The sequence below is a fragment of the Aliagarivorans marinus DSM 23064 genome (genome assembly GCF_000429485.1).
Taxonomy (GTDB): domain Bacteria; phylum Pseudomonadota; class Gammaproteobacteria; order Enterobacterales; family Celerinatantimonadaceae; genus Aliagarivorans; species Aliagarivorans marinus.
Window position 1 is genome coordinate 57,672 of sequence record NZ_KE386907.1, and the last position, 57,671, is coordinate 115,342.

Sequence of the window (57,671 nt, forward strand, 5' to 3'; positions counted from 1 at the left end):
ACCGACAGATCATCCCCGTCGATATCAGAAGCACCGGCCAGTAACTGCTCATCGGTAAAGGTCAGGCTGCCATCTTCTTCAACGGTGTAGGCCTTATCCTCTGCGCTTGGCAGGTCGTTCACCGGATTAACAGTTAGGTCTGCGGTGGCGACGATGCTGTCCGTGCCATCTGAGATATCGAAGCTCAGGTCGATATCGCCGTTAAAGTCGGCGTCTGGGGTAATAGTGAAGCTACCATCATCATTTTCAGTGACGGTGGTATTATCACCCGCGCTTAGGTTAGAAGCTGTAAGTGCATCGCCCTCGACATCTGATGCCTGGCTTAGCAACTGCTCCTGACTTAGCGTAATCGCGCCATCTTCAGAGACACTGTAAGCCAAGTCGCCTGAGACCGGCGCATCATTAATTGGCAGTACATCAACGTTAATCACCGTATCAACCGTGGCACCATCCTCATCCTGGATGGTCACATTCAGTTGCACTTCGCCATTAAAGTTTTCGTTCGGCGCAAAACTACAAGTACCATCGCCATTGACTGAGAACACCCCATCGGGGCCGTCATAGCTGATACCTACCAGCTCTACGTCACCTTCAATATCCGAGGCATTACCCAGCACCTGAGACTCACTAAAGGTCAGAACGCTGTCTTCATCGATGGTGTATGAGGTTGGCCCCGCAATCGGTGGGTCATTCACTTCAATGACCTCGATACCCGCTGTGGTATCAGCGGTAGCGCCAGCTTCATCAACAATGGTTACATCCAGGCTGATATCACCTGAGAAGTTTTCATTCGGGGTGAAGGTATAGGAACCATCGCCATTATCGGCGAATACCCCTTCAGTGCCTGAGTAAGACACATCATGGACTGCTACATCCCCTTCGATATCGGAACTGTTCGCTAGCAGCTGCTCGTCACTGATGGTGATGGAGTTATCTTCATTGACTTGATAGCTGGTTGAACCGGCTACCGGTGGATCATTAACCTCAGTCACGGTCATATCGATGGAGGCATCTACTGTGTCTGTGCCATCAGAGACTGAGAAACTAAGCTCTACCTCACCACTGAAGTTCTCATTCGGGCTAAAGGTATAAGAGCCATCACCGTTATCGGTGAATACACCGTCTGCACCACTGTAGGACACGTCCGCAACAGACAGCTCATCCCCGTCGATATCGGAAGCACCGGCCAGTAACTGCTCATCGGTAAAGGTCAGGCTGCCATCTTCTTCAACAGTGTAAGCCTTGTCATCAGCGCTTGGCAGGTCGTTAACCGGGTTAACGGTTAGGTCGGCACTAGCAACAACGGTATCTGTGCCATCACTGATATCGAAGCTCAGGTCGATATCGCCATTGAAATCGGCATCCGGAGTGATGGTGAAGCTACCGTCATCATTTTCAGTAACGCTGGCGTTATCGCCGGCGCTTAAGTTGCTCGCTGTAAGTGCATCACCTTCCACGTCACTGGCTTGTGACAGAAGCTGTTCTTGGCTCAGGGTAATCGCACCGTCTTCATCGACGCTGTAGGCCAAATCACCCGAAACTGGTGCATCATTGACTGCGATGACTTCGATACCGGCGGTGGTCTCTGCAGTTGCACCGTCTTCATCAACCACGGTCACTTCCAGTGACACATCGCCGTTGAAGTTCTCATTCGGTGCAAAGCTGTAGCTACCGTCACCGTTATCGGTGAGGATACCGTCAGTGCCGGAGTAGCTGACATCCTGGACGGCTACATCCCCTTCGACATCGCTGGAGTTCGCCAGAAGCTGCTCTTCGGAGAAGACCAGAACGTTATCTTCATCCACTTGATAGCTGGTGCTGCCCGCTACCGGTGGATCGTTAACCTCGGTCACAGTCACATCGATGGAGGCATCAACAGTATCTGTACCATCAGAGACTGAGAAACTTAGCTCGATCTCACCACTGAAGTTTTCGTTCGGGCTAAAGGTGTAGCTACCATCGCCATTGTCAGCGAATACACCGTCTGCACCACTGTAGGACACATCGGCAACAGACAGATCATCACCGTCGATATCGGAAGCACCCGCCAGTAACTGCTCATCAGTAAAGGTCAGGCTGCCGTCTTCTTCGATGATGTAAGCCTTATCCTCTGCGCTTGGTAGGTCGTTAACCGGGTTAACCGTTAGGTCTGCGCTGGCTACGATGCTGTCGGTACCGTCTGAGATATCGAAGCTTAGGTCGATATCGCCATTGAAATCAGCATCTGGGGTGATGGTGAAGCTACCATCATCGTTTTCAGTGACGGTGGCATTGTCACCGGCTCTCAGGTTAGAGGCTGTAAGTGCATCACCTTCCACGTCACTGGCTTGTGACAGGAGCTGTTCTTGGCTCAGCGTAATCGCACCGTCTTCATCTACGCTGTAGGCCAAATCACCCGAAACCGGTGCATCATTGACTGCGATGACTTCGATACCGGCGGTGGTCTCTGCAGTTGCACCGTCTTCATCAACCACGGTCACTTCCAGTGACACATCGCCGTTGAAGTTCTCGTTAGGTGCGAAGCTATAGCTGCCATCACCGTTATCGGTGAGGATACCGTCGGTGCCGGAATAGCTAACTTCCTGAACGGCGACATCGCCTTCGACATCCGAACTATTGGCTAACAGCTGTTCTTCTGAGAAGGTCAGTACGTTGTCTTCATCCACTTGATAGCTGGTTGAACCGGCTACCGGTGGATCGTTCACCTCGGTGACAGTCACGTCGATGGACGCGTCGACTGTGTCGGTGCCATCAGAGACCGAGAAGCTCAGCTCTACTTCGCCGCTGAAGTTCTCGTTTGGTGAGAAGGTGTAGCTACCGTCACCGTTATCGGTGAATACGCCATCTGCGCCTGAGTAGGATACGTCGGCAACAGACAGATCATCCCCGTCGATATCACTGGCACCGGCCAGTAACTGCTCATCGGTAAAGGTCAGGCTGCCATCTTCTTCGATGGTATAAGCCTTATCCTCGGCCTCTGGCGCATCATTAACGGGGGTAACGGTTAGGTTCAGCTCAGTCGCAACAATGTCATCACCGTCGCTAACGTCGTAACTAAACTGAATGTCGCCGTGGAAGTCCTCGCTTGGCGTGATAGTAAAGCTGCCATCATCGTTAGCAACGACAGTGGCATTCTCATCGTTTGTGGATAGATTCAACGCGGTCAGGTCATCGCCATCAACATCCGAGGCATTCGCTAGCAGGTCTTCTTGGGTGACGGTGATGCTGCGATCTTCCTCTACGGTAGCTGAAACCGACTCCGCCGTTGGATCGTAATCCTGAACATCAATATGTATAGTCTGCGAAACACTCGCCTCATCGTCGTTAGACAATTCGGTTGCAGTTGCTTCAACAACCAGATCAACACCACCGGAGAAGCCCTCTGGGAAGTCGAGCTCTAAGGTTTGATCGAGTGCAATGGTTGGCAGTACCACCGAGCCTTCAGCACCCGCGGTTACTTCACCACTGAAGATTTGGCTGTTCAACTCACCCACGTCAATGGTGAAATTGAAGTCTGAGAAGTCTCTGTCGCCACCGCCATAAAGATCTTCGATGCCGTAAACCAACTCGCCGTCTTCATTTAGGCCGGTACGCGTGTGCTCTATACCATCTTGGTTTAGGTTTTCACTGGTTCCACCGTGGAAAATTGCATCTCCAAACTGGCTTTGAACCACGGTGACTTCGCCATCGTCGCCCACAAATACCAACTGCGGGTCAACACTGTCCATGGTTGCCGATGAGCCATCTTCCATACGGAACTCAAAATGACCATCTTGCATTTCATCGAAGTTATTGCGATTAAAACCATTAGGTACAACGAACAGGTTGAAACTTTCGCCTTCTTCAATATTGAAGCTAAACGAGGTTTCTCCGGGAACTAAGTCTCCGCCGCCACCGACCTGAGAGGCATTCTCGTAGACGATTTCCACATCGGTGATATTGCCCTCATCGTCAACCTTGTAGTAACCCGCGGCATTCTTGAATCCAGCGGTTTCGCCCTCAAATGTCACGGTAATTTCGGTATCGTTGTAACTAGTAATACCGCTATCTTGGTCGTTGAGTACCGACTCATTGTCGTAGCGAATCACCGTACCCTCGGGCACGCCATTTACTTCTACGCTGAGCGTTTCTGATAAGTCTTGGTCGACCAGCTCTGCGGCAATATTGAGTTCTACCGTTTCGCCCTGTTCGGCTTCAATGGTTTGACCTGAGAGATCTTGGCCATCGGCATCGGTTACGCTCAGATCTGGCGCATCGGCAACCGCCCCAATAGCCACATCGATGGACTGGGTCACCGAGTCTGTACCATCGCTGACGCTGAACTCTAGCTGTACGTCGCCGCTAAAGTGTTCGGCTGGGTTAAAGCTATATGTACCATCTCCGTTATCAACCAGCTCGCCTTGGTCACCGCTGTAACTTACGCCGTCAACTGAAAGCGCGTCACCTTCGATATCCGTTGCATTCGCTAGCAGTACTTCATCACTAATCAGTAGTGACCCGTCTTCTTGCATCTCGAAGCTAACGGGTGCAACTTCAGGTGCATCATTCACAGGGTTAACCGTCAGGTTAAGCTCTGTTGGTGTGGCAATTTCACCATCGCTCACATCGTAGGTGAACTGAATGTCCCCGTAAAAATCTTCACTCGGGGTCACACTGTATGTGCCGTCGCCATTGTCAACGACGGTGGCATTCGGGTCGTTAGTTTGCAGATTATCAGCGTAGAGAATGTCACCATCGACATCAGAGGCATTCTCCAACAGCATTTCCTGAGTAACCAAGATGGTATTGTCTTCATCTACCTGCGCAGCCACCGCTTCGGCTTCGGGCGCATCGTTAACAAACTCGACATTCAGTTCAAGGTTTGCCTGTACGACATCGGTGCCGTCACTGACATCGAAAGTAAAGTTAACCTGTCCATCAAACTCAGGGCTAGGCGTGATGGTATAAGAACCATCACCGTTATCGACGACAGAGGCATTAGGCTCTTCAGTGCTCAAGTTCAGCACGCTAAGTTCATCGCCTTCTATGTCACTGGCTTGTGCGAGTAGCTGCTCGGTAGTAACAGTAAGTGATTCATCCTCCATGGTGTTGAACACCAAATCAGGTACATCAGGCAAGTCATTGACTGGATTAACCGTGAGGTCTAAGCCAGTAGCAACTGTCTCAATGCCATCGGTTACGTCATAGCTAAACTCGACCTCACCAAAGAAGTTCTCGCTTGGAGTGATAGTGAAGCTACCATCGCCATTTTCAACGATTGTGGCGTTTGGATCATTAGTGCTTAGGTTGGTTGCGGCTAATGCATCGCCATCGATGTCAGAGGCATTGGCCAATAAGTCTTCCTGAGTAAGGGTGATACTTCCATCTTCATCAACGCTGGCATCTAACGGCCCACTCACATCTGGCGCAAAATTCACCTCTTCTACGTCGATATTCATGGTGTTAGGCGCACTAGCGATTCCGTCGCTCACATCGAAGGTAAGCTGCACCTCTCCGCTGAAGTCTTCTGCTGGCGTAAAGGTGAAGGTGTTATCACCGTTGTCCTGCAAAGTGCCTTGGGTTTGATCGGCCAGCAACAAATTTTCGATATGCAGGATATCGCCATCAACGTCGCTAGCATTGGCAAGCAGTTGCTCAACACTGATCTGCATGCTGCCGTTTTCTAGCATTTGTGCCGATAGCGGTGCTCCAGGCTCAGGCACATCATTGACCGGGATAACCGTCAGATCGACATGAGCGTCGACCGCATCAGTACCGTCGAATACCTGGTAGTCGAGATCGACTTCACCATTGAAGTTCTCGTTAGGAACAAAGGTGTAACTGCCATCACCATTATCTGTCAGCTCACCATTATCGCCGTTATAGCTGATATTGCTGATACTGAGATCATCCCCTTCGATATCTGAAGCATTCGCTAGCAGATCTTCATCGGTAAAGGTGATCGAGTTATCCTCCTCAGTACTAAGGATAACGGGGCCAGATACAATCGGCTCATCATTAACCGACTCAAAGTTGATGTTGATGGTATTGCTGTCCACCAACTCCCCGTCGGTGACTTCGTAGGTAAGTTCTACTTCACCATGGAAGTCTGGATCAGGGGTTACCGTCCAAGTACCATCACCGTTATCGGTTAAGGTAGCATCATCCCCTACCAGCTCAAGGTTTTGGATATCCAGCACGTCGCTATCGATATCCGATGCTTGGGCAAGCAGTTGCTCTTCGGTAATAACTATCGACGCGAAGCTTTCTGCGCCTTCACCGCTAACCTCAAGGCTCGGTAAATCGGCGGTAAGATCGAGAGCCACATCGGCATCACTGTTATGCAGGTTGAGGTCTATGGTTTCGGTGACCTCGGTACCATCAACACCAATGGTTGTGAATACCACCTCGTCAGCCTGCGTTTGCGAGACCGTCATGTTTTGAACTACATAGGTTCCGCTACCTTGGATGGTACCCAGCTCAAAGTGTGATACTGGCTCATCGGTGGTTAGGGTGTAGGTATGCTCATACGAGTTTTTATCATCTTTATGGTAAGTCTCTGAGTCAATGAGCTCACCGTCAGCGTTGAAGGCACGGATTTCCACCTCGGTAAATCGAGGTGAATCTTCAAGGAACCAACCACCTAGACCATCTAGCTCGAAGCTGATTTCATTGATGTCTTTACCTTCAACCGTAACAACCAGTTGCTCATCATTACTCAAGCCATTACGGTCATCGTCGCCAATTCCGCGGCCAATATGGGTCTTACCATTCCAAGCGCCTAATGGGCCGTCGGAGCTTTGGGTGGTAACCGTCAGGTCTCCATCAACAAACTGGCGGGTGTGGTCATCAACGGCAGTTCCCCAGTCGTCTAAGGTCGCATTGTCATCGAAGGTACCAATTTGGCTGTCGTGGGTCGCTTGCGACACCGCGTCTTCATCAGGTACAAAGCGCACTTCAGTATCGGCGGGAACCTCTCTGCCGACCTCGAGCTGAACCCACTCATCGTCGATGTTCGCCTCGACGATGCCAAACTCCGGGGCTTGGTCAAGGCGGATCACAGGCTCTTCACGCAACGATACCCCAACGGTCTGATCTTCTTCCGCTTGGATAAAGATCTCATCCCCTGCATCCGGCGCGTCATTCACCGGATTAACAGTGAGATCTAAAGTGGTTGCTACCACGTCTACGCCATCACTTACATCAAAGGTGAAGTCGATATCGCCGTTGAAGTTCTCAGTATGGGTAATGGTATAGCTGCCATCATCATTCTCTACAATTGTGGCATTAGGGTCATTGGTTTGAAGGTTGGTTGCTGTTAGCTGATCACCTTCTATGTCCGATGCATTAGCAAGTAACTGCTCTTGAGTCAGCGTGATAGAGTGATCTTCGTCCACCACCGCTTCAACACCGGAAACATCAGGAGCATCATTCACGGCAATAACAGTAATGCCCGCGGTAGTTTGGGAACTGGCGCCATCCTCATCGACAACAGTCACGTCGAGGCTAACTTCACCACTCCAGTTTTCGCTAGGCGCAAAGGAGAAGGTACCGTCACCATTATCGCTAAAGGTGCCATCATCACCGCTGTAGCTTACCTCGCTGACACTAACATCACCTTCAACATCACTGCTGTTGGCTAGCAGCTGCTCTTCTGTCAGGGTAATAGCGCCATCTTCATCCATGGTGTAGGCAGTAGAGCCCGCCACTGGGGGATCGTTCACTGCGATAACTTCAATGCCCGCTGTGGTTTCAGCAGTCGCGCCACCTTCATCTACGACGGTCACATCCAGGCTAACATCACCATTGAAGTTCTCGTTTGGTGCAAAGCTGTAACTGCCATCACCGTTGTCGGTAAGGATACCGTCGGTGCCAGAGTAGCTGACGTCTTGGACGGCTACGTCCCCCTCTACATCGCTGGAGTTCGCCAACAGCTGCGCTTCTGAGAAGGTTAGTACGTTATCTTCATCCACTTGATAGCTGGTTGACCCCGCAACCGGTGGATCGTTTACTTCCGTTACGGTCACATCGAGGGATGCATCCACTGTATCGGTACCATCAGAGACTGAGAAGCTCAGTTCCACTTCGCCACTGAAGTTCTCATTTGGTGAGAAGGTATAAGAGCCATCACCGTTATCGGTGAATACACCGTCGGCGCCGCTGTAGGATACATCGGCAACAGACAGATCATCCCCGTCAATATCCGAAGCACCCGCTAGCAGCTGCTCATCGGTAAAGGTCAGGCTGCCATCTTCTTCGATGGTGTAGGCCTTATCTTCCGCGCTGGGCAGGTCGTTGACGGGGTTAACGGTCAGGTCAGCGTTGGCCACGATGCTGTCGGTGCCATCTGAGATGTCGAAGCTTAGGTCGATATCGCCATTAAAGTCAGCATCTGGGGTGATGGTGAAGCTACCGTCATCGTTCTCAACCACGGTGGCGTTATCACCGGCGCTTAGGTTAGACGCAGTTAGTGCATCGCCTTCAACATCAGACGCCTGGCTTAGCAGCTGCTCCTGACTTAGCGTAATCGCGCCATCTTCATCGACGCTATAGGCTAAGTCGTCCGACACTGGTGCATCATTGACTGCAATCACTTCAATACCGGCGGTAGTCTCTGCTGTGGCGCCGTCTTCATCAACGACTACGACATCCAGTGACACATCGCCGTTGAAGTTCTCATTCGGGGCAAAGCTGTAGCTGCCGTCACCATTGTCGGTAAGGATACCGTCGGTGCCGGAGTACGACACATCTTGGACTGCTACATCGCCCTCAATATCAGAGCTATTAGCTAGCAATTGTGCGTCGCTAAATGTAAGCACATTGTCTTCATCAACACTGTAGGAAGTCGCCCCCGCTACTGGTGGGTTGTTAACTTCACTTTCGGTTACAACGATATCAATATTTGCACCAACGGTATCGGTACCATCGGAAACTGAGAAACTAAGCTCTACCTCTCCACTGAAGTTCTCGTTAGGTGAGAAGGTGTAACTACCGTCACCGTTATCGGTGAACACACCATCTGCGCCTGAGTAAGACACATCAGCAACAGACAGGTCATCCCCGTCGATATCACTGGCCCCGGCCAGTAGCTGCTCATCGGTAAAGGTCAGACTGCCATCTTCTTCGACGTAGTAAAGCTTATCTTCTGCACCTGGCAGGTCGTTGACGGGGTTAACTGTCAAGTCAGCTGACGCCACGATGGTATCCGTGCCATCTGAGATATCGAAACTTAGGTCGATATCACCGTTAAAGTCAGCATCCGGGGTGATGGTGAATGAACCATCATCGTGCTCAACAACGGTGGCGTTATCGCCAGCGCTTAGGTTAGGCGCAGTTAGTGCATCACCTTCCACATCTGAAGCCTGGCTTAGCAGCTGCGCCTGACTTAGCGTAATCGCGCCGTCTTCATCCACGCTGTAGGCCAGATCACCTGACACTGGTGCGTCATTGACTGCAATGACTTCAATACCTGCAGTGGTCTCTGCAGTGGCACCATCTTCATCAACCACGGTCACATCCAGCGACACATCGCCGTTAAAGTTCTCGTTCGGCGCAAAGCTGTAGCTGCCATCACCATTGTCGGTGAAGATACCGTCGGTGCCGGAGTAGCTAACGCCTTGGACCGCCACATCACCTTCTACATCGCTGGAGTTGGCCAGAAGCTGCTCTTCACTGAAGGTCAGTACGTTATCTTCGTCCACTTGATAGCTGGTGCTGCCCGCTACCGGTGGATCGTTGACCTCGGTGACGGAGACATCGATGCTCGCATCAACGGTGTCGGTACCATCACTGACACTGAAGCTCAGTTCTACCTCGCCGCTGAAGTTCTCATTTGGTGAGAAGGTATAGCTACCGTCACCATTATCGGTGAACACGCCATCTGCGCCTGAGTAGGACACATCGGCAACAGACAGATCATCCCCATCGATATCACTCGCTCCGGCCAATAGCTGCTCATCAGTAAAGGTCAGGCTGCCATCCTCTTCAATGGTATAAGCCTTATCCTCGGCACTTGGCAGGTCGTTAACGGGGTTAACGGTCAGGTCTGCGCTGGCTACGATGGTATCGGTGCCGTCTGAGATATCGAAGCTCAAGTCGATATCTCCGTTAAAGTCGGCATCCGCGGTGATGGTGAATGAACCATCATCGTTCTCAACCACAGTGGCGTTATCGCCCGCACTGAGGTTAGACGCGGTAAGCGCATCGCCCTCTACATCTGATGCTTGAGACAGGAGCTGTTCTTGGCTCAGGGTAATCGCACCGTCTTCATCCACGCTGTAGGCCAAATCACCTGACACGGGCGCATCATTAATTGGCAGTACCTCAACGTTAATCACGGTGTCGACCGTGGCTCCATCCTCATCCTGGATGGTCACATTCAGTTGCACTTCGCCATTAAAGTTCTCGTTCGGCGCAAAACTACAAGTGCCATCGCCATTGACTGAGAACACACCATCAGGGCCGTCATAGCTGATACCTACCAGCTCAACATCCCCTTCAATATCCGAGGCATTACCCAGTACCTGAGACTCACTAAAGGTCAGAACGCTGTCTTCATCGATGGTGTATGAGGTTGGCCCCGCAATCGGCGGGTCATTCACTTCGATAACCTCGATACCCGCCGTGGTATCTGCGGTAGCGCCAGCTTCATCAACAATGGTCACATCTATGCTGATATCACCTGAGAAGTTCTCATTCGAGGTGAAGGTATAGGAGCCGTCGCCATTATCCGCAAATACCCCGTCAGTGCCTGAGTAAGACACATCTTGGACTGCTACATCCCCTTCGATATCGGAACTATTCGCTAGCAACTGCTCGTCACTGATGGTGATGGAGTTATCTTCATTGACTTGATAGCTGGTGCTGCCGGCTACCGGTGGATCGTTCACCTCAGTGACTGTCACGTCGATGGACGCGTCGACTGTATCGGTGCCATCACTGACACTGAAGCTCAGCTCTACCTCGCCGCTGAAGTTCTCATTTGGGCTAAAGGTGTAAGAGCCATCACCGTTATCGGTGAATACACCGTCTGCGCCGCTGTAGGATACGTCTGCAACAGACAGTTCATCCCCGTCAATATCACTCGCCCCTGCCAATAGCTGCTCATCGGTAAAGGTCAGGCTGCCATCTTCTTCAATGGTGTAGGCCTTATCTTCCGCGCTTGGCAGATCGTTGACGGGGTTAACCGTCAGGTAGGCAGTGGCTACGATGCTGTCGGTGCCATCGGAGACATCAAAGCTCAGGTCAATATCGCCATTGAAGTCGGCATCAGGGGTGATGGTGAAGCTACCATCGCCGTTATCCACCACGGTTGCGTTATCACCGGCGCTGAGATTGCTTGCGCTTAACTCATCGCCTTCAACATCTGACGCTTGAGATAACAACTGCTCCTGGCTCAGGGTAATTGCGCCGTCTTCATCCACGCTGTAGGCCAAATCGCCCGATACTGGCGCGTCATTAACCGCAATGACTTCAATACCGGCGTTGGTTTCCGCAGTGGCACCATCTTCATCAACGACAGTGACATCCAGAGAGACATCGCCATTAAAGTTCTCGTTCGGCGCAAAGCTGTAACTACCGTCACCGTTATCGGTAAGGATACCGTCGGTGCCAGAGTAGCTAACGTCTTGGACCGCCACATCCCCTTCTACATCGCTGGAGTTGGCCAGAAGCTGCTCTTCGCTAAAGGTCAGTACGTTGTCTTCATCGACTTGATAGCTGGTTGAACCGGCTACCGGTGGATCGTTGACCTCGGTGACGGTGACATCGATACTCGCATCAACGTTGTCGGTACCATCGGAGACAGAGAAGCTCAGCTCCACCCCACCGCTGAAGTTCTCATTAGGCGAGAAGGTATAAGAGCCATCACCGTTATCGGTGAATACGCCATCTGCGCCTGAGTAAGACACATCGGCAATAGACAGATCATCTCCATCGATATCATTGGCTCCGGCCAGTAGCTGCTCATCGGTAAAGGTCAGGCTGCCATCCTCTTCAATGGTATAAGCCTTATCCTCGGCACTTGGCAGGTCGTTAACGGGGTTAACGGTTAAGTCGGCACTGGCCACGATGCTGTCGGTGCCATCTGAGATATCAAAGCTCAGGTCGATATCGCCGTTAAAGTCGGCATCAGGCGTGATGGTAAAGCTACCATCGCCGTTATCCACCACGGTGGCGTTATCACCCGCACTGAGGTTGCTTGCGCTTAGCTCATCCCCTTCAACATCGCTAGCTTGAGACAGCAACTGCTCTTGGCTCAGGGTAATTGCGCCATCTTCGTCTACGGAGTACGCGAGGTCGCCAGACACTGGCGCATCGTTCACCGCGATAACTTCGATGCCCGCTGTAGTTTCAGCAGTCGCTCCGTCTTCATCAACGACAGTCACATCCAGTGAGACATCGCCGTTGAAGTTCTCATTCGGCGCAAAGCTGTAGCTGCCGTCACCGTTGTCGGCAAGGATACCGTCGGTGCCGGAGTACGATACATCTTGGACTGCTACATCACCTTCTACATCCGAGCTATTGGCAAGCAGTTGCTCTGAGCTAAAGGTCAGAACATTATCTTCATCCACTTGATAGCTGGTTGAGCCTGCTACCGGTGGATCGTTGACCTCGGTGACAGTGACATCGATGCTCGCATCAACGGTGTCGGTACCATCACTGACACTGAAGCTCAGCTCCACCTCACCGCTGAAGTTCTCATTTGGTGAGAAGGTATAAGAGCCATCGCCGTTATCAGTGAACACACCGTCGGCGCCTGAGTAGGACACATCGGCAACAGACAGATCATCCCCGTCAATATCACTGGCCCCGGCTAGCAACTGCTCATCGGTAAAGGTCAGGCTGCCATCTTCTTCAATGGTGTAGGCCTTATCCTCGGCACTTGGCAGGTCGTTAACTGGGTTAACCGTCAGGTCTGCACTGGCTACGATGGTATCGGTGCCGTCTGAGATATCGAAGCTTAGGTCGATGTCGCCATTAAAGTCAGCATCCGGAGTGATGGTAAATGAACCATCATCGTTTTCTGTAACAGTGGCGTTATCGCCAGCGCTGAGATTGCTCGCGGTAAGCGCGTCGCCCTCCACATCACTGGCTTGCGACAGGAGCTGTTCTTGGCTAAGAGTAATCGCGCCGTCTTCATCGACGCTATAGGCTAAGTCGCCCGATACTGGCGCGTCATTGACTGCTATGACTTCAATACCGGCAGTGGTTTCGGCAGACGCTCCGTCTTCATCAACGACAGTCACACCCAATGAGACATCACCGTTGAAGTTCTCATTCGGCGCAAAGCTGTAGCTGCCGTCACCGTTGTCGGTAAGGATACCGTCGGTGCCGGAGTAGCTAACGTCTTGTACCGCTACGTCCCCTTCTACATCACTGGAGTTGGCAAGCAGCTGTTCTTCGCTAAAGGTCAGTACGTTGTCTTCGTCTACTTGATAGCTGGTTGAGCCGGCCACCGGTGGATCGTTCACCTCGGTGACAGTCACGTCGATGGACGCATCGACGGTATCTGTTCCATCAGAGACCGAGAAGCTTAGCTGTACTTCACCACTGAAGTTCTCATTCGGGCTAAAGGTGTAAGAGCCATCACCGTTATCGGTGAATACGCCATCTGCGCCTGAGTAGGACACATCGGCAACAGACAGATCATCCCCATCGATATCACTCGCTCCGGCCAGTAGCTGCTCATCAGTAAAGGTCAGGCTGCCATCCTCTTCGATGGTGTAGGCCTTATCCTCGGCACTTGGCAGGTCGTTGACTGGGTTAACGGTCAGGTCGGCACTGGCTACGATGGTATCGGTGCCATCTGAGATATCGAAGCTTAGGTCGATATCACCGTTAAAGTCGGCATCCGGGGTGATGGTGAATGAGCCATCATCATTTTCGACCGCAGTGGCGTTATCGCCAGCGCTTAGGTTAGACGCGGTAAGCGCGTCACCTTCAACATCTGAAGCCTGGCTTAGCAGCTGCTCTTGGCTCAGGGTAATCGCGCCATCTTCATCAACGCTGTAGGCCAAGTCGCCAGATACTGGCGCATCGTTTTCCGGAGTTACCGTAATATCAATATTGGCTTGAACACTCTCAGTTCCATCGCTAACCGTAAAGCTCAGATCAACTTCACCAGTAAAGTTTTCGTTTGGTGCAAATGTATAGGTGCCATCACCGTTAACAGTTAGTACCCCGTCTGGACCAGAATAGTTAACACCTTCAATGATAAGCTGGTCACCATCTATATCACTGGCTCCAGCAAGAAGCTGCTCGTCAGTAAAAGTGAGAGTTCCATCTTCGTTAATGGTGTAAGCGAGATCTTCAGCAACGGGGCCATCGTTAGTATCTTCGACTTGTACTTCGAAGGTTTCCGATACGGTTTCAGTGTCAAAGTCATCTTGAACTGACTCAGTGCCACCTTCGCCAGTGTCTTCTACATTAACTTCAAAAGTTTCTGAAACAGTCTCGCTATCAAAGTCTTGGTGTTCCGTTTCAGCAGCTGGTGCTTGGCCCGCCGCAGCACCACCGCTCGAGGCGGCTGCTGCTTGAGTTGCACCCTCACTTTCTCCAGATTGAGCTTCAGCAGCTTCCCCCCCAACCGATTGCGGGGCTCCAGCACCGGAGCCACCCGCGCCGGTGTCAGCCCCCTCCTCTGCCTGAGACGCGCCACCAGGCATCACTTGAGACTGCGCCGCACTTCCCGGGTCACTGCCACTTCCTGAGGCATCAGCTACCGGAGCCCCCCTCTGGCTATCCGACTCTTCTTGAACACCTGAAGAACCACCCTCTTCACCGCTTGCTGACTGGGCGGCAATATCGTCTTGAAGGGTCTCGGCACCGGTCGCTACAGTGTTAGCTGTTGTACTTTGCTGATTTTGGCGTTCCTGCGCGGACTTTGAGTCAGTAGAAGCATCATTTGTAGAGATGTTTTCTTTTGCATCATTCAACGGGTTGTTGGTGTTCTCGTTGTCAGCCATGACTGTTCCTCAATCCTTGTTAATAAACACAAATCTACTATCCTATGTATCAATAAAAGTAGGATACTATTGAGAAACAAAACAACAATTTAGTTGTGTTTTTTATCCACAACCATAAAGATAAACATCATGTAACACTTTTATATATTTGACATCATTTTCTAGGAGCGTGTGATGATTAACATGGAAGAACTCGCCGTTATAACCGGGGGGAATAAAACAATCATGGAAACGATCTTAAACATGTACCTAGAAACCCACAGCCAAGACCATGCTTTGATGCTAGATCATATCGCTAACAGTGACTCAGGTTCATTGTTCTCTTGTTCTCATACTTTGAAAGGCACTCTTCAAACCATGTGCGAGAACGAGACAGTGCAAATGCTAGAAGTAATAGAAAAGGACTCTAGAGAAGGTAGCCTTCCCGATGACCAACTGATGCAGCAAGTCGTGTCATCACTTAAAGAAATCAACAATCAGATTGAGACCTATCTAGCAACCTGAGCGGCTATGACGATGAGCAGCCTTGAACACACCATCAAACTGGCGTTGGAAAAACAAGACGCAGACTTTGAAAGCGACCAAAAGGTCTCTCGCAGCAACTCACATATGGCATTCGGTCAGCAGGTGATTTTGGCGACGTTTGTATTTTTTCTCATAATGTTGGTGATGATGTCTCAAGCGCAGATCGATATCGTTGTATCTGCTCGCGGAGAGGTTTTGCTTGAGCGAGATGTTGAAAAAGTTCAACACCTCGAAGGAGGCTTGCTCGAAGAGCTGCTTGTAAATGTAGGCGACATAGTTTATGAGGGGCAACCAATAGCAGTCATTCGTTCTCTCGACCGTACTACCCAACTCGGAAGTACGGAACTGGAAATTGTAAACTTCGAGTTGGAAATAGAGAAATATAGAGCCCTCTTGGAAGGAAGAGAGCCCAATTTTGATCATATATCTTATGCAAGTAAAAGCCTGCAGGATTTTTATTTCGCATCCTGGAATACAGAACATACGAAAAATAAGTCTAATGAACAACTTCTAACTCATGACGCTATTCATAAGCGGTCTTTGTTAGACTCAATGAAAGCGAGGCTTATTAGCTCAGGAAATCAACTTTCATTAATAGAGGAACAACTAAATATCAAAACAACTCTTTACGAAGAGGAAATGGCCTCCTACTTGGAAGTGCTTAATATGCGTGTTCAAGAAATGAATATGCTAAGAGAAATGGAGAACTTAAAAGAAAGCATTGAAAACGAAATTTTTGCTCTGCGTAAGCTAGATATTCAACTCGCTGACCTTATTAACAACCGAAACGCTGAATATTCTGCGCAGATTTCTAACCTGACCAAAGAGTTGGCCCTTAAACAACAGCAAATCCCTCAGCTGTCCGATAAGGTTGAACGCCTCACGGTAGTGTCACCAGTAGATGGTGTAGTAGACAAAATTAACTACAACTATCGTTCAGCAGTTATTTCCCCCGGAGACAGTGTTGCCGACATAAGCCCATTGAACAACCGCCTGCACGGTGAGGCAAAGTTACCCCGCAAAGATCTGGGGTTTGTTGAGATAGGTCAAACCGTAAAGGTAAAACTCGACACCTACAACTTCGCAAAATTCGGCGCTATTGTAGGCAACATCTATGCAATTTCTCGGACGACATATGAAGAGAAAGAAGAAGAGTTTTTCATCGCGAAAATTCAGTTCGAATCGACAGCGTTGACAAAACAAGGAATTGAGTATCCTCTGTCACCGCATATGGAGTTCACTGCAGATATAAAGACTGGCGAACGGAGAGTGATTGACTACGCCGTAAAACCCGTGATGTCGGCGATTCAAGACGCGTTTGATGAGAGGTAGAATGAGCATTATCCGCTTTTGTAGCTCACTACTATCAATTCTACTGCCAGTGTTTCTCATCACTGTTATTACCGTACATAGCTACGCGCATAATCAACAGTCGAATGTTAAACCAAGGTTGAAAGTCGAGTTAGAATCTCTGAAAAGTAGACTAACAGAAATGCAGCTACAACAAGTTAACTGCACGGTACGTTGTGTACCAAGTACACTGCTAGAGGATGTAAAGCAGCACGTCACAGCGATTACCCGCTTAGCTTCTAATGAAAAAAAAATTTTTAGCTCAGTAGGAAACATCACTCTAGATAACTTGTTACTAGATTTACAACGACCCACGTTAGCCAGTACAGCCTTACAAACCAAGTTGATAGGCTATATCTCAGAGTTAGAGGAACATCTTAGGCAGCTTGATGCCTATCATCAGCAAGAACTCCAGCATCAACAAATAAAGAATACGCGCGCATTAGTCGCTCTTCTGGCACTACAGTTACTTTGCTTGGTTATAGTCGTAGGAAGCAATCGTGCCTATTCCCGAAATTTGAAGCTCCAACTAGGCGCTATAAAGCATTCATTAAGGCGGCTTCATCAGTTTACCCTTAGCGAAAAAAACGCACTATCGGGACAAGCGGGCAATCTCGAAGAGCTTGGGAAAGAAGAGCGAGCTATCACTAACGCATTTACTGAACTTACCACAACCACGCGCAAGGCCAACGAAGAGCAAGATCTTTACAAGCAGCTGTACGGCTTCATCGGATACGAAATACGCAGTATTACTAATAATATCCAAGGTAACCTGAAACTACTTGTACAAGAAGCTGACGAAAACAGCCTAACTCTCGCTAAAAATGTATCAAGCTCAGCGGAGACACTCATCGACTTGGCCAGTAACTACAATAGCTTACTTTCCGCTGGAGCAAGCGATTCAGGAGATAGCATTAATCTCAATCAGTTGATATCAAGCCTATCGATCACACTAAATCACAGACTTCGTGAGAACGACTGCGAATTTGACTGCTTGGTTCAAACTGAGGTCCCACTCGAGATAAATGGCAACTACACGCGTTTGTTTTGGAGTTTACTGATTACGCTTTCCAATCTGGTACAGGCTAGTAAGAACACCAGCAATCTGCTGCTTGTCCGCTCCCATAACTCCTCTAACATCGAAAACGTTAGACTGTTTTTCGACTTCATATTATTGGATAGCAAAGAAGATAAGATCTCAAGACTCATCGGTACCCAATGGTCGAGCCTGCCCAACCCTCCCGTAACCAATAAGAGTGCGTTAAAACTGCTACCGGACCGTTTTAATGTACAAGCGCGCTGGTTGGTCACTGATAACGCAAAAGCGCTGTCATTTTGCTTTGACGGCACTCCGACCAATTACTTCAATCCCGATCGCTTGTTTACAAACAAAACTTGCCTAGTATGTGGAGCCGACATTCTTCACACATCGGTACTAGTTAAATCTTTACAGGATCTACATATCTCCGTAGATGTTGTCCGCTCCCCCAATGAACTGTTTAAGCAAGTTGGCGCTAGTTCCACCTTCGATGTAATCATCATCTCGGATACGATGAAAGGCATCAAGCTCGCGTCGTTTTGCAAAACACTGAAGTCCCGCTTAGCCAAAATTGGTCATACTAAGCTCGTCATGTCGGTTTCCAACCCCGAAGCGGACGAAGGAGGTTACACTTCAGTAGACAAGATTTACACCCATCCTTTTACTACCTACGAGTTAGCGCAAAAACTCAACGACATCTTCTCAGAGCTTACTGATAGTGAGGAAGAAAAACAGCCCATTTTGGTAGTTGAAGACGACAAGATCCAACAGTTTATCCTTACACAAATTCTTGAAATGCAAGATTTCCAAAGCGTTGGTGTATTTGATGGCTTGAGTGCGGTAGAGCAGTATCAACAGGCTAACTTCAACATAATCTTTATGGACTGTGTACTACCGGGTATCGATGGCCTGGAGGCAACACGAAGAATCCGCAGTATTGAGAATCAGCACGAACTACCTAACGCGACCATTATTGGCGCCACAGCACTTACCAGTCGTGATGAGCACAAAGCCTGTATCGACGCTGGGATGGACTACGTAATTAGTAAGCCTTACAACGCAGATCAAATTGCAAAGGTAATCAGAAAGTATGCAGCGCTGCAAAAGATTAGCTAGCTGGACAGTCGTGACACTGTTAATAGCATCCACCCGTGTTCAAGCCGATAGCATTTTGGACGCAGCTAACTGTGTGCTCGAAAACAACTTATCGATCAAAAACGCAGAGCTGTCTGTTAGATCTACAGAGTATGATTCAGCATCTACGCGAGGAGGATTATTACCCTCTTTGTCTTTGTCTGCCAATACTACATACAACCGTAGTGTCACCGAGCAGAACCCTGACGATGATGTGAAAAATGGTTACAACTCCTACGGGTATTCGCTTTCGTTGAGCCAAGCGCTGTTTGACCCACAAACTTACTTTAAGTATCGAAACAGCAGAAAAAACGTGGATATAGAAGAGCTTAAGTTACTGCAAAGAACACAATCAGTATTAAGTGAGCTCGCTATTGCCTACCTGCAATACCTAAAATTTTCGTCGCAACGGAGCTCAACAATCATTGAACAGGAGTCAGCGACTCAGCGACTTAAACAGGTGTCGAGAAATATCGAACTAGGCAATACTCCTGCCAACGAGATCTACGAAGTTCGATCGCAAGCGTTAAAAATTGAACAAAGTCTATTAGGTATAAATGACAGCATTGAAGCGAGTGTTATTGATATCCATAAGCTCACCTATCAAAGGGTCATTCCAACCTATGACGTACCGACAGAGTTTCATCCTTCGCATATCGAGGAGCCAATTCGAGCAGAGTTAAACAACGCCTTGACCCTTCAGAACTTTGATATCTTGATTGCCGAGTTGCAGTTCGAAAAGTCACGCTTGGATATTCGAGAGTCGCAAAGTGCTTTTGCGCCCACAATATCTGCTTCAGCGTCTTACAGCCATAACGACAGCAACAACGCCACCGATGTCGCGCCGCCTAAAACAGGGCGCTCAGAAACGATGAACTATTCGCTCAATCTTTCATTACCGCTGATTCAAGGGGGAGTGAATTATGCCGGGTATCAAAAGTCTGCAGTCGACTACGATATTGCCAAGCAAAGCCTGCAAGAGACGGTGTTTACCAATAGCAATGATCTAGCCACCAGCATCAACAGCATTAACCAACTAGCTGATTCAAGTCCATTGCTACGTGATATTGTACGTGCGAATTACAGCTCATTTCAGGGAATATCTCGCGCGTATAGCCTTGGCACACGTACATTGACAGACGTGCTCGCAGCAGAGACCAAGTTGTTTGGTAGTGTGCGCGACTACAACGATAACATCTACGACTATCAGATAGCGCAAATCCGCCTCGCCACTTTGCTAGGTGAGTTCGATTTAGACCAACTGATCGCTTTACATCAGCAAATGCAGCCTATAACTGAAAAACGTAGCATCGTAGATGCTTTTGCAGAGGAATAACCATGCGATTGTTCCCCAAGATTCACCTTGCTGACCAGTTCTACATCTTTGTGTCGACGTTCATTTCATCGCTGATTGGTCTTGTACTGCCATTTTCGATCTTGATCATTTTTGACCGAATCCTACCTAACCAGTCTAGTGACTCATTAATGCTGATTTACGGCATCATTATTGGGTCCATCGTGCTCGACTACTTGGTGAAAAAAGAGGAAGAGAAATTTGTCTCAAAAATTAGCATGCAATCTGAAAAGCACATTACTAAGCGACTTTACGACTCTATCTGCAACACGCAGCTCAGTCAGTTTCGCAACTATCGCCTTGGTGCCCTACTCGATTTAGTCCGCACAATCCCTGAAATCAAAGAGTTTTACAGCGGCGAATCAATCCGAGCCAGCATAAATCTAATTACCTCTATTATCACCATCGCACTGATCTTCATGATCAACAACAGTGCAGGATTAGTCTTGGTCGTCGCATCAATCATCTTAGCTGCCACTGGTCTCTACCTATCCGACAAACGGGTCAAACTCGTCCAAGAGCAAGGCGACGCAGATGCTGAAACCAACTCAAGGGTTATTGAGGTTGTATCTAATCCTCTGTTAATTAAAGCCCGCACTATGGAGCACCGCTTTAGTAACTACATCGATTTTCTAATCAAAGACCGCGAGGAAAAAAGCGTTCGTTACGAGTCCATCGACTCGTTCTTTGGCTTGCTGCTGGGCTTGATTCAGCAGCTCTCTGTAGCCTTAGTGGTCGTGGTATGCGCCACAGCAACCATCAATATGCAGATCAGCCAAGGAGTCATGGCGGCGGTTATTATGCTCACCAACCGCTATTTCGCTCCTTACCAGCAGGTAGTGCGCTTTCTTAGCCGCAAAAAAATGGTCGAGCTGCACAGTCGTGAGCTGAAAGAACTTCTCGATCTTGAGGTAAAAAAAACGACCTCAAATGAGCAACCTCAATACCAACGAGGCGCAATTAGCGAGATAGCGGTAAGTGGTGAGAAGTCGCTGAGTTTCAAAATAGGCAAAGTACACATTCTGCAAGGGCCTGGAGCCTGTGGTAAGAGTTTACTGGGCAAGCATTTGTCACTCGATGCTGCCGTTGGCCTGTTCGATATTCACCTAAACGACAAAGAACTACATGAGTTCGATTACCACTATTTAAGCCGAGCAGTTGCCCGTATCGACGATCAAAGCAGCTTCATCGAGGGCACGATCATCGACAACCTCACATCTTTCCAGCCCGAACTCAACCGCAGTGCCATCAGTTTGTGTGATTCGCTCGGCGTCAAAGCGGATATCGACAAACTACGACAAGGGTTTTATACCGCCCTTTCAGCCACCAGCTCATCGGTGCTTTCTCGTCAGGTTTACTTTGCTTTGCTGATCGTACGGATGATGCTCAGCAACAACAGCCTGTTGATTATCGATGATATCGATATGGTCCTCGATGATGACTTTGAGAGAGCCTTGATCAACCTGTGCGCCCCCAGAGCCAAGCAGCTCATCATCCTCATCATCTCTAACAAAATAAGCTCCAACAGCAATCTGCTTGAATACCACTCGCTCAGAGGGCTGATCGGAAATGAGTAGACTCATCGACTTTGCCGATATCGAAGGGCGACTAGAGCAGTTTAGGCGACCAGAGTTTATTGCCCACTCATTGAACAGCCCACTGCTTATGGGGCTTAGCTACTTTTTGGTCGCAGTAAAATGGGAGGGTACACCCAACATCCTAAGCGATGCCTTTTCTGATCACGATGACGACATAAAGTCATTCGCACAAACGCTGTCCAAGCTTAATTATGTCAGCCAAGTGGAGCGCAACATTGATGCTACATCCATCGAGCAGTCTAGGTTACCCTGCTTGTTTATTACCGACAATGTCAGTGCCATCGCATTAGCTCGCCAAGGAGCCGAGTTGTTGGTCTACGACTACGAGGCAGATAGCCTTTACCTACACAAACTCGAAGGTGTGCGTTGCTCTACCTGTTATGCCTCGGAGTACTCTAAAATCTTCCGAGAGCCGCCCCCCGCCTCTCAAGACCGCCGTAACTGGCTAAAGCATGCGTTTTACAGCTATAACGACGAGATACGTTCGCTGGCAATGTTGAGCCTTATCATCAACTTGCTGGGTACAGTGCAGCCATTCTTTATTATGAGTGTTTACAATTTTGCATTGTCGGCAAGCTCAATCCCCACTCTGCTATGGATCACGTCACTAGCACTAGTGGTCTCATTTGCTGAGTTCTTCTTTAAAAGAATGCGCATGCGGATCCTTAGCTCCTCGGGCAAGGTGCTCGCTCATCATATTTCATTAAGTGTCATCAGCAAGTTGCTGTGGTTGCCCTACTCAATGACCTCTACAGCAGGGGTCTCCTCACAGATCGCCCGGATCCGCGATATTGAGCAGTTCCGCAAGTTTGTTACCGCAGAATCAACCCTCAGTTACTTCGACCTTCCATTTGTCGTGATTTATATCGTGGCGATTACCGTAATGTCAGGCGCCGCAGCTCTTACAGTGCTAGCAGGTATCGCGTTAATGTTGTGTTTCTGTGTGATCTCTCGTTATTACTACGCTCAAGCCACTGCCCGTAGCTCGCGCGCCAACGCGACAGTGTCCTACCAGTGGAACGAGATTTTACGAAACATCCCGTTGGTGCAAGGTTTGCCGGTTGTAAGGGTGCTAAATGCTCGCTTTGGTGCCGCATTGGATCAAAGTATTACCGACTCGCGTGACGTAGCCGTAACTAACGGGAAGATTCAGTCTATCGGCCAGAGCCTTATTCAAGTGATTGGTTCATCCAGTATCGTGGTGGCGGTATTTGGCGTGATGCAGGGAACCTCAGACGCTGGAGCTATGCTGGCGATTGTGATCTTAGTATGGAAAGCGCTGGGCCCCATCATGGGCATTTACAACTCCTTGACCAAGTTCAACTCAATTAAGGCTGCGGCTGCACAGATTAATGCACTCATGTCGCTGGAAGACGATGCAAGCCACATGGAGAAAAGCCCTCCAGTTAGCGAGTTCGATGGACGCTATACCGTCGACGGGCTCAGCCATCGCTATCAGGGTCTAACCACCGGGCTTACTAATCTTAGTTTCAAGATAGCTCCCGGAGATAAAGTCGCTATAAGCGGCCCTGCTGGCAGCGGTAAGACGACCTTGATCTCGATACTTTCAGGTATCGAAGAGCGTTTTCAAGGGAACATGTTTGTCGATGGTTATAACAGCAAGCAGTTTAACAGCTTCAAGTTCCGTAGCTCCATAAACCTAATACCGATGGAGTTTCATGTGTTCGATGCAAGCTTCTACTACAATGCCATCGCCTACAATGGTTTCTGTACTCGAGAGCGCGCGGCGCGACTGTTCAGTCTGTTTGGTCTGGAGCGATGGCTTCGTGAGGGAATCGATACCCAATTAGACTATGAACTGACTAACCAACTACCCAACAGTGCTAAGCAGCTGTTAAGGCTGTGCTTGGGTCTGTGCGGTTCGAGCAAAAGCATCGTGATCATCGACGAGCCGTTATTAGGTTGTGAAAAAGAATACACACGACTGCTATCCAAGTTATTTCATGAAGAGCTTGCTTCAGCTACCGTCATCTACGTGACCAGCAGTAAGCCTCTGCTCTCTCTTGCATCCCATTGCATGCTGCTAGAAAAAGATGGAAATCAGAAGTTCTTTGGTGCGCCAGACAAGGTGATCAAGCTTTAGAAATTGGCTAGACATAGAGACGTTCTAACGCTTTGAGAAAGCAATTATAAGCAACGCTAACTTAAGGCTAAATCCATCTTTGAAACTCTGCACCGCCCACAAAGTTTTGACAGAAGCCAATTGTTATCTATATTAAAATCAACACGCTATTGATATATAAGACACTATTATGCGATGGATCGCTGCGCTAGTCCTCGGCTTGTTTGCCGGTATCGCAACCTCATCCCCAACTTCAGTCAAAATCTACTTCGATGCAGATAGAACATCTCACCTTGCGTCAGCATTGTCGATCGAGCAAGGAGTCAAGGTTGCGCTGCAGGAAAGAGGGAACACGCTCTCTGGTGTGCCGGTGGAGTTTGTAGAGCTCGATCATCGCGGAAATGCCGCACGAAGCAAAAAAAACATGGCACAGTTTGCAAGCGACCCCCAAGCCTTGGTTCTTATTGGCGGCCTTCATTCTCCCCCGCTGATCAAATACCGAGAATATATAAACCAATCCAAAATCCTGACCTTGGTACCTTGGGCCGCCGGCGGGCCAATTACTCGCTACCCTTCCCCCGATAACTATGTATTCCGACTCTCTGTTGACGACACAAAAGTCGGAAGGAAACTTGTCGAGTTCGCGCTAGACAGAGGTTGCAACACACCGCACCTATTGCTCGAGCAAACCCCATGGGGCAAATCAAATCATCGGAACATGCTTGACGCCTTGCCAGACGAGTTAAAAGACGTCACAGAAGTTACCTGGTTCAACTGGGGGCTCACGGACGCTAAGGCTCGCCTAATAGCGTCAAACGCGCTTAAGCAGCAAGCTGAGTGTGTTCTCATGGTAGCTAACGCGGTAGAGGGCGCTGAGATAGTCAAAGCGTTTTCCGGACTGCAGCAGCAACTTCCTATCTACAGCCACTGGGGGATCACTGGTGGCAACTTCCAAAACAACGTAGATTTTGACACGCGTGAACGTGCGCAACTTCACTTCATCCAGTCTTGTTTCAACTTTTATAGCTCTCAGGAAACAGAACTAAGCAAAGCCGTATTGGCAGAGGCGATGCTAATGTTCCCCGACAACATAACGTCCAAGGCAATTGCTGCGCCGGCAGGCTTCGTCCATGGCTACGATCTCGCCCGCTTGCTAATAAAAGCTGCAGATCAAATAACCTTGCAAGACGATTCTGAAATTAACCGAATGGCGCTTAAACATGCATTGGAAAACATCAACAGCCCGGTACAGGGGCTAATCAAAGAATACCACGCACCGTTTACCCAGTTCACTGAAGCCAATATCGATGCCCATGAAGCGCTCGATGCCAGTGATTTGTGTATGGCGCGCTACGACCAAAACAACGCAATTCAACTCATAGAATAGGTTCTCATTCACCCAAAAGGCCTTAAGCCCAGAGTATGCTCAAATTACACAAGTACAGCGGCGTGCAGCTATTCGGACTATTTATTCTTTGCTCGGCGTTGATCTTTGCAGTTACAAACTACTTCTTCGCTCGTTACCTGGCACAAGTGGGGGCCGATACAATCACCCGTGACCACGTGCAAGTGAAACTCTCCGCGACCAGTGAGTACCTAGGTCAGTACTTAGAAGATAAACATGCGAACGCAGAGTATATTGCATCCCAAACCGTCGTCATCTCTTCGGTTTTAGGTGGAACTCTGACTCAGCAAGAGCTTGAGGACCAACTCACCGGGCTGAAGCCTGTGAGTACCAATCCTAAAATCAATCTCTACGATATCGTCGGTGATGGTATTTATAGCGAGGCACAACTTCCTGAGGCGACAGAGCGGTACTTATCGCAGGGGATTCAAAGTGAGGCCCTTCTCGAGAAGCCAGATTTCTTGTTTTTCACTCTGAAGGAATCGCATTACTTACTGATCACTTCGCCCATCCGCTACAACGGACTGCCAGAAGGGCTTTTGGTGTACTTAGAACCGTTTAAACCCAGCGAGTTTTTCCGCCACGTGCAAGATGAGAATAACTGGTTTGGTATTAAGGTTAGCCATTACCCTTGGTCGATGAACGCACCATTGGGCTGGAACACCACCAGTAAAGTACTGCCACAGCAAGGTATTGAGCTAGTTTATGCAGCCAATCCCGATCAGTTCATTAAGTCTCAATCAACGCTGTTGCGAGGACAACTTTTTGGGTTGTTCACGTCGCTTACCTTTACCTTTGCATTCATTTATTTTGTGGGTAAGAAGTTTTTAGTCTCCCCCTTTCAAAAACTCGAGGCATCCGAAAAGATGCTCGAAGACAAAACCCTTCAACTCATCGAAAAGGAGGCAGAGTCTTACCAACTTGCGCGAGTGGCGCGCTTTATGCGCGACGCTATCGTTATAACTGACGCTAGTACATCAATCACCTGGGTAAACGATGCATTTACTAAGCTATCGGGTTATAGCATCGAGGAAGCCATGGGTCGCACCCCGGGTAGCCTCCTGCAAGGGCCTGATACGAGCAATAACACACGCAAAGCACTCAGAGAAGCGATCGATACATGCCAACCTTTCGCGTGCGAAATCCTCAACTATCACCGAGACCAACGACCTTATTGGATCGAAATGCATATCAACCCCCTGTTCAACCAGGAAACGGGAGCGCTTGAGGGTTATATGGCGGTCGAGCGCGATATTAGCGAACGTAAGCAACTGCAGGATTCTCTTACTCAAACGGCAATTGATGCGCAAGCCGCCAATGTTGCTAAATCACAGTTCCTCGCATCGATGAGCCATGAGCTGCGCACCCCCATGAACGGTGTTTTAGGCGTTGCGCAGCTTCTGAACAAAACTCAGCTCGACCACGAGCAACTCAACCTATTAGACAGTTTACTTAAGTCAGGCAAACATATGGTTTCAGTGCTCAATGACATCCTTGATTACTCCAAGATAGAAGCGGGAAAACTTGAACTAAACAATGTAGAGTTTTCAATCACTGACGTCATTGACAAAGTTGAGCGAACCTACAGCCAACTGTGCGCTGACAAAGGTTTAGAGTTCAAAATAATCAATCAGGTAGACACCCACACCAGTTATCTCGCTGATGAGACCCGTATATCTCAAGTCATACACAATTTGCTTAACAACGCATGGAAGTTCACCAATAAAGGAAGCATCACGCTGCAGTTTGCGATGGAAGGCACCGACCCATCGCAAAAACTGGTGATCATCGTAGAAGATACCGGTATTGGTATCGCTGAAGAAAAGAGTAAAACCATCTTTGACCCGTTCACTCAGGGCGACAGAGACACTACCCGACGCTTCGGAGGCACGGGCTTGGGGCTTTCGATTGTTGCAAAAATAGTAGATGCGATGCTTGGTGATATCGAGGTGCAAAGTGAGCCCGAGAAAGGGAGCCGATTTACGATAACCTTGCCAGTTGAGCAAATAGAAGCGCAGAGCGTTGATGAACAAGACCAGATCAGTCAATTTGATGGGAAAGGTCAACGTGCGCTAGTGGTTGAAGACAACGCAATTAACGCGATGCTATTGAAAAGCTTCTTGCAGCTCCGGGGGTTTGAGTGCGATGAGGCTCGCAATGGGCAAATCGCCGTAGACCAAGCCGCCTCTGTAAGCTATGACTTGATCATGATGGACAACCACATGCCTATCATGGATGGCACCGAAGCCACTAAGCGCATTAAGCAAACAGAGGCTAACAAGGATACCGTCATTATCGCATTCACAGCCGACGCGTTTGAGGAGAACAGGCAAAAAATGATCAATGCAGGATGTGTTGATGTTATGACCAAGCCCATCAACGAGCTTAAATTAGATACCGTCCTGTCAAAAACACTAGTTCCTTCAAGCTAGTCCCCGCCCTTGTGAGCTGCGCTTGTATTCAAACACTTAGCCTTCACTTGTAGAAGACAGTTGAACCATATCTTGCTCATCCATGCTTTGAGCACGGGCTTGAGCGCTCTTTTGGTAACGTTCAGCCTGCTGGTCGTTGAGCTCAAGTAAATTGAGCAGCGCCTGAAGTGGTTCTATTTGCATCAGCAACCGTGAAGTATCTGTGCTGCATAGTTCATCACACTGAGTATTAAGCTTCTCAGCCCGATTCGTTTTGGCAAACTCACTCACGGCAGCAAGGGTTGCGTTAAGTTTGTCTTCTGATTGCAAGCTGACAGCTTTAATCAGCCCGGCAATCAAACTTTGGCACTCTGCTCGGTAACGTTTTAAATACGCGCTCACCACCAACTGATGCTCATGGGCTAACTGGGGTACATTTATCTCGTTTAAGTCGGCCTCCGTCATAGCTAACCTATCGAACGACTGATGACGTTGGAGCAACGTTACGTTGTCCTGCTTAGGCACATGTTGCAGCTCATTCGAGAAGCGGTTCAGCGCATCCAAAAACCCTTGCTCTTGGAGCGGTTTAGTCAAAATGTGGTTTGCACCAGCTTGATAAAACGCCTCATGCGCCTCAGAGAATACGTCAGCGGTGCAGGCGATGAGTATCGTGTCACACTGCAGTTCGTCTCGAATGATTCTCGTGGCCTCGATACCATCCATGTTCGGCATGTGGTTGTCCATTAGAATCAAATCAAACTCTCTTTGTTTAACTGCCTCAATCGCTTGTAGGCCGTCTTCAGCAAACGTGACCTTATGGCCAAACTGCTGGCAGAACAGTTGAGAGATGGTGGCGTTAACTTTATTGTCTTCAACTAACAAAATTGAGAGTGGTGGCACCGTAGAGTGAGTGACCGTCGTTGCCTCTGCGTCATCATCGCTGTGACTTTGTTCACCACAATACTTGAGGGGCAGATTAAAGTTGAAGGTAGTTCCCTTACCTACCTCACTAGTCACCCAAAGTTGTCCCCCCATCAGCTCAACTAACTGCTTCACGATACTCAGACCTAGCCCGGTGCCACCGAACTTCCGCGAAGTACTCGATTCAGCTTGAGTAAAGGGGTTAAAGATATCGTTGAGCCGGTCTTGGCGAATACCGATCCCAGAATCAGAGATACTAAACACCAAGCCATCTTCGGATTCGGGCTGATTAGCAATTCGCAGCGCAATAAATCCATCTTGCGTGAACTTAAGAGCATTGCTCATAAGATTGAAAACGATTTGACGTATTCTCGATTTGTCGCCCATGTACAAGTTGTATAACGGAGGTTCGAACTTGCTATTCAGCGCTATGCCTTTCTCCTCACAAAGCTTCTTGTAGGTTCCTAAAATGGGGGCAATCACGTCGTTAAGTGCGAATTCATGAGCTTCGATCTCTAGCTTGTTCTCTTCAATTTTAGATAGATCGAGAATGTCGCTGATCAGCGAAAGCAAGTGGTCACCCGACTCAAGAATGACTCGCATTTGCTCCTTTTGCTCATTCGTCGTGAGGCTGTTCTCGAGGATTTGAGCCATCCCCAAAACGCCGTTCAGCGGCGTTCTCAACTCGTGGGTCATGGTTGCGAGAAAGTTCGATTTGGCTCGGTTGGCTTTTTCCGCTTTCATTGCGGTTTTTTCGAGGTTTTCTTCTATCTCCTTGCGATAAGAAATGTCTCTCTCCAACGCAATGAAATTAGTCAACTCATAGCGTTCGTTAAACACTGGGTTGATGGTAATGTCTATCCAATAAGGGGTCCCGTTTTTGTGGTAGTTAAGTAGCTCGGCCGAGACACTTTGTCGCTGTTTGATCGCACGACGAATTCGTTCTACTTCTTTTAGATCTGATCCCACTCCTTGCAGAAGCTCTCCGGGTTTTCTGCCTAAAAGATCTCCTAAGCTGTAACCACTCAGCCGACTAAAGCTCTCGTTCACCCAAGTCACCAAACCTCTTGGATCGGTGATAATAATGCCGTCTGTACTGTAGCGTGCAACCATTGAGAGGTGGGAATCTGCGCGGCGTTTGCTCAACTCCGTCATCGCCTCGCTAACCTTGCGCTCACGCCTTTGCCAAATCACCACCATGAACGCAACAGATGCAATTGCATAAACCGCGAGGCCTCGGTTCATGAACACTTTCCATTGCACTCCCCCTTGAGGCGAGACTGCAAACCCTACAGCCGTCAAAACAATGCAGGCAATAGTCCAGATAATTGTAGAGCGAGCACTCTTGCCCCACACTGAAGCGAGGATAACCGTAATGTAAGGAACACCCGCCGCGACGCCCAATGGTACCTTTAAGTCAATGAAGAAACACACGACTGCAAGGCTTGCCAGCATGACTTGATGTTGAAGGTGTTGATGTAATTTCATTGAAAATGCCCACTGCATTTAATGACTACATTAACAATAGCGTTTCGCTGATTTTACTCAAGCTTAGTAAACGGCTGGGCAGTCAATTTGTCAGTATTGATACCCAGCCCTACTCACCATTGATTCTTGACACTGAAGAAACACCATATGTTTATGTTGTCGCTTCTTTAGCACTCCATACTTTCGATTGCACTTAGAACTTGTAACTCAATCCCATCGAAACTAGATAGTCTTCATTCTCATAGAAGTCGATGTTGGAACGGTTGAGGTTAACGCCGTTCAGCGATACAAAGTTCCAGTTTTGCCAGCCCATTACGTTCGCGTACTCGTAAGCGATAAACAGCTTGTGGCGATTATCAGCACGTTCTTTGTTAAAGATCGGGTGGATTGCATCATACTCCCTGCGCGCATAACTACTGGTTAGTGCCAGCGACTGAATGCCATTGCTAATAAAGTAGGTAACTTCTGCCTTGTACTGATCAAAACTCGCCGCTTTGCCTTCAGCATCCAGGTGGGTGTATGCAAACGAGGTCACCAAGCCTGAACGTTGGCCCAGCTCAAAGCCGTAACTGCCTTTTACATAATAGGTATCGTTATCGCGGTGAAGGCTTTGGTATTCAATGCGTTCATTGTCAACTTCCGATGTAGCAAAGGCCATGTCCAGAGAGAAGCCGCTGTTCATCAAGTTATTGATCTTCATACGGTAGGCATACCCTTCAATATCTTCCTTAACGCGTGCTGAGCTGGTTTGATACGGGTTGCCCCATACCTCCCCCGAGACCACAGTAGGCAAGAATGCCACGTCGATTTGAGTACCGTTGGCAAAGTCATATTGATAACCCAGCTCGAACGCTAGATCACCCACCGCTAAGTCATCACGGGAAGTCCCCAAGTAGATACGTTGATTGTTGTTGGCACCCAGTGAGTAGGCAATGTGACCCAGCGGCGCAACCAGATAGTCGTCTTCGCGCTCAGCGCTGCCGCCGAGACTGCGCAACGTCGCATCGGTATCGGTGCTCAGGTTAGAGTTCGTCGAAGAGTAGCCAGACAGCAGTATCAGCTCGCCGCTAAGTTTTGAGGCATTGGCCGAAAAAGCCGGCGCGCAGAGCGAAGTTATTGCAGCAATGGTTAATAGGTGATTACTTTTCATCGTTGTTCCTGTTTGGTTAATTGTAACGCGCGATTGGTATGCGCTTGAACATGCTGCGTATGATAGTTTTGTGAGGTTTTTGAGCCTATGGTTTACAGATATTCATTTTTGAATCGAGCTTGATTCAATGCCTATTTAAGCTGACAACCTCAATACGCGCGATGAGTCGCGCATACGTCAAAATAAATTTGTGTTTGCGAGTAGCGAATTAAGATTGGGTATACAAGACAGGGATGTTTGAGGGAGTTAAGAGACTTCCTTCCTTGGAATTATCTCGTTCGTGCAATGGGGCTAAGCTGGCGCCATGCAGCAATGGTATTCGCCTTCAAGTTTGTATCGACCACAACGACTTATGGTACTCTTGCTAAAAGCAATAAGCCCTATGTTATGTATGTACATGGTCAGACGGCCAATTTTCCTATCAGTAAAGGTGATGTAACCTTCACAGGCATGATTGTGGTCTACATCTACAACCACAGCACTATCAAACTCCTGGGCCTCGACGTATTTTTTGGTGGGTTCTCCTACAAACAATTCGGCATTGCTCAAGCCACAGAGATTGGTTACCCCTATTCTCTCGTAGGCTAACGCACCGGGCGTCTTAGGGTTTGCGACTAGTTGGTTGCCATTCCACAGCAGCCGGACCTTGTTGTTAGGCAGTTGAACCGCAACAGTATTAGCACAGGGGTATACCGCACATATCGTTCCATATACCGCGCCTGTGTTGGTATAGACCTTGTCGCCCTCTCTGGCGCGCCGAACTTCAAGCCCAGCAAAGGTATGTTTTAGTAATTCGTACATAGTTACCTCGTTAAATCTCAAGCAATAAACCTGTGCCGGTAATATCAATCCACTGCATCACCACACAGCAAAATTAATAGAGCGTTAGCCTACAAAAGAGAGCATGCTGTTAATCACGACAGCATTAGCAATGTCGATAAAGAATCCACACACCAACGGCACGACGATAAATGCGCGATGGGATGCGCCATATTGCTGGGTGACCGCAGTCATATTGACAATAGCCGTCGCTGTCGACCCAAGCGTTATGCCACCGAATCCGGAACTGATTACTGCCGCGTCATAATCGCGACCCATAAATCGAAATACCACGAAAACGGTAAATACCAGCGACAGAGTTATCTGCAGCAACATGACAATGCTTAAAAAGCCAATGGCATTAATCAGAGTCCAAAGCTGAAGCCCCATTAGCGCCATGGTAAGAAACATACCCAGGCAAATGTCCGATATCAGGCCCAAGTCCATATTGGCGTTATCAGACATTGGCCGCTTTAACACTAATGTCTTAACGTTGCTGATGATGATCCCGGCAATTAGGCAGGCGACAAACATTGGTAGGTTGAGCCCGAGCTGGGTTAAACCCAGATCCAACATGTAACCAAGAATCATACTTAGGTTTAGCAACAGCCACGCGTAGAGGTAACCATAATGGTTAAGTTGAGCCTGCTCGTTGTGTTGCACACCAATGTCCAAAGTGCTGTTTTCGGAAGGGCTAAGCTTGTGACGAGACAGCAAGTACTTGGCAATAGGGCCGCCAATTAAACAGGCAGCGATGAGTCCGAGTGTATTGCTTGCCACGCCAATCTCTGCGGCGTTGGCAATGCCCTGCGCCTCAAAAATGGGTGCCCAAGCCATGGTGGTCCCTACTCCACCAATCAACGAAATGGATCCGGCAAGTAGCCCAATTATTGGCTCAAGCCCGAACAGGCTAGCAACCCAGATGCCTACGCCGTTTTGCAACACGATGTAAACCACCGCCAGTAGCGTTAGTACAAGTAATGGCTTGCCGCCGCTGACGAGGCTTTTAAGGTCTGCCTTAAGCCCTATCCCGGCAAAAAAGTACAGCAACAGATAGTCGCGCTGCACCAAGTCAAAACTCAGCTCGACCCCGCCAAAGTAATAAATGGCCGCCACCAGCAATGCGCAGGCAAAGCCGCCGATAACCGGCTCTGGAATGCTGTATTGTCTGAGTAGCGAGAAACGGTTGGTTGCAGCTTTACCCACAAACAACAGCGCCATCGCCAAAGTAAAAGAGATAAAGCCATCTAATTGCAGTTCAGTCATGGTCTACCCAAGATTTGGTTGTAGTTGTGCCGCGGCCAACAGGCCGCTAGCAGTCACAACTAAATTGGAAACGAAAATAGAAACAATTGGCCTCATCGCTAACACGCGCAGATTAGGAGCGGCTCCGGAGTCGCTCCTAATCAGCTAGTTAGCTATGAAGGCGATTTAATGCGAAACATCAGCGCGTAGAACAAGGGCACAACCACCAACGTCAGCAAGGTTGCGAACAGCAAACCAAACATGATGGTGACCGCCATGCTCTTAAAGAATGGGTCCACCAGCAAAGGGGCAACCCCCAATATGGTGGTACAAGCGCCGAGCAATACCGGGCGGGCGCGGCTAGTCGCTGCATTAATGATTGCCTGGTAGGGATGAGTACCAAGCCGACGCTCTACATCTGCCTGGTCTACCAGCACAATGGCGTTTTTCACCATCATGCCCACCAGGCTCAAAAAGCCAAGGGTGGCCATAAACTCAAACGGGGTCTGGAACAGTATCAGCCCCACCGCTACACCGATTACCGCCAATGGCACGGTTAGCCAGATAACCAACGCTTGGCGAATGCCGTTAAACATGAACACCACTGCCAGCACCATCGCCGTAAACCCGAAGGGGGCTGCGGCCATTAGCGCTTCATCGGCCTCTTTAGCGTCTTTGTATTCGCCGTACCAGTTAAGCTGATAGCCCGGAGGCAACTCGATAGCTTCTAACTCAGCGCGTATGCTGGCAAATGCTTGTGCGGTGAGCACGCCCGGCGCAGGATCGGCCTGAGCCATAATGGTCGGTACGCGGTCCACCCGTTTTAGCATTGCGTCCTGCCAAACCACATCAACACTGTCGACCAGTTGCGACACCGAGATAAACTCGCCAACGCTGTGACTAAACACTTCCGTGTTCTCTAACGCCTTGCCGTGGTGGCGCTCCTGCGCAGGCGCCCGCACTACGATTGGGATGAGATCGTTGCCCTCACGATATGCACCGGCATGGCGCCCGGTTAGTGTCTGCTGAATAGCAGCATTGATTTCGCGCGAGGTAAGGCCATAGCGCTGCGCTTTTTCTCCCGAAAACACCGGTTGCACCACCGGCATTTGTTGGCGCCAATCATCTTGAACGGCAACTAAATACGGGTTGTCAGCCATAACCTGTTTGGCTTGCTCAGCCAGCGAGCGCAGCACCTTGCTGTCTGGTCCTTGGAATGCCGCTTCAATCTTTTTGCCGCCACCCGGTCCTAACACAAATTTCCAGGCCATAATCGACGCGTCTGGATAGTCTCGCTCTAACTGAGCCTGTAGCGAAAGCAGCAAGGGTTCGATACGCTGAAAATCATCCACGTCGACCAGCAGTTGGCCATAGCTGGCATTACCCGGCTCTGGCGAGTAGGTCAGCATAAAGCGCAGGCCACCGCCGCCGATAAAGCTGGTGATGCCCGTTACCCCTTCATGGGCGACGACATCCTGCTCAATCTCGCTAATAACACGTTGCGTAAGGCTGATATCGGCGCCTTGCGGCAAGCGCACATCGACAACGAACTGAGGCCGCTGCGACTCCGGCATAAACCCGGGTGGTACCAGACCAAAGCCTTTGATACCCGCAACCATCGCGAGAACAATCGCGAGTAACGCGATTCGGCGATGCGCAAGCACGCGCTGCAACACCTTGGTGTAAGCCGACATGGGGCGACTAATCGCGTTGCTTTTAGCTTTCGCCACCTTTAAAAAGTCATGGCATAGCAAAGGCGTTACCGTTACGGCGAACAACCAACTCAGTAGCATCGAGTAGAGGATCACCCAGAACAGCGAGCCCGCGTACTCCCCCATGTTTGAGGGCGACAGGCCAATGGCGCTAAATGCGCAGATACCTACAATGGTCCCGCCCAGCAGCGGCCATTTAGTCGATTCGACCACATCTGATATTACATCGATGCGATCGGACTCCGGCTCGCTCTGTAAACGCGCCAGCACGCCGTCAGTAACCACGATGGCATTGTCCACCAACATGCCCAAGGCAATGATCAGCGCGCCAAGTGAGATCCGCTGCATAGCGATATCTTCGATCAACATAATGATCAGGGTGCCCGCCACCGTTAGAACAAGCACAAACCCGATAATGATCCCGGTGCGCAAACCCATAAACAACAGCAGCACGACGAACACGATAACTACGGCAGCAACCAGATTGTTCACAAAATCATTAACTGACGCGCGAACCGAGTCCGATTGCAATGACACCTCGTGTAATTCGATTCCCAATGGACGCTGGTCAGCTAACTCGTCGATACGCTGTTTTACGGCATTGCCCATGTTGACCACGTTGCCGCCCGCGATATTAGAGATACCCAAGCCGATAGCCCGCTCGCCGTTATACTGCATCAACAAGCTGGTTGGCTCCTGATAGCCGCGACTCACCTCCGCCACATCGCCCAGGGTAACAACCGCATTATTGGCGCCTAGTCCCAGGTGAATACTGCGAATATCGTCAAAGGTGCGCACCGTAGAGCTAGGAATAACCGGAATGTACATGTCGCCGCTATCCACTGAGCCCGCGACGGTAATGGCATTCTGGTTTTCCAATACTCGATAGATTTGGTCTGCCGACACACCGAACTGCGCCAAACGCTGGTTTGAGATCTCAACGAAAATGGTCTCTTGGCGCTCACCGAGTGTTTGAGTGCGCGCAACGCCGGGGACTAACACCAACTCGCGACGCAGGCTGTCTACATAATCCTGTAGCTGTTTGTCGCTGTAGCCTTCTCCGGTTGCCGCATAGAACTGGGCGTATACATCGCCAAAGTCATCATTCACGATTGATGGGCCGGCACCGGCTGGTAACTCGCGTTGGGCATCGCTCACTTTGCGGCGAACCTTGTCCCAAATCTGCTGTAGTTGCGCCTCCGTTTTGGCAAAGCCAATCTCGATCTCGACCGTCACCTCTGACATGCCTTGCTTGGAGGTAGAGGTTATCTCTTTTACCTCCTGCAAGGTCTGTAACGCCCCCTCAATGACGTCGGTCACTTCATCCGATACCTCTTGCGCAGTTGCGCCGGCATAGGGAGTCACCACCACCGATTGGCGAATAGCAAACTCCGGGTCCTCAAAGCGACCAAGTTGCTGATAACTTAACAGGCCGCCTACCAGCACTAAGGCGATAATCACCCATACACTGGTGCGTTTAGCCAAGGTATAACGAGCCAGGTTCATTACTTAGCCTCCACAACTGACACAGCCTGGGCGCGCACAGTCATGTCAGCTGACAACTGACTGTGACCGGCAATCACTACCTGCTCGCCGTGCTGGATATCACTTTCAATGGCAACCCGGTCCATATTGATCGCGCCTGCCTTCACCTTGCGCTGGGATAAGCTTCCGTCGGAGTTCACCACCCAAACAAACAGCCCACCCATATTGTCTGGGAGTACCGCTGTTAGCGGTAGCGAGAGCTGTTGCCCCCGAGCATTGTTGGCATGCGAAGTGGTGACTTCCACCGGCATACCGGGCAGTACGCCCTGCCCGTTTAGCTCTTTAAACGCTAGCGTGACAGCGTAGGTATGAGTGACCGGATCCGGCTCTGTAGCAAACCGAGCCAAGGACAACTCGAACTCCTTGCCCGGGAAATCGCGCAGTTTTCCTACTGCAGACCCGTCGCTGTCTTGTTGTTGCATCGCTCGAGCGGGAACGTTAATTACCACTTCAAGGCTGTCCAAGTCATGCATGGTGATTACAGATTGCTCTGCTTGTACCAGATCATGATTGTCGACCAAGCGACGAGCGATAACCCCGTCAAAGTGCGCATACAGAAAGGTGTGCTCAAGCTGTCGCGCAGCCTCAGCCACACGGTTTTTCGCCATCAGGTAGCGGCTTTCTATCTCTTCAAGTTGCGCCTGTGCGATCGCACCATTGTTGGAGAACAGCTGCATGGCACGTTTAAGCTCTCGGTGACTGTTTTCCATCTCTATGTTGGCACGTGACAGGGCAATCTCTGCATCGGTGGGATCTAGGCGGGCAATCAGATCGCCATTCCGAACGTAGTCGCCTTCATCAGCGAAGATGTCAATGATCCGCCCATGGGTTCGAAATGCCAGTGCCGCGCGATAGGCAGATTGCACGACGCCGAAGTAGCGAGCTTCATCACCCAGTCTGTTGACTGCGGCTTGCTCGGTAATCACCGGTCGAATTACGTCAGTGACAGGCATAACTTGGTCTTCAGCGCTACAACCACTGAGCATTCCTGCAATTACCGCTAGCGCGCTAAGGGTTTTAAGTCGACGCGTTGCTGGTGCGCCATTGAAGTGTTTGGTTTGCAACATAGTTAGCTCCACAAAGTGCAATTAAACGTGCCGACCATAAAACCCACCTAATGGCCGAAGTGCGTAATCAAATTTGTGGCTAGCTTACTCGTCAGATTTGGCGTGCACAGGGATTACAGAAATTCAATTTTGGCAATCCGGGTTTCGCCAAATTTGAATTTCTTAAAACCCTATTCAGCGATGAAAGCGATTCAGATAATGCACGAACACTCATTCAAATCGAGAAAACAATGCAGTTCAAATTGATGTTAAATGGCCGCAAGTATCGGATTAACGATGACGGTGAAGGCGACGCAGTCTTGATGGTGTTCCACTCAGGTCAAGACTTTGTAGAGTCAGAGTTGCTTAAGCGCTACCAAAACAATCGTTACCGCATATTGGTGATAGACATTTCGCAGGCATGGCCAATCCCTGCATCACAGATGACGGTGAGTCAGTTAGAGTCGCTAGCCGATGACATCCACTTGTTCGCTGATATCAACTGGCTGGACAAGCTCACCCTACTCTCTTCGGGCAGCGGGCGCGTTCTCTACCCAATGTTGAGACAGCGTTTAAAGCAGCGCCTACAACTCGCCAACTTGGTTAGTGAAGTAGAGGACGCCAGCGTATGAGTTAGCCATTGAGCTGGGAGACCAGCTCCGGCTGAGGGGTATTATCAAAATAACTCTGGATAACCTGATGGAGTACCTGCGTCATCGGATAGTCACGTTTGGATTGCAGATAGCCGCAACACAGTTGGTAACTGTTAAGTGCCGCCGGGACATTCGGAGGTAAAGGGTAGCAGTCGATATCTTCGCGTAAGCAGCCAAGGTAGGTACTGCCATAGAAAATGGCATCGGAGCTCGCTACTTTGTGCAGTATCGCTTGGGCACTATGGGTGGTTAAGGCCACCTTGGGTTCAAACCCCTTGGCACGATAGACATCATCCATAGGATCTTGAGGATTCGGCGCACCGTCTGAGATAACCCGAGCCAAAGGCAGGTTCCCAATAGCTTCCCAGGCGCTGGTTTGGGTGAGCACCGGATGGTTGCTACGCGCCACAATACACACCTCAATATCACGCAGCCCGCACTGATAGATGTCCTGAGGAAAGCCCATTCCCTCAAAACAGATCATGATATCGATATCCCCTCTGAGTAACTCGATCAGTGAATGATCTTGCCAATAAACAAGCTGGATGTGTGCCTTGGGAAACCCAGCACGAAGTGCATCAAACAGCTCACCGCCATGAACATCCAATACCAATAAATGCACAGCCACCCGAATAGTGCCTTCAAATGCCTCGGGATCAAAATCTTGGTAGGACTCGAGCACCTTGATAAAGGGCACCAGCATCACATCGGCAGCCTCAGCGAGCCGTTTTGCAAGCTCTGACGGTTCAACGCCATGGGCCTTACGAATAAACAGCCTGTCGCCAAAGGTTTCGCGAAGCTTTGCCATGCCGCGACTTACACTGGTTTGCGAGATCCCCAGCTTGGCGGAGGCAGTATGGGTGTTGCGGGTTTCTACGACTGCGCACAGTAGCCTTAACAGGTTAAGGTCAAGCTTTTCCAGATCCTTCTTCATCGCTGTATTTATCCCTGTTTTAAGTAAATGATTGGAATTGATAGTTAGTTTTGGCGCGTTACGGTTGGCTAAGTCCACAGCTAACACACCACCAGTATAGCCGACAACTCAACACAAAATCATACACTTAGCGTTTGCTACAAAGGCCGAGCTTACCGATACAGCAACCAAGCAAAACTGAATTTCTCTAAGTCCTACCTTCACCCTAACCACCCACCTAGAATCGTCGCTGATTTTCACATACCAACGCTCAACCTAACTCACCTCAACCTAATTCAACATGCGAGACTATCGAGACATGCCTTCGCTAATTTCACCACTTGTAAAGCTATATCAGATCGTTCGAATCACCTTACTAAGCTTGCTTACGCTGACCATCTACTCGCCCAGTTTGCTCGCCGAAGAGCACGCGCTTGAATACTACCCTGACGGTGATATTAAAGAGCAAAGCATGGTGATCATTCCGGTAGCAGCGGCTTTGAGTAGCACCGGGGTGATGGGCGGTGCGGTTGTGTCGGTTCCCCATATCGGGCAATCCAACACGCAACTGGTTGGATTTGGCGCGTACTCAGTCAATGACAGCTACATCACTTATCTGGGATATTTCAACTATGCATTAACACCTAATTGGAGTATCGATGTCTCAATGCTTCAAGCAGAGTTTATGGACTCGCCTCTAACAGGCAATACTGGCTGCGTTGACGGCGACAAGGCAGCGTATCTGCAACGCGACTGGTATCTAACCTTGCGAAGAAGTTTGCCCACCCTTAGCGCCAGAACGGATTTTGAACTCGAGCCTTTCTACAAAACCAGAGACATTCGCTCCAGCTACACCGCAGGTGAACACGGTAAAAGTTATGGTGTGAGCTCAGGGATAGTTCAGGACACGCGCGATAACCAAGCCTCCCCCGGTAACGGCTACCTAGCAACCGGGAGAGTGCTGCGCGACTGGGGAGGCGCTAAGCGCGCAGCATACACCCGCTGGGAAGCCCAGTACGCACGCTATTTCGACCTCGGTAAGTCGGCCTTATTTAGGCAACAAACCTTAGCCCTAAGTGCCTACTTGTCAGACATACCCACGTGGCGCAATCACGATGGCGCGAGTCAACCTGACTGGTTTGCCCAGTCTGTACTGGGTGGTTCAGAGCGAATGCGCGGTTACGAAGATGACTACTTTCACAGTCGCAGCGCGGTGCATTATGCGGCGGAGTATCGCGTGATCCCGCAGTGGCAGCCTCAATCACATATTCCCTTGGTTAACCGTTACCAGTTTCCATGGTGGCAGGTTGCGCTGTTTGCAGAACTTGGCGACGTGGCGCCGCACTTTAGTCTTCAAGAGCTGCATCGCGGCCTAAAGTGGAGCGCAGGCTTTGGAGTGCGGGTGTTTGTGGAGAACATTGTCGCGCGCGCGGATTTTGCGTTTAGCGATGTGGATACGCTGTTTCGTTTTGCGGTAAATCAGCCGTTTTAGTGTCAGTTTGGTTCGCTGTGGTTGACCATCACGTGACCTAAGTCACTGAGCGCAAAGCCATCTAATGACCTTGAACTAAATACACCACGGTCTATGCTTGATTTGCCAGTAATTACATAACTATTCCGCGCAAGTAAAAGGACTTACATGAGCGAATCAGAGCAAGCAAACCCAGAGTCAGCGAATGCGTCCGAGCAAACCGGCGCGCCAGATAAGGTGCGTAAGCTGACCAATATCTTGGTCATCTCAGTGGTCGTTATCTTCCTGTTTAGTGTTATCGCCGATCGGATTATCCCCATTACCGACAACGCCCGGGTTAAAGGCTATATCGTGCCCATTAAGCCGGAAGTGTCAGGCACGGTATTAGATATCGTCGTTCAGCCCAATCAACTGGTTAATCAAGGCGACCCGCTTGCCCTACTCGACCCGGCCGACTATCGCATTGCCGTTCGCCAAGCCGAGCAGAACCTGGAGATCGCGGGGCAAAACGTTGGCGCACAAACGGCCAATGTTGCCGCAGCGCAAGCCAGACTGACCTCCGCCATGGTCGAACAAGCTAACACACAACAACAGGCTAGCCGGGTGCTGGCCATGGCCGACAAAGGCGTGGTCTCCCGGGCGGAAGCGGATAACGCTCGGGCAGCGCTGGCCAGCGCCAAAGCTGGCGTATCCAAGGCGCAGGCCGATCTTGAGCAAGCCAAGCAGCAAATGGGTCAGCAAGGCGAGGAAAACAGTCAGGTCAAAGCGGCGCTGCTGGCGCTAGAGCAGGCGCAACTCAACCTCGAACGCACCGTGATTAAAGCGCCGACCCAAGGCGGGGTATCCAACTTTAGCCTGTCGGAGGGGTTCTATGCCTCCGCAGGTCAGGCGATTATGACCTTCGTGTCCATCGAAGACATCTGGATAGAGGCCTATTTTAGGGAGAATAGCCTTGGCAACGTAACGGTCGGCGACGAGGTGGAAGTGGCGCTAGATTTCGCCCCGGGCAAGGTAGTGAAAGGCCGAGTAACCAGCATCGATTGGGGTATCGATTGGGGGCAAAGCAACCAAGCGGGTAAGCTGGCGCAAGCAAGCGAGCAAACCGGCTGGCTGCGCCAAACCCAGATGCTGCCGATCACCATTCAATTTGAGCGCGATGAGGTACGTGGACTACTACGTATCGGCGGCCAAGCCGACGTGATTGTATACAGCGGCGACAACTGGCTGTTTAACACCTTAGGTAAGGTGTGGATCCGCCTGCTTAGCCTGTTCTCTTATGTCCGCTAAGAGTCTCGCTGTGACCAGCTCGTTCGATGCGGCAACTCAGCGGCGAGTGCTTCGTTACACCCTCGGTGTGATGACTGCGGTGTTGCTGGCAGCTTGGATCAACTGGCCACTTGCCTTCGTGGCGCCAGTGTTTACCGCCAAGTTTCTGCTGGATAAGTCGCATTTACATACAGCGACACTCTACGAGTTGCTGCTTGCATTGATTGCCACCATGGCGATGGGGCTGCTGCTGTCGCGCAGCATCACCCACTACCCCATTCCGTTACTGATTCTGGTCGGGTTGGTCATGCTGTGGAGTTACTACCTGTTTAGTCATCCAAAGTGGAACCTGTTCAGTACCATGCTGCTTATTGCGGTACTGGTGCTGCCGTTTATGGCCATATCCAATCCGGGCATATCGGTAATGTTAGCGCTAGGTCTGGCGACATCGGGAGTGGTGGCAGTACTGGTGTTCGCGCTGATGCACCTTGTCATTCCCGAGCCGAAGCAACAGTTCGCTGGTTTCGCGCCACCGGCAATCAACTACTCGCAACGTTGGAAGATGGCATTTAGGGCGATGATCGTGTCCTTTCCCATCGTTTGTTACTTCTTTATCTTTCAGATCTCCGAAGCGCTGCTCACCATGATATTTATCGCGATCCTGTGCTTTATGATCACCTCGGAGAAGTCGGTTAAGATCAGCATGTTTCTTATCTTCTGCAACGCATTAGGCGGGGTACTCGCAGTCGCAACCTACTCAGTGCTTTCGGTTGTGCCAAACCTTACTTTCTACACGCTACTTATCGGCTTAATGGCGATAAGTATCGCAAAACGCATCTACAGCGAGCCACAGAAAGCCCCTATTTACGCCACTGCCTTTAGTACCGTACTAGTGCTCATTGGCAGTACCCTAATGAGCGCCGGCGATATTGAAAGCAATGCCATTATCAGGGTTGGCCAATTGGTCGCAGTCAGCCTGTACATGGTGTTTGTGTCGCTGTTTCTCGAATCGCGGCGGTGGAAGCCGCTGTCCGACTAAGCCCTATGCCAAGGATGCCCTATGAAAACTGATGCCAATCCATCACAGCAGGTAATCGACAACGCACTCAAACTATTGGCCATTGTGGTTTTGCTGGCATGGTGTTTTGCGATCCTGCGGCCGTTTATCATGTTGATCGCCTGGGGGGCGATCATCGCAACCGCCTTGTACCCAGTCGCCTTGGTGATCGCCGGTAAAACCCGACTCAGCGAAGGCAAAGCCAGCAGCCTGCTCAGCTTGATCGGCGTGATCTTGCTACTGATCCCCTTGGTCACACTCTCTACCGGTATTTACACCAGCGCTAGCGAGCTGTTCACTGGCTTGCAAGATGGCACTCTGGTCTTTCCCAAGCCGAAACCGAACATCCAAGAGCTTCCCATCATCGGCGACAAGCTATATGCGATGATGACTCTAGCAGCAACCAATCTAGAAGGCGCATTTACCAAATATGGCGACGAAATTCGCCAGCTAAGTAGCAGCGCAGCCTCAGTTGTGGGCTCTCTGGCTGGTGGGCTGCTGCAGTTTATCATTGCCACCATCATCGCTGGTGCGTTTATGAACCATGCAGGCGCGTGTAAAACCGGGTTAATGCGCCTTGTCAATCGCATGACCCAAGGCGCTGGACAAAGCTTGGTTGAGCTATCTACCGCCACGGTTCGCGGCGTTGTCCAAGGCGTGATTGGCGTGGCGGCCATCCAATCGGTGCTTGCGGCTATTGGCTTAGTAGTCGCCGGCGTTCCCGCTGCGGGGATCTGGGCACTTGGCGTCCTGCTGATTGCCATCGTGCAGTTACCACCGATACTGGCTCTGCTGCCAGCGATTATCTATTTGTTCAGCGTGGGGACCACTACCACCGCCACGCTGTTTTTAGTCTGGTGTATCTTGGTAAGCGGTAGCGATGCCGTGTTAAAACCGATGCTGCTAAGTCGCGGCTCCAATGTGCCAACGCTGGTGATACTGCTCGGCGCACTGGGCGGTATGGCTATGTCTGGCATTATCGGCCTGTTTGTAGGCTCAGTAGTGTTGAGTTTGGGCTATCAACTATTGAGTAGCTGGCTGAGCCATAACAGCACCGAGGAGAGCCCATGAGATCCCTCAACGCCGGCGACAACTTCTATTTTTTGTTCTTCGCGCTACTGGCTTTGATTTTTGGCTGCGCAGTCATGCAGCAGTTCTATCCTCAGGGCCAAAAGACCTTTTTAGGGCTGATCATTGTCACGCTGACCGTGGCGGTGGCTGGCGTAAATCGGCAGCGAAAGATGCTCAGGACATGGTATGGGGTACTGATTGCGACCATGGCAGTATCTGGCGCATTCTCGTTTTTTGAAGACTATGACTTATCGGTAGTCACACTCGCGGCCCTGCTGTTCTTTCTCATCGCGCAAATTGTTGCGGCGGTGAAGCAAGTTGCGCTAAGTGACTCAGTAACACGCAACCATATCGTCGGCTCTGTCTGCATCTACATGTTGCTGGGGCTTAGCTGGACAGTCTGCTACCTGCTGATTCTTGAACTGCTACCCAATGCCTTCAATGGCCTGGATGCCCTACCTTGGCTAAATAACCTGTTCAATGCCATGTACTTTAGCTTTATCACCCTGACAACCGTTGGCTACGGCGATATCTCACCAACCCTACCCATTGCGCAGTTCTTTGTGTTTATGGAGTCCATCGTCGGAAGCTTTTATCTCGCGATATTGGTTGCCAGCTTGGTGAGCCTGCGCTTGACGCAAGCCAAGCGTTGAGCGCGTTTAGATAATCACTTGCCACCCCACCTAAAGCGCTTTTTTACAGCGCTCAGTGCGAATGCTTCTCTTTTAGCCTCTTGGATTTCAGAAACTTACCTCGAGTTGATATACCCCCAAAGTAGTAGTTTTGATTTATGTCAATAAGTGGTCAGTTTACCGTGCTGGAGCAGCGAGGCGGATCACAATTTACCCATAGATAAATAATGGTTATTTGCCAAAATAGTCACATAGAGTTGATGGTTATTTGAGCTGTATAACTTTCTTCCGGTCAATCCAGGGAAGCAATATAGCGAGGCCAACATGGACACCTTCCGCCGATACAACCCGCTGCACACCTGCATGATGGGTGTTGCTTCGGTTCTTTTGCTGTTATTCACCCTCCTTCCAGCTACTGCGCAAGCCACGCCTAAGGCGCTGGTGATGAAGCCCTTTGCGCAACTCTCTGATGAGAGCAAAGAGTGTGCAGCCTGCCACAAAGACAGCAACCCTTCTATTTACGCTCAATGGGGGCGCTCTAAGCACTATGGGGCTAACGTTGGCTGCTACGAGTGTCACCAAGCCACGCCCGATGACCCCGATGCGATCACTCATGAAGGGCATAGCATTGCTGTGATTGTGTCGCCCAAGGATTGCGCCAACTGCCATACCCAAGAGGTAGAAGAGTTTGCAGCCAGTCACCACGCGAAGGCAGGTCAGATCATCGGCTCGCTGGATAACTTCTTGGCTGAAGTGGTAGAAGGTGCACTGACTATGAATGGCGAGTCTCCGGCTGCCGTCAATGGTTGCTGGCAGTGCCACGGCTCAGAGGTCAAAGTAATGGAGAACGGCGATCTTGACCCAGCCACCTGGCCGAACACCGGTATTGGCCGGATTAACCCGGATGGCTCGGTAGGCGCCTGTACTGCCTGCCACCAGCGTCATGAATTTAGCATGGTGCAGGCACGCCGGCCGGAAGCCTGCGGGAAGTGTCACCTTGGCCCAGACCATCCGCAAAAAGAGATCTACGAAGAGTCGAAGCACGGCATCAACTTCTTCGCTAACGTCGATCGGATGAATCTGGACTCGGGCAAGTGGATCGTTGGCGAAGACTATGACGCCGCGCCGACCTGTGCCACCTGTCATATGTCAGCCACCCGCGAGCTGCCGATTACCCACGATGTTGGCGACCGTATCTCCTGGACACTTCGCCCAGCGATTTCCGAGAAGATTGACGCCAAAGCGATCGCCTCTGGCCAAGAGACCAAATCCTGGCAAGCGCGCCGGGCGGATATGGAAAAGGTATGTGATTCGTGCCACACCAAATCAATGGTCGACAACTTCTATCAGCAGTTCGACTCCTTGGTCGAGCTGTATAACGACAAGTTTGCTCGCCCGGGTAAAGCGTTGATGACCGTGCTCAAAGAAGAACAGATGATTACCGACACCGGCTTCGATGAAGAGATTGAGTGGACCTGGTTCTACCTATGGCACCACGAAGGTCGCCGCGCCCGTCACGGCGCTGCCATGCAAGCGCCCGACTACGTGCAGTGGCACGGCATGTATGAAGTGGCTGAACGCTTCTACATCGAAATGGTGCCACAGTTCCTTGAATTGGTAGAACACGCCGAGCACGAGGGTAATGTGGAAGGCGCCGAGCGTGCCCGTGCAGTACTCGATGAGATTCTCGCTAGGCCGGAGCATGCTTGGTTTAGCGGCAATGAGCCAGAAGAAGTGAAAGCTGCTCGCAAAGAAGCCCAGGCCGCCTTTAAAGCGCGCTATGTCGAGGACAACAAAAGCCACTAATTAACAGATGGAGGGGCTGGTCCCCTCCTCTGTTTGCTCGGAGGCCTTATGGGCGAGTCTCAATCTAAGTTCAAAAAGCTTAAGTTTAAAAAGCTTAAGTTCAAAAAGCTGTGGGGGTGGCTAAAACGACCTTGGCTGCTGGGGATCCCTATAGGTATTTACTGTATCGTGCTGGCAGGCGCGTCATTTCAGGGCGCAATGGTGGCCTCTAACCACAACGAGTTCTGTTTTAGCTGCCACCTCAGCATGGATACCATCGTTCAGGAGTACAAAGCATCACCTCACTTCATTAGCGATGACAACGTGCCCGCCACCTGCGCTGACTGCCATGTGCCGCATGATTACGTCGCCAAGCTCAAAGTAAAGATTGCTGCCACCGCCGATATCTACCACATGCTTAAGGGCACCATTACCAAGGAGAACTTTGAAGAGCATCGGCCGCGACTTGCCCAAGAAGTATGGGACCATATGGTGGCAGACGACTCAGCCAACTGCCGCCACTGCCATCAAGGCGACAACTTTGATTTGGCCACGCAGCCGCAGCGTGCCCGGCTAAATCATGAGCAAATCGAAGAGCGCGGCGAGACCTGCATCAACTGTCATACTGGCATTGCGCATAAGCGTATCGTAATCAAATAACACCCTATGCAATTGATAGTGCCCGCTGAACTAGCGGGCATTTTTTGTTGGGCTCGTTAACATCAAACCGTTGCAAGAACGCTATAGCAAATGCTCTGGCAAATCGCGGCTTTCGTAGGCATTGGCAAAGCTGTGATTGCGGTCGCGGTGCCCGGCTTCATCTAGGCGGATCCGCACAACCACGTCGCGCAAGGTCGCGTCACTTGGCAAGTTGTAGTAGTTGATGGCAAGTATCGGTGCGGCAATGTTCTCTACTGTGCCGTTGTCGATAGCTTCTAGGTATTCGGTGTAGCTCTTACACGCTTCTTCCTCAAAATACCCCACGATACGGTGGGCGGTTTTGGAAGAGACAAGGTAGATGATGCCATAGAAGAAGATAAACACGCCCTGCCCCAATAGCACCAACATGCGCTCTATCCAGTTAGGTTTGGCGATATCCAGAAAGATCATCAAGTGCATACGCTCGTTTTCGGCCTCGTCCAATAACTCACGGATCCAACCTTCGTCATTTTTCATCCTGCGCAGCGCTTTGAGGTGGTTAAACATCCCCGCCACCATACCCGGAACAGCAGCGATGGTCTCTAAGATGACAGCCCGTTTGGCCAGACGCTCGCCATAGAAGATGTTCAAGACAAACTTGAGAAACTTGGTGACCTTGAGTGCGATACGCTCGGATGTGCGGGTAGCGCTGTGATGGGCAAACTGAAAATCAGACATACCTTACCTCTTAGTATTGTGAGAGCGGATGCAAGGGGTTACATCCCTTAAGAGCTAACGTGTGGATTGATAGTGTGGTTTAACCCTTTGGATTATTGGGTCTTTGACTGCAGCGCCGAAGAAGTGATGAGTGCATGGAACGGGTAATCGCTAGGGCACAACTCAAAGGACTATGGCAGTAGTGAAATACAGCGATCGCGCCCCGCGGATTTTGCTTGATATAAGGCCTTATCGGCACGTTTTAGTGCGCTATCGATCTCTTCATTGACCAGCAGTTGTGTGGCCCCGGCACTGGCAGTCACAGTGAGCCGCTTGCCGCTAACCGGTGCTACTCGCGTTGCCTTTAACACCCGATTGGCGAATGCCTCAGCGCCATTGATGTCAGTGCGCTCCAACATGGCAAGAAATTCCTCACCGCCATGGCGGCTGACCAAGTCGACGTTGCGACTGACGTTTTTAAGCACTTTAGCAAAGGCTTGGATGACCTCATCACCGGTGTGGTGACCATAGTTATCGTTAACCGATTTGAAGTGATCCAAGTCGAACAGTACCAGCGACATTGGCTCATCGAATCGCTGATGGCGCATTCGCATCTCTTCGCTACGGGCCGACATAGCGCCGCGGTTAAGCAGGCCGCTCAAGCTATCGTGGGCAGCCACATAGCGTTGAAACACCAAGCTGCGCCGCAAGCGGTATAGTAGATACAGCGACAGCAGCAGCAGGTGCATCAGCACCAGCTCGTAGCTGATATCCCATAGCGTCGCCCACACCAAGGTGCTGGGATAAATGTACGCGATTAACTGGAGTTGCCCATCAAGCAAGGGATAGCGCAACACCAAAGGCTCGTTGCCCAACCACGTGGTATCCCACTTACTGAGAAAATCTCGATAGTCTAACTCCGAGGTTAGCTGCTCGTCTGACAGCACAACGCTGGTCGCTAACACCTGATTCTGACGACTGGTCAGAATAAACTCGCCAATGCTTCCCTTCCAAAGCGCTTCAGGCGCCCAGGCGCGTTGGCTAACATCGACGAACATTGCGCCTTTGAATACGTCGTTGACCAGTACCGGGCTGGCAATGGAGACCACTAAGCCTTCCCCCGCCGCATCCTGATAGGCATCGCTTACCACCGGATTGGCAGTGGGGTTATTCTCTGGTAGCAGCAACTGCCAATGGTCGCTGGCAAAGGTATCCTCGGTCAGCTGGTACTGGTCTACGCTGACTCCCGGCACAATGTAACTGAACTTGGCCAAAGAGGTATAATAGGTCCATACCAAGCCAAGCCGCGGTTCCGGGCGGATCCCTAACGCGAGCGCCGCACTGAGCTCTTGAAACTGCTGACCATCCAATCGTTGATAGTGCCCGAGTCCCAGTAAACTGCCGTTGATGTTAAAGCGCGACGAGTATTCTGGATCGATGCCAAAGTTGTCGTATTGAGGAAAATAGTGAAGGAAGCTGGCCGCGGGGTGATACAAGGCCTGAAGCTCTGCCAGTTGGATGTTCTTGGACATTTGCTGGCTAAGCGAGCTAGCATAAGACTGCGCCATCAGGAAGTCGTCTTCGATGGTCGCGGCCGCTTCCACCGAGCTAACCTTGAAGCTCTCCAACACCTGCTGGCGATTGGCTACACAGTACTCGATAAGTACAAATAGCCAAACGCTGATAAGGCATAGCTTAACAACAAACGATCTGGAGATTGGCCAGTTTCGGTACTTTCCCATAACACCCTGTTTAGAATTTAAACGCTCATCGCCGACCCATATACTCGTACAACCTCAAGGTGCTTGCTCGGGTATATTGTCACCATGTTAACTATAGATGCGTTTCAGTCTGCTTTAGCTCAGATTGCTTTTGGGAAAACTAAAAAGGCGCTTGATAATTAGCGCCTTTTGCCATGTAACAAGATTTACTGGGCAGTGATTAGCGCTTGCTCTACCCCCTCAATGGCAGGTTTTTGCTTAAGATCTTGGTCAAACAGTAAGGGCCAGTCATCGTGCCCGGTGTGATGTGGGATCCAGCTATCGGCATCGCTAACGCCCCAGAACGACACGCCGCCCTGTTGCTCACTGGGCACTTCCTCAAGATACGCAGCCACGATTTGCTGATAGCGCTCGAGCTGCTGCTCGGCCATCGCTGCAGTGAAGCGGGAGTTTTGCCCATTCGGGTTCATCTTCAGATCCAACTCCGTGATCTTAACCAGCAGACCGGTTGCGGCGGCGCGGCGAAAGGCACTGCGAATACTGGTGATATCAGGCCAGTTATAGTCGACATGCATCTGAAAGCCGATGCCATCGATTGGCACGCTGTCGGCCAGCAAACCTTCGACCATGATTATTAACGCATCCATCTTAGGGCCATTGGCCGAGATGTTGTAATCGTTGTAGTAGAGGGGCACGCTACTATCGGCCTGATGCGCCGCGCGAAACGCCGCTGCGATAAAATCCGCGCCTAAGTTCTGATAGAGCACCGAGTTTCGGTAGGGATAGGTCGCGGCACTATCACCACAGTAACTATCGTTGGCGCTGGCACAATCCGACAGTGCCTCATTCACCACATCCCAGCTCACTACCTTGCCGTTAAAGTGGGAGGCCACATTGATAACATGATCATCCAACATCGCCTGCCATTGCCCGGCATCGCCGTCGAACTGCTCCATCCATGTAGGCATCTGCGAGTGCCATACCAAGGCGTGCCCGTGTACTGTTAGGTTGTTGTCCAGCGCCCACTGAACCAGCTGATCGGCCCACTGCCACTCAAACACCCCTTGCGCGGGCTGAAGGTAACTGGATTTCATGATGTTCTCAGCGGTGATTTGATTAAAGTGCTGAACCACCACATCTTGCAAGTCAGGTCGCTGTAAGATGTCGTTAGAAAAGTAGTCGTAGTAGGCAGCGGGCACCGCAACGCCCAGAGGCATGTCAGTTAGGGCCTTCAAGCTTTCAACCATCGGTTCTCTTATTGGCTCATCGCCGCCTTGATCGCCCCCGCTACTACCGCCACAAGCAGCAAGGCTTAAGCTCATTACAATCAGTGACTTACGAAATAACTTGGTAACTAAATCTGTGTCTAACACGGGCATCCTTACTCATAGCTAACGTTACTCTGCCAGTTAAAAGCAATTCCCCAACGTGCTGTATTGCGAAAGCCTTTATTGAGTTTTACGATATCTATCTTCGTGAGCTAGCTGCCAAAGCGCTGATACCTCACGCTCAAAAATTGCCCGCCTTTCATTGATTGTGTGAGCCCACAGCCACTTTCTGGCTAACCGGGTCTCGGCTTTGTGTTTGCAGGTGTCTGCGAGCGACGGCGGCGATAGCCAATACCCCGCACGATGCCGCCACAACCATCACCAACGAGATCGATGGCCAGCCGAACATGCTCCACAAACTGGCACCGAGCAGTGGCGTAGCTGCTGCACAAAGCATATAAGGCAGACTAAGCATGCCCGAAATTTGGCCAAAGCCTTTCTCGCCAAACAGCTCTCGCAGTAGCACCGGGCGTAAGATGCTGGTTACCCCGTAGGCACTACCTTGCAGCGCCACAAACGCAAAGGCCAAATACCAAACCTGTTGCTGCGCCACCAGCAACAGGCTGGCAGCGAACAAACAGGCAAAAGAGACCATGGTGAGCTGCAAGGCGCTCAGACGATTACCGGCAAACAGCATCAGCACCCTGCCCAATACCTGCATCGGCCCCACCATCGCCATAAGCTGGACCGCAAGCCCCGCACTGATACCGCTAGACTCCATCCCGGGGATAAAGAAGCTGATAACCAGATAGTGGCTAATGGCAACGGTAGAAAAACCCGCTGCCACCAGCACAAGCAAACGACGGTCAATCTCGGGTAGCCGTGTTTTATTATCACGCGGAGCGAAACGCGCGCGCGTCAGATTGCTATCTTGGCGGAGTATGCGAAGACCCAAGTAAAACAGCGGCACCGTCACCAATAAGGTAAAACTGCCGAGCACTTGCACGGTAGTGGTCCAGCCAAGGTTGTTCACCGCATAGTGGCAAAAAGGGTAACTGAGTGTGCCGGCAAAACCGGCCATCAAGGTCACCGAGGTAATCGCCGAGCGCGCCTTTGCTCCCCGGTAACGGGTCAACACGCTAAAGCAAGGTTCGTACAAACATCCGGCCGCGGCGAGGCCAGCTATCAGGCATAGCACGAGATATTGCCAGTAGTGGGTGACAGCGCCTAGCGCAAGTAAACACAGCCCGCCGAGGGTGGCGGAAATGGTTAATACCGCTAGCCCAAAGCCCCTGTCAATTAAACGGCCGATAAACGGCGCAGCAAGGCCCATCATCAACATAAAGCCGGTAAATGCGCCGGTGATCAGCGGTAAACTCCAGTCAAAGTGAGCATGGGTATCGGCAAGCAGTGCTGGGAACGAGTAATACAGCGCCGCCCATAACAGGGTTTGGGCGCTGCCAATTAGTACAGTGGACAAACGACTACGGTTCATGGCTACGTGACAGTTTGAGTACTCACAAGCCATCGGCCTCGCAAGTGCTCAGAAACTCGCCGGTGTCCTTCTGGAACAGGGGCAGCGCTGCCGCGATTTGTTGATCGCTCCAATCCCACCAAGCGATAGCGTCTAGCCGCGGGCCAAAACTTGGGTCAGCAAAACGCTCACGCAGCACCTTGGCGGGGTTGCCAACCACAATCGACCATGGGGGCACGTCCTTTGTCACCACGCTGCCTGCGCCGATAATCGCGCCATTGCCGACCTTGATACCAGGGAGCAAGATAGCGCCGTGACCAATCCACACATCGTGGCCGATTTCGACCCGGTCTTGTTTGCGCCAATCGAAGATCTCTTGGTCAAGCGCAGCGGGGTCCTCTGTCAAACCAAACTTTCCCGGTCGGTAGGTAAAATGGTGCAAGGTTGGGCGCCACCACGGGTGATTGCTTGGGTTGATCCGCACACTCGAGGCGATAGAGGTGAATTTGCCCACCTTGGTAAACATTAGGTCGCTGTCGTTTTGGATGTAGCTGTAATCACCCATCTCAACGTTGTTAAGAATGCAGCGCTCACCCACTTCGACCCAGCGCCCCCAAGTACAGGCGTGTACTTTGGCGCTGTCAGCGATTTTCGGGATCTCAGATAAGGTTGCCGATAAAGGCTGGTTCATAGCTCAAACTCCTGTCCATCTGTAGCGATCGATAACGATTCATCAAATCGATCGCCATGTTCCATAATCCAACGTTCAAAATGATGCCCAATGTGGGTTAACACCACGTGCCGGGGCCGCAACTGTTCGCGTATCTCTAGTATTTGCTCAAGGCAGCTATGGTTAAGCGGGCGTAGCTTGCTCTCCCCCGGTGGATAGCCGCAGTCGATAATCAGCGTGTCGATGGGGTGCAGTTTCAGCCATGCCAACGAATCGCGAGGTAGACCGGCGGTATCGGTAAGGTAGGCAAGGCGTCGCGGCGCTTCATCGCCAGATGAGGCGATCCGCTCAAACACATAGCCGAGGGTAGGCTTGCTGTGCGCTAGGCTAAGCGGTGTAATCGTCAGACCAGCCAGCTTAAAACTTGATTGGGGCTGTAGCGGCGGCTTAAACGCCAAGATCCCGCTGTGTTTGTACAAATCATCACAGCCGTTGGGGTCGCTCGGGCCAAACACCGGGATGGCCTCCCCCTCGCCCCAACGCAGATCAAACAGTGCCGATACGTGGTCCATATGGTAGTGCGTCAGCAGCACCGACTCGATGCTTCCGGCAGGAAAGCCCTGCTGTAGATCTTTGGCATTGGCATCGATGAGTAGATATTTGCCGTCAGCAACGCTTATCGCCGCAGAGCAGTGTTTGCGTTGAAACTGAGGCTGACAGCGTGCGCGTTGGCAGGCCTTGCAGTCACAGCCATAAACCGGGATTGTCGCGGCATTGCCCGTGCCCAGCAGGGTAAGTTTCATCGCACCTCCTCGACTGCCGTCCCACACTCCACGCTGCTTGCGCGTACGCGGCTTAAGACCCAAGGGTGGCGAGTAAACTGCGTTAAGGTATCCATTCTGTCTCCGGCACTGTTAATCAAGATAGCGTCACCCGGGCGTAGCTTGCGAAACTCTTCGGCTCGCTCAATACGGACGCGGATCTCACGCTCACTTTCTCGCCCTCGCGCCTGCAGGCGCTCAATCAAGGTAGCATTATCCACATCGATCACCACCGGTTGCAGTGCAAAGCCAAAATCACGACTGAGCTGCTCCCAATAGCCGCGAGAGCCATTGACCATCACATCGAAGCCTGCGCTTAGCCAAAGCTCTAACTCCTTGCCCACTGCGTACTCAAGCCCATTCGCTTGCCAATACAAACTAAACAAGCCTCCGGCCCGGCGCTGTTGAAACTCATCGGCGCTCAGCGCGATATGGTTCTCTCCACCTGCATCAGCATTGCGGGTGATATAACGATGGGCAACCAGAATTTGGGTATGGGCTCTAATGCCATCAAGAAAGCAGTCTTTGCCCGCCCCCGACGGCCCCATCAGATAATAAAGCGTACCGTGCATCAACTCCCTCGCTCCCTGTGCTAGAACACCTGACGGCCATTGCGCCATACGTGGGTGACATAGGGGCTGCCATGGTGCAGATGACACAGCAGCAGATCGGCCCGTTTGCCCTCGGCAATAAGCCCACGATCTTCCAGTAACAGCGCTTGTGCGGGGTTATAGGTCGCCAGCCGAGTGGCCTTCACCATGTCGTAGTCATTACTCTCATCGCTACTCAGTGCAAAGATTGCGTTGAGCAAACTTGCTGGGTAGTAATCGGAGGAGAGAATGTCTAACACGCCCATACTGGCGAGCTGGTGCGCAGCAACGTTCCCCGAATGAGAGCCGCCCCGCACCACGTTAGGCGCGCCCATTAGCACCTGCATGCCCAGTTGGTGGGAGCGTACTGCTGCGTCCACAGTGGTGGGAAACTCAGCAATCCCCATGCCCAGCTCCCAGGATTCATTGACATGCAATAGGGTGGCATCGTCGTGGGAGGCCATTGGGATCACCAGATCGCGGCAACGTTCACTCACCGCCACACGATTGGGGCGCGACCACTGCTCAGACAGCGCGATCTGTTCCTGCTCGAAGTGCTGTAGCTCGGCGTCGCTGAACTTATACTTGCCTTGATAGTACTCGCGGTACTTCTCGACATTAACAAACTGGCGTTGTCCCGGAGCGTGGTCCATCAGTGACACCAGCTTGATTGCCTCGACATCTGCGTAACGCTCGAACATACCCAGCGTAGTGCTATGGGGTAGCTCACAGCGCAGATGCAGAAAGTGGTCAGCGCGGTTTACCCCACGCTTTTGGCTCTCCACCACCGTTTCGATCAGCTTATCGACGTTTTTGCTACGGTCGCCAGTACCGCGGTAATCGCCCAGCGCCACCGCATCGAGCACCGTGGTAATGCCCGCCCCCACCACTTGCGCATCGTGGGCGCTCATGGCCGAAAATGGCGGCCAGTCTACTTTGGGACGCGGGGTAAAGTACTGCTCGAGATTATCGGTATGCAGCTCGATCAGCCCTGGCATCAACCAGCCCCCTTCACCATCGAAGGCGCTGGGGTGTTGCGATTGACTATCGGCCAGGCTGACAATGCCTTGCTTGTTAAACTCGATGGAGCCGCGCACCACTTCGTGTTCCAGCACCATATTGATATTTGTAATGATCATCGCACTACTACCCCTGCACCGTCGTATCTTGAGTACTCAAGTCATAGAGTCGGTCAGCGACCTGCTCCCGAACCTGACTATCATGAAAAATGCCAACAACAGCGGCGCCGCGTTGTTTGGCTTGGTCGATAAGCTCCACCACTGCGCTCGCATTGGTACTGTCTAAGGATGCGGTGGGCTCGTCGAGCAGTAGCACCGGGTAGTCGAGGATAAAGCCGCGAGCGATGTTCACCCGTTGCTGCTCACCACCGGAGAAGGTGGCTGGGGCCAAGGCCCACAGATGTGAAGGTACATTTAAGCGCTCCAGTAACTGTTGGGCCTTGTGCTTGGCGTGTTTGGCATCACCGCCGACATCCAGCAGCGGTTGCATTACCACATCCAGGGCACTGACCCGTGGGATCACCCGTAAAAACTGGCTCACCCAACCGATGGTGTTGCGACGAAGCTGTAAAATAGCCCGCGGCGTAGCGGATGCAATATCCAGCCAATAACCCTGCGTTTTCACCTCAATCCGCCCGCTATCGACCAAGTAGTTGCCGTACAGCGCGCGCAGCAGGGTCGACTTTCCCGAGCCAGAACGCCCGTTTAGCACCAAACATTCTCCTTGATTGACGCTAAAACTGGCCTGTTTTAACACCGGCAGTTCCACGCCTCCTTGGTTATGCAATACAAAGCGTTTGCTTACCTCACTCGCTCTGAGCATGGTTTCCATTCCAGATATCCTTAATTTTGAAGAACCGAAGACACCAGTAACTGGGTATAGGGATGTTGTGGGTCGTCTAACACCTGATCGGTGAGCCCGGACTCGACCACGCGGCTTTGCTTCATCACCATGAGCCGATCGGCCAACAGGCGGGCGACCGCAAGGTCGTGGGTGACGATAATCACCGACAGGTTTAACTCGTTGACCAAGCGACGTAGCAAATCCAGTAAGCGCGCCTGTACCGATACGTCCAGACCGCCGGTGGGCTCGTCCATAAAAATCAGCTGGGGATGAGTGACCAGGTTACGGGCGATCTGCAAACGCTGCTGCATGCCACCAGAGAAGGTGGTCGGCAAATCATCCACCCGCCCCTGATCGATCTCCACATCCGACAGCCAGCGCAGTGCTTGTTCGCGAATATTGCCGTAGTGGCTAAGGCCCTTGGCCATTAGTCGCTCGCCAATATTGCCACCGGCAGACACGCGGGGCCGCAGCCCATCCATAGGGTGTTGGTGGACCACGCCCCACTCGGTGCGCAGCAGACGCCTGCGCTCACTCTCGGGCATACCATAGAGATCATTCATTTGATCGCCTTGATCACCTTGCGCATAACCGCGGTACAAAACAGAACCTGCGTCTGGTTTAAGGCGCCCCGACAAGGCTTGCAGCAAGGTACTCTTGCCCGATCCGGACTCACCGACAATCCCCAGTACCTCTCCGGAGTAGAGAGCGAAACTGACCTCGCTGAAGCCCTTACCCGGTGCATAGAGCTTGCTCAGTGCATCTACCACCAGTAATGGGCGGTCGGCTTGGCCATGGATCTCTGCTTGAACCTTCATCTGAGCCGCACTAGGTCTTGAAATCACTGAATTGATCGCTGTCATTGTGCATACTCCTCGTCACTACTTAGCGGCTTATGGCTCTGCTGCTGGCCGCAGCAGTAATCGGTGTCAGAACAGATAAACACACTGCCCCCTTGGTCATCGATAACCACCTCATCGAGGAAGGACTCGGTCGAACCACAGATACTGCAGGGCTCATCCCAACGCTGCACCTCAAAGGGGTAGTCATCAAACTCAAGGCTCTGCACCTCGGTATAAGGTGGAATGGCGTAGATGCGTTTCTCGCGCCCAGCACCAAACAGTTGTAGCGCAGGCGAGTTATCCATCTTGGGATTGTCGAATTTTGGAATCGGTGATGGGTCCATAATGTAGCGGCCGTTCACCTTGACCGGATACGCATATGCAGTGGCGATATGCCCATACTTGGCAACATCTTCGTAGAGCTTGACCTGCATAATCCCGTACTCTT

General features: G+C 50.8%; 35 protein-coding genes (2 of these 35 cut by a window edge). 16 read left to right on the top strand and 19 right to left on the bottom strand.

All coding sequences use genetic code 11. The features are described 5' to 3' along the window. Window positions 1–14,945 carry the 5' portion of a tandem-95 repeat protein gene (locus G461_RS24370; RefSeq protein WP_051333590.1) on the bottom strand. It extends 6,262 nt beyond the left edge of the window, so only the first 14,945 of its 21,207 coding nucleotides appear in the window; it begins with the start codon at window positions 14,943–14,945; its stop codon lies beyond the left edge, outside the window. Window positions 14,946–15,119: 174 nt separating this feature from the next. Here G461_RS24370 and G461_RS0114750 point away from each other — a divergent pair, with 174 nt between their 5' ends. From G461_RS0114750 to G461_RS0114785, 8 genes are all read left to right on the top strand, one after another. Next, window positions 15,120–15,449 carry an Hpt domain-containing protein gene (locus tag G461_RS0114750; RefSeq protein WP_026972402.1) on the top strand — a complete coding sequence of 110 codons (330 nt, stop codon included), beginning with the start codon at window positions 15,120–15,122 and terminating at the stop codon, window positions 15,447–15,449. A gap of 6 nt (window positions 15,450–15,455) precedes the next feature. Then, window positions 15,456–16,802, top strand: a complete 1,347-nt coding sequence (locus G461_RS0114755) for an HlyD family type I secretion periplasmic adaptor subunit (RefSeq protein ID WP_026972403.1) — start codon at window positions 15,456–15,458, stop codon at window positions 16,800–16,802. Window positions 16,803–16,962: 160 nt separating this feature from the next. Continuing rightward, window positions 16,963–18,975 carry an ATP-binding response regulator gene (locus G461_RS0114760; protein ID WP_169727263.1) on the top strand — a complete coding sequence of 671 codons (2,013 nt, stop codon included), beginning with the start codon at window positions 16,963–16,965 and terminating at the stop codon, window positions 18,973–18,975. Further along, the gene (locus tag G461_RS0114765) at window positions 18,950–20,329 is read left to right on the top strand and encodes a TolC family protein (protein ID WP_026972405.1); all 1,380 of its coding nucleotides are present in this window, start codon (window positions 18,950–18,952) and stop codon (window positions 20,327–20,329) included. Before G461_RS0114760 ends, G461_RS0114765 begins: the two co-directional genes overlap by 26 nt. Before the next feature lie 2 nt (window positions 20,330–20,331). Then, the gene (locus G461_RS0114770; protein WP_035480412.1) at window positions 20,332–21,924 is read left to right on the top strand and encodes an ABC transporter transmembrane domain-containing protein; all 1,593 of its coding nucleotides are present in this window, start codon (window positions 20,332–20,334) and stop codon (window positions 21,922–21,924) included. Further along, window positions 21,917–24,049 (top strand): ATP-binding cassette domain-containing protein, encoded by a 2,133-nt coding sequence (locus G461_RS0114775; RefSeq protein WP_026972407.1) that lies wholly within the window; start codon window positions 21,917–21,919, stop codon window positions 24,047–24,049. The genes G461_RS0114770 and G461_RS0114775 overlap by 8 nt, the downstream gene beginning before the upstream one ends. A 169-nt stretch (window positions 24,050–24,218) precedes the next feature. Then, window positions 24,219–25,415, top strand: coding sequence for an ABC transporter substrate-binding protein (locus G461_RS0114780; protein ID WP_035480414.1), 1,197 nt, complete (start codon window positions 24,219–24,221; stop codon window positions 25,413–25,415). 35 nt (window positions 25,416–25,450) lie between these two features. Then, window positions 25,451–27,865, top strand: coding sequence for a PAS domain-containing hybrid sensor histidine kinase/response regulator (locus tag G461_RS0114785; RefSeq protein ID WP_026972409.1), 2,415 nt, complete (start codon window positions 25,451–25,453; stop codon window positions 27,863–27,865). 36 nt (window positions 27,866–27,901) lie between these two features. On the opposite strand, the gene G461_RS24375 is transcribed toward G461_RS0114785, so the two are convergent. The 6 genes from G461_RS24375 to G461_RS0114815 form a co-directional block, all read right to left on the bottom strand. Continuing rightward, window positions 27,902–30,271: an ATP-binding protein gene (locus G461_RS24375; protein WP_084429277.1), complete on the bottom strand. Its 2,370-nt coding sequence runs from the start codon at window positions 30,269–30,271 to the stop codon at window positions 27,902–27,904. A 175-nt stretch (window positions 30,272–30,446) separates the two neighbouring features. Beyond that, window positions 30,447–31,403 (bottom strand): DUF2860 family protein, encoded by a 957-nt coding sequence (locus tag G461_RS0114795; protein WP_026972410.1) that lies wholly within the window; start codon window positions 31,401–31,403, stop codon window positions 30,447–30,449. Window positions 31,404–31,694: 291 nt separating this feature from the next. Then, window positions 31,695–32,204: a hypothetical protein gene (locus G461_RS0114800; RefSeq protein WP_026972411.1), complete on the bottom strand. Its 510-nt coding sequence runs from the start codon at window positions 32,202–32,204 to the stop codon at window positions 31,695–31,697. An 84-nt stretch (window positions 32,205–32,288) separates the two neighbouring features. Further along, window positions 32,289–33,488 carry a sodium/glutamate symporter gene (gene gltS, locus G461_RS0114805; protein ID WP_026972412.1) on the bottom strand — a complete coding sequence of 400 codons (1,200 nt, stop codon included), beginning with the start codon at window positions 33,486–33,488 and terminating at the stop codon, window positions 32,289–32,291. A gap of 152 nt (window positions 33,489–33,640) precedes the next feature. Beyond that, on the bottom strand, window positions 33,641–36,685 hold the full coding sequence (locus G461_RS0114810; protein WP_026972413.1) for an efflux RND transporter permease subunit: 3,045 nt from the start codon (window positions 36,683–36,685) through the stop codon (window positions 33,641–33,643). After that, on the bottom strand, window positions 36,685–37,791 hold the full coding sequence (locus tag G461_RS0114815) for an efflux RND transporter periplasmic adaptor subunit (protein ID WP_035480415.1): 1,107 nt from the start codon (window positions 37,789–37,791) through the stop codon (window positions 36,685–36,687). Before G461_RS0114815 ends, G461_RS0114810 begins: the two co-directional genes overlap by 1 nt. A 230-nt stretch (window positions 37,792–38,021) precedes the next feature. On the opposite strand from G461_RS0114815, the gene G461_RS0114820 reads away from it, so the two are divergent. Continuing rightward, the gene (locus G461_RS0114820; protein ID WP_026972415.1) at window positions 38,022–38,402 is read left to right on the top strand and encodes a hypothetical protein; all 381 of its coding nucleotides are present in this window, start codon (window positions 38,022–38,024) and stop codon (window positions 38,400–38,402) included. A gap of 1 nt (window position 38,403) precedes the next feature. On the opposite strand, the gene G461_RS0114825 is transcribed toward G461_RS0114820, so the two are convergent. Next, entirely contained in the window at window positions 38,404–39,357 is a 954-nt protein-coding gene (locus G461_RS0114825) for a LysR family transcriptional regulator (RefSeq protein ID WP_026972416.1), read from the bottom strand. Between the two features lie 280 nt (window positions 39,358–39,637). Here G461_RS0114825 and G461_RS0114830 point away from each other — a divergent pair, with 280 nt between their 5' ends. The 7 genes from G461_RS0114830 (at window position 39,638) to G461_RS0114860 (ending at window position 47,278) form a co-directional block, all read left to right on the top strand. Next, window positions 39,638–40,828, top strand: coding sequence for a BamA/TamA family outer membrane protein (locus G461_RS0114830; RefSeq protein ID WP_157360332.1), 1,191 nt, complete (start codon window positions 39,638–39,640; stop codon window positions 40,826–40,828). Window positions 40,829–40,975: 147 nt separating this feature from the next. Then, on the top strand, window positions 40,976–42,094 hold the full coding sequence (locus tag G461_RS0114835) for an HlyD family secretion protein (protein ID WP_026972418.1): 1,119 nt from the start codon (window positions 40,976–40,978) through the stop codon (window positions 42,092–42,094). A 10-nt stretch (window positions 42,095–42,104) separates the two neighbouring features. Then, a complete protein-coding gene (locus tag G461_RS0114840) occupies window positions 42,105–43,112 on the top strand; it encodes a DUF2955 domain-containing protein (protein ID WP_245587183.1) in 1,008 nt (335 codons plus the stop codon). A 21-nt stretch (window positions 43,113–43,133) separates the two neighbouring features. Beyond that, window positions 43,134–44,201, top strand: coding sequence for an AI-2E family transporter (locus tag G461_RS0114845; RefSeq protein WP_026972420.1), 1,068 nt, complete (start codon window positions 43,134–43,136; stop codon window positions 44,199–44,201). After that, window positions 44,198–44,854 (top strand): potassium channel family protein, encoded by a 657-nt coding sequence (locus tag G461_RS0114850; protein WP_026972421.1) that lies wholly within the window; start codon window positions 44,198–44,200, stop codon window positions 44,852–44,854. Before G461_RS0114845 ends, G461_RS0114850 begins: the two co-directional genes overlap by 4 nt. Before the next feature lie 303 nt (window positions 44,855–45,157). Then, window positions 45,158–46,639, top strand: a complete 1,482-nt coding sequence (locus G461_RS0114855) for a multiheme c-type cytochrome (RefSeq protein WP_026972422.1) — start codon at window positions 45,158–45,160, stop codon at window positions 46,637–46,639. Between the two features lie 48 nt (window positions 46,640–46,687). After that, the gene (locus G461_RS0114860) at window positions 46,688–47,278 is read left to right on the top strand and encodes a NapC/NirT family cytochrome c (RefSeq protein ID WP_035480418.1); all 591 of its coding nucleotides are present in this window, start codon (window positions 46,688–46,690) and stop codon (window positions 47,276–47,278) included. Between the two features lie 81 nt (window positions 47,279–47,359). Here G461_RS0114860 and G461_RS0114865 read toward each other — a convergent pair whose 3' ends face one another. The 11 genes from G461_RS0114865 to G461_RS24385 form a co-directional block, all read right to left on the bottom strand. Further along, the gene (locus tag G461_RS0114865; protein ID WP_026972424.1) at window positions 47,360–47,995 is read right to left on the bottom strand and encodes an alternative oxidase; all 636 of its coding nucleotides are present in this window, start codon (window positions 47,993–47,995) and stop codon (window positions 47,360–47,362) included. A 170-nt stretch (window positions 47,996–48,165) separates the two neighbouring features. After that, complete coding sequence (locus G461_RS0114870; RefSeq protein WP_026972425.1) at window positions 48,166–49,716, bottom strand: sensor domain-containing diguanylate cyclase; 1,551 nt, start codon at window positions 49,714–49,716, stop codon at window positions 48,166–48,168. Between the two features lie 185 nt (window positions 49,717–49,901). Then, on the bottom strand, window positions 49,902–51,068 hold the full coding sequence (locus tag G461_RS24380; RefSeq protein ID WP_051333592.1) for an endo-1,4-beta-xylanase: 1,167 nt from the start codon (window positions 51,066–51,068) through the stop codon (window positions 49,902–49,904). Window positions 51,069–51,222: 154 nt separating this feature from the next. Next, window positions 51,223–52,443, bottom strand: a complete 1,221-nt coding sequence (locus G461_RS0114880; protein WP_211236282.1) for an MFS transporter — start codon at window positions 52,441–52,443, stop codon at window positions 51,223–51,225. Between the two features lie 37 nt (window positions 52,444–52,480). After that, complete coding sequence (locus tag G461_RS0114885; RefSeq protein ID WP_026972427.1) at window positions 52,481–53,128, bottom strand: DapH/DapD/GlmU-related protein; 648 nt, start codon at window positions 53,126–53,128, stop codon at window positions 52,481–52,483. Then, window positions 53,125–53,910, bottom strand: coding sequence for a phosphonate metabolism protein PhnP (gene phnP, locus G461_RS0114890; RefSeq protein ID WP_026972428.1), 786 nt, complete (start codon window positions 53,908–53,910; stop codon window positions 53,125–53,127). Before phnP ends, G461_RS0114885 begins: the two co-directional genes overlap by 4 nt. Next, on the bottom strand, window positions 53,907–54,500 hold the full coding sequence (phnN, locus tag G461_RS0114895) for a ribose 1,5-bisphosphokinase (RefSeq protein ID WP_035480421.1): 594 nt from the start codon (window positions 54,498–54,500) through the stop codon (window positions 53,907–53,909). Before phnN ends, phnP begins: the two co-directional genes overlap by 4 nt. Before the next feature lie 20 nt (window positions 54,501–54,520). Continuing rightward, window positions 54,521–55,657 carry an alpha-D-ribose 1-methylphosphonate 5-triphosphate diphosphatase gene (gene phnM / locus G461_RS0114900; protein ID WP_026972430.1) on the bottom strand — a complete coding sequence of 379 codons (1,137 nt, stop codon included), beginning with the start codon at window positions 55,655–55,657 and terminating at the stop codon, window positions 54,521–54,523. A gap of 7 nt (window positions 55,658–55,664) precedes the next feature. Next, a complete protein-coding gene (phnL, locus tag G461_RS0114905; protein ID WP_026972431.1) occupies window positions 55,665–56,369 on the bottom strand; it encodes a phosphonate C-P lyase system protein PhnL in 705 nt (234 codons plus the stop codon). A gap of 11 nt (window positions 56,370–56,380) precedes the next feature. Beyond that, window positions 56,381–57,244 carry a phosphonate C-P lyase system protein PhnK gene (gene phnK, locus G461_RS0114910; protein ID WP_342664371.1) on the bottom strand — a complete coding sequence of 288 codons (864 nt, stop codon included), beginning with the start codon at window positions 57,242–57,244 and terminating at the stop codon, window positions 56,381–56,383. Continuing rightward, on the bottom strand, window positions 57,241–57,671 hold the 3' end of the coding sequence (locus tag G461_RS24385) for an alpha-D-ribose 1-methylphosphonate 5-phosphate C-P-lyase PhnJ (RefSeq protein ID WP_035480424.1). 448 nt of this gene lie beyond the right edge of the window; 431 of the gene's 879 nt are visible here — the last part of the coding sequence; the start codon falls outside the window, past its right edge; its stop codon occupies window positions 57,241–57,243. The genes phnK and G461_RS24385 overlap by 4 nt, the downstream gene beginning before the upstream one ends.

Excerpts from the sequence above, each read along its gene's own strand:
- G461_RS0114750 (WP_026972402.1), top strand. The coding sequence starts at position 15,120 with ATGATTAACATGGAAGAACTCGCCGTTATAACCGGGGGGAATAAAACA.
- G461_RS0114755 (WP_026972403.1), top strand. The coding sequence starts at position 15,456 with ATGACGATGAGCAGCCTTGAACACACCATCAAACTGGCGTTGGAAAAA.
- G461_RS0114760 (WP_169727263.1), top strand. The coding sequence starts at position 16,963 with ATGCAGCTACAACAAGTTAACTGCACGGTACGTTGTGTACCAAGTACA.
- G461_RS0114765 (WP_026972405.1), top strand. The coding sequence starts at position 18,950 with ATGCAGCGCTGCAAAAGATTAGCTAGCTGGACAGTCGTGACACTGTTA.
- G461_RS0114770 (WP_035480412.1), top strand. The coding sequence starts at position 20,332 with ATGCGATTGTTCCCCAAGATTCACCTTGCTGACCAGTTCTACATCTTT.
- G461_RS0114775 (WP_026972407.1), top strand. The coding sequence starts at position 21,917 with ATGAGTAGACTCATCGACTTTGCCGATATCGAAGGGCGACTAGAGCAG.
- G461_RS0114780 (WP_035480414.1), top strand. The coding sequence starts at position 24,219 with ATGCGATGGATCGCTGCGCTAGTCCTCGGCTTGTTTGCCGGTATCGCA.
- G461_RS0114785 (WP_026972409.1), top strand. The coding sequence starts at position 25,451 with ATGCTCAAATTACACAAGTACAGCGGCGTGCAGCTATTCGGACTATTT.
- G461_RS24375 (WP_084429277.1), bottom strand. The coding sequence starts at position 30,271 with ATGCAGTGGGCATTTTCAATGAAATTACATCAACACCTTCAACATCAA.
- G461_RS0114795 (WP_026972410.1), bottom strand. The coding sequence starts at position 31,403 with ATGAAAAGTAATCACCTATTAACCATTGCTGCAATAACTTCGCTCTGC.
- G461_RS0114800 (WP_026972411.1), bottom strand. The coding sequence starts at position 32,204 with ATGTACGAATTACTAAAACATACCTTTGCTGGGCTTGAAGTTCGGCGC.
- gltS (WP_026972412.1), bottom strand. The coding sequence starts at position 33,488 with ATGACTGAACTGCAATTAGATGGCTTTATCTCTTTTACTTTGGCGATG.
- G461_RS0114810 (WP_026972413.1), bottom strand. The coding sequence starts at position 36,685 with ATGAACCTGGCTCGTTATACCTTGGCTAAACGCACCAGTGTATGGGTG.
- G461_RS0114815 (WP_035480415.1), bottom strand. The coding sequence starts at position 37,791 with ATGTTGCAAACCAAACACTTCAATGGCGCACCAGCAACGCGTCGACTT.
- G461_RS0114820 (WP_026972415.1), top strand. The coding sequence starts at position 38,022 with ATGCAGTTCAAATTGATGTTAAATGGCCGCAAGTATCGGATTAACGAT.
- G461_RS0114825 (WP_026972416.1), bottom strand. The coding sequence starts at position 39,357 with ATGAAGAAGGATCTGGAAAAGCTTGACCTTAACCTGTTAAGGCTACTG.
- G461_RS0114830 (WP_157360332.1), top strand. The coding sequence starts at position 39,638 with ATGCGAGACTATCGAGACATGCCTTCGCTAATTTCACCACTTGTAAAG.
- G461_RS0114835 (WP_026972418.1), top strand. The coding sequence starts at position 40,976 with ATGAGCGAATCAGAGCAAGCAAACCCAGAGTCAGCGAATGCGTCCGAG.
- G461_RS0114845 (WP_026972420.1), top strand. The coding sequence starts at position 43,134 with ATGAAAACTGATGCCAATCCATCACAGCAGGTAATCGACAACGCACTC.
- G461_RS0114850 (WP_026972421.1), top strand. The coding sequence starts at position 44,198 with ATGAGATCCCTCAACGCCGGCGACAACTTCTATTTTTTGTTCTTCGCG.
- G461_RS0114855 (WP_026972422.1), top strand. The coding sequence starts at position 45,158 with ATGGACACCTTCCGCCGATACAACCCGCTGCACACCTGCATGATGGGT.
- G461_RS0114860 (WP_035480418.1), top strand. The coding sequence starts at position 46,688 with ATGGGCGAGTCTCAATCTAAGTTCAAAAAGCTTAAGTTTAAAAAGCTT.
- G461_RS0114865 (WP_026972424.1), bottom strand. The coding sequence starts at position 47,995 with ATGTCTGATTTTCAGTTTGCCCATCACAGCGCTACCCGCACATCCGAG.
- G461_RS0114870 (WP_026972425.1), bottom strand. The coding sequence starts at position 49,716 with ATGGGAAAGTACCGAAACTGGCCAATCTCCAGATCGTTTGTTGTTAAG.
- G461_RS0114885 (WP_026972427.1), bottom strand. The coding sequence starts at position 53,128 with ATGAACCAGCCTTTATCGGCAACCTTATCTGAGATCCCGAAAATCGCT.
- phnP (WP_026972428.1), bottom strand. The coding sequence starts at position 53,910 with ATGAAACTTACCCTGCTGGGCACGGGCAATGCCGCGACAATCCCGGTT.
- phnN (WP_035480421.1), bottom strand. The coding sequence starts at position 54,500 with ATGCACGGTACGCTTTATTATCTGATGGGGCCGTCGGGGGCGGGCAAA.
- phnM (WP_026972430.1), bottom strand. The coding sequence starts at position 55,657 with ATGATCATTACAAATATCAATATGGTGCTGGAACACGAAGTGGTGCGC.
- phnL (WP_026972431.1), bottom strand. The coding sequence starts at position 56,369 with ATGGAAACCATGCTCAGAGCGAGTGAGGTAAGCAAACGCTTTGTATTG.
- phnK (WP_342664371.1), bottom strand. The coding sequence starts at position 57,244 with ATGACAGCGATCAATTCAGTGATTTCAAGACCTAGTGCGGCTCAGATG.